Raw genomic sequence first — 57,671 nt, 5'->3', positions numbered from 1 at the left:
CAAGATCCTGGTCGACGGTGGCCGCCTGCAACATCGGGTGGCGGTACTGTGCGTGGGCCTGGACGACTTCAAGGGCATCAACGAACAATTCAGTTACCAGGTGGGTGACCAACTGTTACTGGCCCTGGCCGACCGCCTGCGGGCGCATAGCGGCCGCCTGGGTGCCCTGGCGCGGCTGGGCGGCGACCAGTTTGCCCTGGTGCAAGCCAACATCGAGCAGCCCTACGAAGCTGCCGAACTGGCGCAAAGCATCCTGGATGACCTGGAGGTGCCATTCGACCTCGATCACCAGCAGATCCGCCTGCGCGCCACCATCGGCATCACCCTGTTCCCGGAAGACGGCGACAGCACGGAAAAGCTACTGCAGAAAGCCGAGCAGACCATGACCCTGGCCAAGGCCCGCTCGCGCAACCGCTACCAGTTCTACATTGCCAGCGTCGACAGTGAAATGCGCCGCCGCCGCGAGTTGGAGAAGGACCTGCGCGAAGCCCTGCCGCGTAACCAGCTGTACCTGGTGTACCAGCCACAGATCAGCTACCGCGACCACCGCGTGGTCGGCGTGGAGGCCCTGCTGCGCTGGCAGCACCCGGAGCTGGGCATGGTGCCGCCCGACCAGTTCATCCCGCTGGCCGAACAGAACGGCAGCATCATCAGCATCGGCGAATGGGTACTCGACCAGGCCTGCCGGCAATTGCGCGAATGGCACGACCTGGGCTTCAGCGACCTGCGCATGGCGGTCAACCTGTCTACCGTGCAGTTGCACCACAGCGAGCTGCCGCGGGTAGTCAACAACCTGTTGCAGGCCTACCGCCTGCCACCGCGCAGCCTGGAGCTGGAGGTCACCGAAACCGGCCTGATGGAAGACATCAGCACCGCCGCCCAGCACCTGCTGAGCCTGCGCCGTTCCGGGGCGCTGATTGCGATCGACGACTTCGGCACCGGTTACTCGTCGCTCAGCTACCTGAAGTCATTGCCGCTGGACAAGATCAAGATCGACAAGAGCTTCGTCCAGGACCTGCTTGACGACGATGACGACGCTACCATCGTTCGCGCCATCATCCAGCTGGGCAAGAGCCTGGGCATGCAGGTCATCGCCGAAGGCGTGGAAACCGCCGAGCAGGAAACCTACATCATTGCCCAGGGCTGCCACGAGGGCCAGGGCTATCACTACAGCAAGCCGCTGTCGGCGCGTGAACTGACTCACTTCCTCAAGCAAGCCCAACGTAATCAAGTCTCGATGCTCTGAACCTGCTCGCCCGGCCAAGCCAGCGACCTGGATTTGCATGAAATGCGCCCCCGCCCCTTTACAGCAAATGCAAATCTTTCGCATGATGTTGCCGTTTCGCATGCCTAGGCGCACTGTCCAACCACACGACGCAGGAAACCCATAATGATTCGAATGCCTCTGGCCTCCGCCAGTCTGCTGGCCATGGCCATCGCCCTCGCCGGTTGCGGCGAAAAAGACGACAAGGCTGCCGCTGCGCAAGCGCAGGCACCCGCTGCCGCCAGCACCACCGCTGCAGCGCCAGGGGCTGTCGACGAAGCCGCTGGCAAAGCCGTGGTCAAGCATTACGCAGAAATGGTCTATGCCGTGTACAGCGACTCGCTGAGCACCGCAAAAACCCTGCAGACCGCTGTCGACGCCTTCCTTGCCAAGCCAGACGATGAAACCCTGAAGGCTGCCAAGCAAGCCTGGGTTGCTGCACGCGTGCCTTACCTGCAGAGCGAAGCCTTCCGCTTCGGCAACACCATCATCGACGACTGGGAAGGCCAGGTGAACGCGTGGCCGTTGGACGAAGGCCTGATCGACTATGTCGACAAGAGCTACGAGCATGCCCTGGGCAACCCCGCCGCCAGCGCCAACATCATCGCCAACACCGAGATCCAGGTCGGCGAAGAAAAGATCGACGTCAAGGACATCACCCCCGAGAAGCTGGCCAGCCTGAACGAACTGGCAGGGTCCGAAGCCAACGTCGCCACGGGCTACCACGCCATCGAATTCCTGCTGTGGGGCCAGGACCTCAACGGTACCGGCCCAGGCGCCGGCGCCCGCCCGGCGTCGGACTACCTGGAAGGCCAGGGTGCTACCGGCGGCCACAACGAGCGCCGCCGCGCCTACCTCAAAGCCGTGACCCAGTTGCTGGTCACCGACCTTGAAGAGATGGTCGGCAACTGGGCTCCGAACGTCGCCGACAACTACCGCGCCAAGCTCGAAGCCGAGCCGGTCAACGATGGCCTGCGCAAGATGCTGTTCGGCATGGGCAGCCTGTCGCTGGGCGAACTGGCCGGTGAACGCATGAAGGTTTCCCTGGAAGCCAACTCGCCGGAAGACGAGCAGGACTGCTTCAGCGACAACACCCACTACTCGCACTTCTACGATGCCAAGGGTATCCGCAATGTCTACCTGGGCGAGTACACCCGCCCGGACGGCACCAAGGTCAGCGGCCCGAGCCTGTCGTCGCTGGTAGCCAAGGTTGACCCGGCGGCCGACGCCACCCTCAAGGCCGACCTGGAGGCCACCGAGGCCAAGATCCAGGTCATGGTCGACCATGCGCAGAAAGGCGAGCACTACGACCAGTTGATCGCCCCCGACAACGCTGCCGGCAACCAGATCGTTCGCGATGCCATTGCCGCCCTGGTCAAGCAGACCGGTGCGATCGAACAGGCTGCGGGCAAGCTCGGTATTGCCAACCTGAACCCGGATACCGCAGACCACGAGTTCTGATTCGGTAACGGCGCCTCACCCCGAACGCCCGGCCTTGTGCCGGGCGTTTGCGTTTGTGCTGCAGGTGCTGTGGTTCCAGATGCCTGTCCTGCCTTTCGCCCTTCATTCTGGCCCCATTCACGGGATCACCAGGCCGGAGGGCGCAGTGCTACAGATTCTTGATGTTTGGGGGGAAGGCCGAATCGTTCAGCGCGTGGGGGGCAAGGACATCATTACCGGCTTCACCCACGCCTATAACCTGAATAAAGTCGGCCAGCGCATTTCCAACGGGCCGCGCACAGGCGAGCGCATCCCCCACCTGTATCAGGTCGATGAATACGATGCGCCCCGTTTCCCGCTGGACACCCGCGCCATACCCCACCTAACCCTGATGGGCGCCCCCATCACTTACCACGTGGCCCTGGAGATGTGCAGGGTGCTTGCCCACTCCGGCAAGATCTACCTGTACGACGCCAACGAACCCGACCGCAAGATGTTCGAGGCTGTCGCCTTTGCCCAGGGCCTGCAGCTGCTGGGGCGCTTCGACCCCGCCGAACTGGACCCGCCTTTCAACGAGATCACCTTGCTTGGCGTTTACGTCTACCGCAGCCCGAGCAGCCCGCTACCCCGCCCAGAGACCCGACCGTAAAAGGACCTTCACATGGCCAGCGTCACCTACCTGTGCTCCATCGCCAACAACACCCCCTACACCCTGACCGTGGTCGACGGTGAGAACCGCAGCAAAAGCGTTGCAGTCGGCGCCCAGCACGCCTGGAACGGCGAACTGGCCGTACCGTGGATCGGCAATACCAATGAAAACCACAAAGCCTTGCGCCTCATTCTCGGCCCCGCTGCCGAAGCCAGCATCTGGGTCTTCCAGGATTACTGGAAACCGGCCCACGAGAATGCCATCAAACAGCTCGCTGCCCACACCATGGACTATGACAGTGACGAGGTCATCGAAGTGGCCGGCAACAATCGCAATGGTGGCCACAAGAACCTGATCGTCAGCCTGGTGAACCGCCAGTTCAAGCTGCATATCGCCTGAGGGCCACAAGCAACGACGATTTCATCGAGCAAACGCAAATTGCTCTTATTCAATGATCCTGGGCCTGCTAAGCTTGCACGCCGGTTTTTTGCTCAAGCCCAGGATTCTCGATGTCCTTGTCGCTGTTTCGACTCAGCCCCTTGCTGCTGGCCTTTGCCCTCGCTGCCTGTGACGACGCCCCGCGCTTCACCCAGGCCGAGCCCGGCGAAGCCTTGGCGGCTGGCCTGGCCACCGTACAGCGCAGTGACCGCAACGCCTACGCCCAGCCCTCGGCCAACCTTTCGCCGGAACGGCGGCTGGACTTCGCCGTAGGCAACAGCTTCTTCCGCAGCCCCTGGGTGATCGCCCCCTCTACCACGACTGCACGCGATGGCCTGGGCCCGCTGTTCAACACCAATGCCTGCCAGAACTGCCATGTGCGCGACGGCCGTGGTCATCCCCCAGCCGCCAATGACAGCAACGCCGTCGGCATGCTGGTGCGCCTGTCTATCCCCGACCAACCCTACCTGGCCAAGGTGATCGAGCGCATCGGCGTGGTGCCGGAACCGGTCTATGGCACCCAGTTGCAAGACATGGCCATCCCCGGCGTGGCCCCGGAAGGCAAGGTGCGGGTGAGCTATGCCCAGCACACGGTGACGTTCGAGGATGGCCATCAGGTGCAACTGCGCAAGCCAAGCCTGCAAATCACTCAGTTGGGCTACGGCGTGATGCACCCCGACACCCGGTTTTCCGCACGGGTGGCCCCGCCGATGATCGGCCTGGGCCTGCTCGAAGCCATCCCCGAAGCCGCCCTGCTGGCCAACGAAGACCCCGACGACCGTAACCACGACGGCATTCGCGGGCGAGCCAACCGGGTATGGGATGACGCCCAGGGCAAGACCGTGGTCGGGCGCTTCGGCTGGAAGGCCGGCCAACCCAACGTCAACCAGCAGAACGTGCACGCCTTCGCCGGCGACATGGGCCTGACCAGTACCCTGCAGCCCAAGGACGACTGCACGGCGGCGCAAGCCGCGTGCCTGGCTGCGCCCAATGGCGATGGCGCCGATGGCGAGAAGGAAGTCAGCGACAACATTCTGCGCCTGGTCACCTTCTATACCCGCAACCTGGCCGTGCCGGCACGCCGCGACGTGGGCGCGCCACAGGTGCTGGCGGGCAAGAACCTGTTCTACCAGGCCGGCTGCCAGGGTTGCCATACACCGCAGTTCACCACCGCCGCCGATGCAACCGAACCAGAGCTGGCCAACCAGGTCATCCGCCCCTACAGCGACCTGCTGCTGCACGACATGGGGCCGGGCCTGGCCGACGAGCGCACCGAATTCGCCGCCAACGGCCAGGACTGGCGTACCGCGCCGCTGTGGGGCATCGGCCTGAGCGAAACGGTCAGTGGCCACAGCCAGTTCCTGCACGATGGCCGCGCGCGCAACCTGCTCGAAGCCGTGCTTTGGCATGGCGGCGAAGCCGAAGCGGCACGCAATTTCGTTCTCACCTTCAATGCCGAGCAGCGCGCCGCGCTGCTGGCGTTCCTGAATTCCCTTTAAACGCGCAAAGGAGCCGGCATGTTCCGACCCAAATTGTTGTTCACCAGCCTCGCCGCACTCGCCCTTGGCGCCTGCTCGCCGCAGGACCCGCAAGCAGTGACCTCCGCCGCCATCGCCAAACAGGTGATCCTGCCCACCTACAGCCGCTGGGTCGAAGCCGACCGTACCCTGGCCGCCAGCGCCTTGGCCTACTGCGAAGGCAAGGAAGACCTGGAAAAGGCCCGTGCCGACTTCCTCAACGCACAAAAAGCCTGGGCTGAACTGCAACCGCTGCTGGTGGGCCCACTGGCCGAAGGCAACCGCGCCTGGCAGGTGCAGTTCTGGCCCGACAAGAAAAACCTGGTCGGCCGCCAGGTAGAGCAATTGGTCAACGGCGACAAGCCAGTCGATGTGGCCGCCCTGGGCAAGGCCAGCGTGGTGGTGCGTGGGCTGTCGGCCTATGAATACATTCTGTTCGACAGCAAGCCGGACATCGCCACAGCCGAACAGAAGGCCCGTTATTGCCCGCTGCTGGTCGCCATCAGCGAGCACCAGAAGCTGTTGGCCGAGGACATCCTCAAGAGCTGGAACAGCACCGACGGCATGCTCTCGCAGATGACCAAGTTCCCCAACCAGCGCTACGCCGATTCCCACGAGGCCATTGCCGACCTGCTGCGCTCCCAGGTGACCGCACTGGATACGCTGAAGAAAAAACTCGGCGCCCCCATGGGCCGCCAGAGCAAGGGCATCGCGCAGCCGCTGCAGGCCGAGGCCTGGCGCAGCCACAGCTCACTGAAAAGCCTGGAGGCCACCCTCAAGGCTGCCCAGACCGTGTGGGTTGGGGTCGACAACCAGGGTTTGCGCGGCCTGCTGCCCAGCGATCAGAAAGCGCTGGCAGACAAGATCGACGCCGCCTACGCTACCTCGCTCAAACTGCTGGCCGACAACCAGAAGACCCTTGGCGAGTTGCTGGCCGACGACGCCGGCCAACAAACCCTCAACCAGCTCTATGACAGCCTCAACGTGGTCCACCGCCTGCACGAAGGCGACCTGGCCAAGGCGTTGAACATCCAGCTGGGCTTCAATGCCAACGACGGTGACTGATCATGCTGCGACGCCAGGCAATCAAACTCGGTAGCGTACTGCTCAGCGCCCTTACCCTGGGTGGCTGGAGCCTGTTCCGCAACAAAGGCAGCGAACCCTTGCTGCTCTCGGCGCGTGACGACGGCAACGGCAAGCACTATGCCGTGGGGTTCCGCCTGGACGGCACCCAGGTGTTCAGCACCCAGGTTGCCCAGCGTTGCCATGCCATCATCCATCACCCTGAACAGCCGATCGCCCTGTTCGTCGCTCGCCGCCCCGGTACCGAAAGCTACCTGGTCGACTTGCGCGACGGGCGCTTGCTGCAAACGGTGGTTTCGCAAGCGGACCGGCACTTCTACGGCCATGCGGTGGTGCACAAAAGCGGCGAATGGCTGTACGCCACCGAGAACGACACCCGTGACCCGGGGCGGGGCGTGCTAGGCGTGTACCGCTTCGAAGGTGCGCGCCTGGTACACACCGGCGAGCTCCCCACCCACGGCATTGGCCCGCACGAGGTGGCCTGGCTACCCGACGGCGAAACCCTGGTGGTGGCCAACGGCGGGATCCGCACCGAGGCCGAAAGCCGGGTCGAGATGAACCTCGATGCCATGGAGCCGAGCCTGGTGCTGATGCAGCGTGACGGCACCTTGTTGAGCAAGGAAACCCTCGCCCAGCAGATGAACAGCGTGCGCCACCTGGCAGTGGGCAGCGATGGCACCATTGCCGCCTGCCAGCAGTTCATGGGCGACGCCGATGAAACGGCCGAGTTGCTGGCCATCAAGCGCCCGGGCGAGCCGTTCAAGGCCTTTCCGGTGCCCGAGCAGCAACTGCAGGCCATGGCCCAGTACACCGCCAGTGTGGCTATCCACAGCGAGCTGCGGCTGGTGGCGCTGACCGCGCCACGGGCCAACCGCCTGTTCGTCTGGGACCTGGACAGCGGCGCTGTGCGGCTCGACGCCCCTATGCCCGACTGTGCCGGGGTCGGTGCCGTCAAGGACGGTTTTGTCGTGACCTCCGGGCAGGGCCGCTGCCGCTTCTACGATTGCACCAAGGCACAACTGGTCGGGCAACCGATGAGCCTGCCGTCCGGGTTCTGGGACAACCACCTGCATCTGGTCTGATTGATCCGTGACCTTCACCGGCCCAATCGCCGGCAAGCCGGCTCCCACATGAATTGCATCAGGGCTGGCAGATGTTCGTCAGAAGATATGCAGCGCCTGTGAGAGCGAGCGCCGCCCGCGCGGCGCATCGCGAGCTGCGCTCGCTCCTACGTTTGTTTCGGGCCAGTAACCCCTGTGCCAGGTGCGCGCGACCGCCTGGTTCATACGACGCGACATTGAGGCATGCGCCAAGGCGTTCGCGCGCAAATTCCACAGGCATAATTGGCCCGAAACAGCGTAGGAGCGAGCGCAGCTCGCGATGCGCCGCGCGGGCGGCGCTCGATCTCACAGGCGCTGAAGATACTGCGGCTACACTTGCCAGCTGCTCGCCACAGCATCTATCAGCCCTGCGGCGATCCCTGTGGGAGCCGGCTTGCCGGCGATAGGGCCGGTGCAGACAATTTACTCCCCTTCAGACAAAAAACAGTCAATACTTCCCCCATCCACACGTGGGCAGGATCGCCCGTTGTCGTGCCAGAACGAATAACAACTGCATCCAAGGAACCGGACCTATGCTGCGCCGCCGCATGCTCATCATGTTGGCCGTGGTTCTGCTGATCGTGCTGGCCCTGGGGGGCTACAAGGCTTTCTCGATCTACCAGCAGATCCAGATGTTCACTGCCCCCAAGCCGCCTATCACCGTGGCGGCAGCCTTGGCCGAACAACGCCAGTGGCAACAGCGCCTGCCCGCGGTCGGCAGCCTCAAGGCGCTGCAGGGTGTCGAGCTGAGCCTGGAGGTAGAAGGCATCGTCAAGGCCCTGTATTTCGACTCTGGGCAAACGGTCAAGGCCGGGCAGCTGCTGCTGCGGCTCAACGATGACCAGGAAACCGCATTGCTAGGCACCGCCGTGGCCGACCTGGGCCTGGCCAAGGTCGACTTCGGCCGCGGGCGGCAACTGGTGGGTGACTCGGCGATCTCCCGTGGCGAATATGACCGCCTCAATGCCCAGTACCAGCGCAACCAGGCGGTGGTCGAGCAGCTCAAGGCTTCGAAGAACAAGAAAAGCATCAGCGCGCCCTTCAGTGGCACCCTGGGCATCCGCCAGGTGGATGTAGGCGATTATCTGGCGCCAGGCACCGTCATCGCGACCCTGCAGGACACCTCCGGCCTGTACGTAGACTTCAACGTGCCGGAACAGGCCTTGCCCCAGCTGAGCCTCGGCCAGCAGGTGCTGGTGCAAGTGGCTGCCTACCCGGACCAGACCTTCCCCGCCCGCCTCAGCGCCATCAACCCCAAGGTCGATGAAACCACGCGAAACCTGCTGGTGCGCGCGACCCTGGCCAACCCCGACGGCAAATTGCTGCCGGGCATGTTCGCCAGCCTGCAGGTACTGCTGCCCGATCCGCAGTTGCAGGTGGTGGTGCCGGAAAGTGCCATTACCTACACCCTGTACGGCAACTCGGTATATGTCGCCACCGCGAAAAAGGACCAGCACGGCAAGCCGCAGCACGATGAACAGGGCCAACCCCAATGGGTCGCCGAACAGCGCACCGTGCAGACCGGCGAGCGCCGTGACGGCGTGGTGGTGGTCAGCAAAGGGTTGCAGGCCGGGGAACAGGTAGTCACTGCCGGGCAGCTGAAGCTGACCCCCGGCGCCGCAATCCGAATCGGCCAGGACCAGGCCGTCAAGCCCGCCCCGGGCGCCGCGACCAAGGACTGACTGGAGGCTGGCATGGCGTTCACCGACCCGTTCATCCGTCGCCCGGTGCTGGCCAGCGTGGTCAGCCTGCTGATCCTGTTGCTGGGTATCCAGGCCTGGCACACGCTGCAGATCCGCCAGTACCCGCGCATGGAAAACGCCCTGATCACCGTCACCACGGCCTACCCCGGGGCCAACGCCGAAACCATCCAGGGCTACATCACCCAGCCGCTGCAGCAAAGCCTGGCCAGCGCCGAAGGTATCGACTACATGACCTCGGTGAGCCGGCAGAATTTTTCCGTCATATCCATCTACGCCCGCATCGGTGCCGACAGCGACAGGCTGTTCACCGAACTGCTGGCCAAGGCCAACGAAGTGCGCAACAAGCTGCCGCAGAACGCCGAAGACCCGGTACTCAGCAAGGAAGCCGCCGATGCTTCGGCGCTGATGTACATCAGCTTCTACAGCGAACAGATGAGCAACCCGCAAATCACCGACTACCTGTCACGGGTGATCCAGCCCAAGCTGGCCACGCTACCCGGCATGGCCGAGGCAGAAATCCTCGGTAACCAGGTATTTGCCATGCGTCTGTGGCTGGACCCAGTGAAACTGGCCGGTTTCGGCCTGGCGGCCAGCGACGTGACCGACGCCGTGCGCCGCTACAACTTCCTGTCCGCTGCCGGCGAAGTCAAAGGCGAATACGTGGTCACCAGCATCAACGCCAGCACCGAGCTGAAGTCAGCCGAGGCGTTCGCCGCCCTGCCGGTCAAGACCAGTGGCGACAGCCGCGTACTGCTGGGTGACGTGGCGCGTGTGGAGATGGGGGCAGAGAACTACGACACCGTCAGCTCATTCGACGGCACGCCCTCGGTGTACATCGGCATCAAGGCCACGCCCGCCGCCAACCCGCTGGAGGTGATCAAGGAAGTGCGGCGGGTCATGCCCGACCTGGAAAGCCAGTTGCCCTCGGCGCTGAAGGTGTCTATCGCCTACGACGCCACGCTGTTCATCCAGGCCTCCATCGACGAAGTGATCAAGACCCTCGGCGAAGCGGTGCTGATCGTCATCCTAGTGGTGTTCCTGTTCCTTGGCGCCCTGCGCTCGGTGCTGATCCCTGTGGTGACCATTCCGCTGTCGATGATTGGCGTGTTGTTCTTCATGCAGATGATGGGCTACTCGCTGAACTTGCTCACACTGCTCGCCATGGTCCTGGCCATCGGGCTGGTGGTGGACGATGCGATCGTGGTGGTGGAAAACATTCACCGGCATATCGAAGAAGGCAAGTCGCCGTTCGATGCAGCCTTGGAAGGCGCGCGCGAGATCGCCATGCCGGTGGTGTCGATGACCATCACCCTGGCAGCGGTGTATGCGCCCATCGGCTTTCTCAGCGGGCTCACCGGGGCACTGTTCAAGGAGTTCGCCCTGACCCTGGCCGGCGCAGTCGTCATTTCCGGTATCGTCGCCCTGACCCTGTCACCGATGATGTGCGCCCTGCTGCTACGCCGCGAGCAGAATTCCAGCGGCCTGGCCCACTGGCTCGATCGGCAGTTCGCGCGCCTGAAGGTAAGCTACCAGCGCCTGCTGCACGGCACGCTCGACAGCCGGCCGGTGGTACTGGTGTTTGCCGTGATCATCCTGTGCCTGATTCCGCTACTGCTGAAGTTCACCCAGAACGAACTGGCCCCCAACGAGGACCAGGGGGTGATCTTCATGATCAGCAGTTCCCCGCAGCCAGCCAACCTTGACTACCTCAACGCCTACACCAACCAGTTCACCCCTCTGTTCAAGACCTTCCCCGAATACTATTCGTCGTTCCAGATCAACGGTTTCAATGGTGTGCAGAGCGGCATCGGTGGCTTCCTGCTCAAGCCCTGGAACGAGCGCGAGCGTACGCAAATGGAGCTGCTGCCACTGGTACAGGCCAAGCTGGAAGAGGTCGCCGGCCTGCAGATCTTCGGCTTCAACCTGCCGTCGCTGCCCGGCACCGGCGAAGGCCTGCCGTTCCAGTTCGTGATCAACACCGCAGGCGACTACCCGGCACTGCTGGAGGTGGCCCAACGCATCAAGGCTCGGGCCCAGGCATCGGGCAAGTTCGCCTTCCTCGACATCGACCTGGCCTTTGACAAACCCGAGGTGGTGGTCGATATCGACCGGGCCAAGGCGGCGCAAATGGGGGTATCGATGGACGTCCTCGGCAGCACCCTGGCCACCTTGCTGGGTGAAGCCGAAATCAACCGTTTCACCCTCGACGGGCGCAGCTACAAGGTCATTGCCCAGGCCGAGCGCGCATACCGCGACAACCCCGGTTGGCTGAACAACTACTACGTGAAGAACGACCAGGGCAAGCTGCTGCCGCTGGCGACCCTGGTCACCCTCACCGACCGCGCTCGCCCGCGGCAGCTCAACCAGTTCCAGCAGTTGAACTCGGCCATCATTCAAGGCGTACCGATGGTCAGCCTGGGCGAAGCGCTGAAGACCGTGCAGGACATCGCCCGCGAAGAGGCCCCGGAAGGTTTCGCCTTCGACTATGCCGGCGTGGCCCGCCAGTACGTGCAGGAAGGCAGCGCACTGTGGGTGACCTTTGGCCTGGCACTGGCGATCATCTTCCTGGTCCTGGCGGCCCAGTTCGAAAGTTTCCGGGATCCGCTGGTGATCCTGGTTACGGTACCGTTGTCGATCTGCGGGGCGCTGTTGCCATTGTTCCTGGGCCTGTCGAGCATGAACATCTACACCCAGGTCGGGCTGGTGACATTGATCGGGCTGATCAGCAAACACGGCATCCTGATCGTCGAGTTCGCCAACCAGTTACGTGATGAGCTTGGCCTGGGCGCGCGCGAGGCAATCGAAGAAGCGGCGGCGATTCGCCTGCGGCCGGTGCTGATGACCACGGCGGCAATGGTATTCGGCATGGTGCCGCTGATCCTCGCGACCGGGGCCGGGGCGGTAAGCCGCTTCGACATCGGTGCCGTGATCGCGACCGGCATGTCGATCGGCACGCTGTTCACCCTGTTCGTGCTGCCTTGTATCTACACCCTGCTGGCGCACAAGACGGTGGCCAAGGAACCTGCTGCCGCCTGAAAACCGCCCACCGAGGGCCACCTGCAGAAACGCCAGAGGCCTCGCGCTTGCGAGGCCTCTGGCATGTACAGCTACACCGGTTTCAACCAAATGGCCGCAACCCTTGGCGCAGGCCGAACAGCAACAGCAACAGATCCTGATCCGGCTCTACCCTGGCCTTCTGCTGCGGTTTCACGTCCCGCGGCAGTGCGCACTGGGCGGCCATCTCAGCCTTACTGAATACCGTTGGCCTCGGCTCTTCCCAGGCAGCCACCGCTACAGTGGTCACCGCCAGGCCCGCTACCAGGAACAAAGCTCGAGCTATTTCTAGTTTCATTACCCTAACCCTTTGACAGCGCTGCCAAACGCCACCTTGTAAAAGTAGAGTAGCGTCTGCCATTCCGCCTCGTTGAGCGACGAATGGCGGCGCAATTGGCGCAGGTCGTTACCCGCCGCGCGCTGGCAACTGAAACGTCGCCGACACTTCTCGAGGTCGAGCAGCGCCACTTCGACACGGGCTTGCTCGCCCTCGCCCAGCACCTTGACGAACACATGCTTGCCGTACAGGCAGCCGTGCTGCCAATGGCCCAGGTGCATGCGCGCCAGGTTTTCGGCAAGGTCCTTGAGCATGCGCTCGTGGACCACCTGTGGGTAACGGTCTCGGGCACCTTGGGCATGCCAGGTGTCCAGCTCCACAAACCCGTCCAGTGCTTCGCTGACCAGCAGCGCCCGCCACTGGTGGTCGGCATCGCGCTGGGCACCACAGAACACCAGGCGCGGTACACGCACCCCGAGTTGCTCGAAGCTGTTCAGCGCATCGAGTTCACGCAGCACGGTTGGCCGGCCGAAGGGGTGCAACAGGCTGCGATAAATATGCCCGACCTGACGCTTTGCATACAGCAGTTTGCCGTTGGCATCGTTGAGCCGTTGCACACCACTTTCGCCACCCCGGCGCTGGTTAGGCTCCTCTACCCACTCGCCTTGCTGGCGCCAGTAAAAATCGAAGCGCGACTCCCCATTCTGGGCTACAGCCATCAAACACTACCCCTTACGCAATACATAAACCCGCCACATGGCATAGAACGGCAGGAAGTCGAGGCGTTCCTGGATCCTGAAACCGGCGGCGCGGAATTCTTCTTCGACCGTGTCGGCCGGTAACACAAACCGGTTCTGGTAATGGTTCTGCTCGGCTTTGGTGCTGCGGCGCTGTTCCAGTTTCCTGCGCCGCCAAGCCTTGAAGTTGCCGTCCACCCACAGTGACAAGATCACACTATCACGGCTAACTCGTTGAAATTCAGAAAGAATTTTCTTTCTGTGGGCTGCCTCGCCAATATGGTGAAACAGCCGCATGCAAAAAATGCTGTCGACGGAGTTGTCTGGCAAGTCGATGTCGAATGCCGATGTCTGCAAAGGCCGTACCCGCGCGACCACTTCTGGCGGTTGCGCAGCACAGGCGGTGTCGATCATCGCCTGGGAATTATCGGCACCGATGATGACCCGGTTGTTCTTTTCTGCCAGCAGCGGCCAGAAACGACCAGCGCCGCAGGGCAAGTCCAGGACCAGGCCAGGCTCACCCGCCAGCGCCAGTGCGCGGCGGGCCAGCTGCTCATCTCGCTTGTGAGACAGCCGGCGGGCCAAGCCATCCTGGTGCTTGAGAAAATACTCTCGGGCATGGTCTTTGTCGTACTTCTCGGAAAATTCAAGCTTGATAGGGCTACGCATTGAGCATCTCCTGATTCCATTGCGCTCACATTAGGTAAATGCGCGTAGGAATCAGGTCATGCTGATGTGAAAAAAGTGTTGGCCACGGTAACACGTGTAACAACACATTACCCAGCCACGACGTCCGGCTCTTCTTTCACCCGCGTATTGCTCAAGTCGACATGGAAACGGCAGCCATGGGGTACAGAAGAGGTCAAGGTCACCCGCCAGCCCTGGTCGTCGCAGATGCGCTGCACCAGCGACAAGCCCAGCCCAAGGCCCTCGCCGCGCCGCTCGTCACCGCGCACGAACGGCTTGAACATGGCTTCGCGCTGTTCTTCTGGTATGCCCACGCCACTGTCTTCCACGCTGAAGCCATGGCTTTCCAGGCTCAGGCGGATGTAGCCGGCATCGGTGTAGTGCGCCGCATTGCGCAGCAGGTTGCCCATCACCGACTGCAGGAAGGTCGCGTTGTACAGCACTGCGCTGGCACTGGCCTGGCCATCGAAATACAGGGTCAGGCCCTTCTGTTCGATGGTGTCGCGCCACACCCCGATCAGCTCGTTGGCCACTTCGCGCAGGGTCGCCCGGGAGGCTACTGCGCCTTCGTCACGTTGCGCCCTGGCCAGCATCAGGAAGGTCTTGACCAGCTCGCGCATCTCTTCGGTTGCCCGCGCCACGCGCTCCACCTGGCTGCGCGCGCGGGTGTCGAGGTTGGGGTTTTCCTGCAGCAGCTCGCAGGACGTGGCCAGCACCATCAATGGGGTGCGCAACTCATGGCTGACGTCACTGGTGAACAGCCGTTCACGGGTCAGCGCATCACGCAGGCGGCCCAGCGTGTCATCGAACGCCACCGCCAGCTGGCCAACTTCGTCCGCCGCATAGTCCGGCGCCAACGGCGGCGCCAGGCCCAGCAGCTGGTCACGGTGGCGAACTTGCCGCGCCAGGCGAATCACCGGTGCCATCACCCGCCGCGCCACCAGCCAGCCCAGGATCACCGCCAGCACCAGGCTGAGCACGAAGCCCACCAGCACCACCGCGAACAGCACACGCTCGCGCTCCTCGAAGTCGCTTTGGTCCTGCAGCAATACATAGCGGCGGCCATCGACGATCTCGACCATCGCGTGGTAGGAAAGCTGGTCGCGGAATACTTCGTGGAAGCCACGGTCCAGATGGCGCAGGTCTTTGGGCAGCTCAAAGTCGTCGCGCCCGCCGCTGAAGTAGAACAATTGGTCGGGGCGCGGGCGGTGGCTCCAGTCGCTGACGCTGTCCATGCGCAGCAGGCGCTGCAAGTCACCGCCCAGTACCGATGAAATCAGCCGCTCTTCGACCAGGTGCACGGTGCCGACGATACCGAAGGCGAAGGCCCCGGCCACCAGCGCGCTCATCAGGGCAAAGGCGATGATGATGCGCTGGGCAAGGCTTTGCTTAAACTCCATCACGACCCTCGGCGAGGCGATAGCCGACGCCATGGACGGTATGCAGCAGCGGTTTTTCGAACGGTTTGTCGATCACCTGGCGCAGTTGGTGCACATGGCTGCGCAGGCTGTCACTGTCGGGGCAGTCGTCCCCCCACAGGGCTTCTTCCAGCACTTCGCGACGCAGTACATGAGGGCTCTTCTGCATCAACACGGCTAACAGCTTGAGGCCGACCGGGTTGAGCTTGAGCATGCGGCCCTGGCGGGTGACCTCCAGGGTGTCGAGGTCATAGCTCAGATCAGCCACCTGCAGGCTGCGCCGCCCGCCGCCCTGGGCCCGGCGCAGCACGGCTTCGATGCGTGCCGCCAGCTCGGACAGGGCGAAAGGCTTGAGCAGATAGTCGTCGGCCCCGGAACGGAAGCCTTGCAGGCGGTCGTCCAACTGGTCGCGGGCGGTAAGCATGATCACCGGCGTGTCGCGGCGGGCGTCTTCGCGCAGGCGCTTGCACAGCGTGTAGCCATCGATACCGGGCAACATGATGTCGAGCACGATCAGGTCATAGTGCTCGGTGGCAGCCAGGTGCAGCCCGGACAGGCCATCCTGGGCGCAGTCGACGGTATAGCCCTTCATGCCCAGGTAATCGGCCAGGTTGGCCAGGATATCGCGGTTGTCTTCAACCAAAAGAATGCGCATCGGTTTCTCCTGTGCGGCGCTTCTCGCTGTGGTGCGCGGCAGGCGCAGCTTACGGCCTATGCCTGCAGGGTGCCAGCCCCCGGAAAAATTCACCGCACTTGACGGTTTTTTCACTGATCCTTCACGGACACAGGATAGCGGGCCGACGACAATGGCCGATCTTTTTTCCGCCCTGGAGCCGCCATGCAGCAAGCAACCCGCCCTCGCCCGATCAATTACTGGCTGTACCTGGGTATTCCGTTGGCGACCGCGTTGGCCCTGATTCTGCTGGAGCTGACGTCGATCGACATGGACCTCGCCAAGCTGTTCTTCGACCCTGTAGCCGGGCAGTTCATTGGCCGCCACAGTTATTGGCTGGAAAACATCCTGCATGACCGGGTCAAACAGGGGGTGATCCTGCTGGGGCTGATAGCGCTGCTGACCTTCGCCGCCAGCTTTTTCGTAAAGCGCCTATTTGGCTGGCGCCGCGAGCTGGGCTGCCTGGTGTTGGCGCTGGGTTTGTCCACCGCGTTTGTCACGCCCCTGAAGAAGGTGACGCAGGTGCAGTGCCCCTGGAGCCTCACCCAATTTGGCGGTACCGAAACCTACAGCAAGCTGCTGCAACCACGGCCGGCCACCGACAAGCCCGGGCTGTGCTGGCCGGGCGGGCATGCCGCGACCGGGTTCTGCCTGTTCGGCCTGTTCTTCATGTTGCGTGACCGCAAGCCGCGCCTGGCGCGGGCGGCATTCGTGGTGGCCTTGCTGGCAGGTTCGCTGCTTGGCGTTGGGCGCATGCTGCAAGGGGCGCACTTCCTGTCGCACAACGTGTGGACGGCGGTGTTCTGCTGGTTGATCGGGTTGGGGTCGTATTATCTGGTGCTGTATCGCCGGGGCATGGTAGAAGTGCCCGCGGTCAAAAACAGCGTTGCCTGAAGCCGGGGCCGCTTAGCGGCCCAATGGCGCCCACAGGAGAATAAAAAAGCCCCGGTTCTCGCGAACCGGGGCTTTCTCATGGTGCAGGGGGTAAGGCTGGCTTACATCATGCCGCCCATGCCACCCATGCCGCCCATGTCAGGCATGCCAGCAGCTGGCTTGTCTTCTGGCAGGTCGGCAACCATGGCTTCGGTGGTGATCATCAGACCGCCGATCGAAGCAGCAGCTTGCAGCGCCGAACGGGTGACCTTGGCTGGGTCCAGGATACCCATCTCGATCATGTCGCCGTACTCGCCGGAGGCAGCGTTGTAACCGAAGTTACCCGAACCTTGCTTGACCTTGTCAGCGACAACGCTTGGCTCGTCGCCGGCGTTGGCAGTGATCTGGCGCAGCGGCGCTTCGACAGCGCGGCGCAGCAGGGCAATACCGACGTTCTGGTCTTCGTTGTCGCCTTTGAGGTCGATAATGGCTGCCAGGGCGCGAACCAGGGCAACACCACCGCCAGGCACCACGCCTTCTTCAACGGCTGCACGGGTAGCGTGCAGGGCGTCTTCAACGCGGGCTTTCTTCTCTTTCATTTCAACTTCGGTACCAGCACCGACCTTGATCACGGCAACACCGCCGGCCAGCTTGGCCAGACGCTCTTGCAGCTTCTCACGGTCGTAGTCCGAAGAGGTTTCTTCGATCTGGGCACGGATCTGCTTGACGCGTGCTTCGATCTCGGTGTCAGCGCCAGCACCATCGATGATGGTGGTGTTTTCCTTGGACAGGATCACGCGCTTGGCGTTACCCAGGTGCTCCAGGGTAGCGGTTTCCAGCGACAGGCCGATTTCCTCGGAGATGACCTGGCCACCGGTCAGAACGGCGATGTCCTGCAGCATGGCCTTGCGGCGGTCGCCGAAGCCAGGTGCCTTGACCGCAGCAACCTTGACGATGCCGCGCATGTTGTTGACTACCAGGGTAGCCAGCGCTTCGCCTTCGACGTCTTCGGCAACGATCAGCAGTGGGCGGCCGGCCTTGGCAACGGCTTCCAGCACTGGCAGCAGCTCGCGGATGTTGGAGATTTTCTTGTCAACCAGCAGCAGCAGCGGGCTTTCCAGCTCGGCAACCATGGTGTCTGGCTTGTTGACGAAGTAAGGCGACAGGTAGCCGCGGTCGAACTGCATGCCTTCTACGACGGACAGTTCGTTTTCCAGGCCCGAGCCTTCTTCAACGGTGATCACGCCTTCTTTACCGACTTTTTCCATGGCTTCGGCGATGATTTCACCGATGGAGCTGTCGGAGTTGGCGGAGATGGTACCGACCTGAGCGATGGCCTTGGAATCGGCGCATGGCTTGGACAGGCTCTTCAGCTCGGCGACAACGGCAGCAGTGGCCTTGTCGATACCGCGCTTCAGGTCCATCGGGTTCATGCCGGCAGCGACGGCTTTCAGGCCTTCGTTGACGATGGCCTGGGCCAGTACGGTAGCGGTGGTGGTGCCGTCACCGGCGGCGTCGTTGGCCTTGGAAGCGACTTCCTTGACCAGCTGGGCGCCCATGTTCTCGAAGGCGTCTTTCAGCTCGATTTCTTTGGCGACGGAAACGCCGTCCTTGGTGATGGTTGGCGCGCCGAAGCTCTTGGCCAGAACCACGTTACGACCTTTCGGGCCGAGGGTAGCTTTTACCGCGTCAGCCAGAACGTTGACACCAACCAGCATTTTTTTACGAGCGGAGTCGCCGAATTTTACGTCTTTAGCAGCCATGATCGTTTAATCCTTGGAAATTCTTTGGAGTAACGGGAAGTCGGGGAAATCAGCCTTCGATAACGGCGAGGATTTCATTCTCGGCCATGACCAGCAGGTCTTCGCCATCGACTTTCACGGTGTTGCTGCCCGAGTAAGGGCCGAAAACCACTTTGTCACCGACCTTGACGGCCAGTGCACGGACTTCGCCGTTTTCCAGAACGCGACCGGTGCCAACAGCAACGACTTCGCCGCGGTTAGGTTTTTCAGCGGCCGAACCCGGCAGGACGATACCGCCAGCGGTTTTCGATTCTTCTTCGCTGCGACGGATGACTACGCGGTCATGCAGAGGACGAAGCTTCATTGTCGATCTCTCCCAAATTGTGGTTTTCATCGGCCGGTATCGAAACCGGCGGGTTGAGGCTGTCCGGCGTTGCCGGAAGGTAGCCCGCCAAGGGCAAGCCACCTGAGTAATGTCTGGCGTTAATGCCAGAAACCTTGCGGTGACCACATACATGAGGCCGCCATATCCAATTACAAGGCTTGCCCTACAAAATTTTTCAGCTCGCGGAAAAAACGCGGGGCCGCATGTGCGGCCCCGTAGTGGAAAGCGGTGGTTACTTGTCGCGGCGCTCGTACTCGCCCTCAATCACGTTCGGCCGGTGGCCGCCATCGCGCGGCTGGGCCTGGAACGGGTCGTCCTGGAACGCGCGCTGGCGCATGGCCTGGGCCTCGGCGCGTTCGCGCAGCTTGCGCGCGGCCAGATGGCGGGTGAACGGCAGCAGGCACAGCAGGCCCAGCACGTCGCTGATAAAGCCCGGCAGCAGCAGCAAACCACCGCCCACCGCCAGCATCATGCCCTGGAACATGTCCTCGGCGGGCAGCTCACCGCGCTGCAGGCTTTCCCGGGCGCGCAGGGCGGTGGCCAGGCCAGCCACGCGCATGACCAGCACACCCAAGGCGGAACCGGCAATGATCAGCAACAGCGCCGGGAAGAAACCGATGGCCGCGCTGACCTTGACGAATACGAACAGCTCCAGCACTGGAAACAGCAGAAGCAACAGTAGAAAAGCACGCATCAAAGCATTCCTCGTCGGAAGAGAACCTTCCTTTAAGACCATCAAGTGGATGCAAAAGCACGCTTTTTCAACCCTCGCCCCCTGCCGGCATGGGCCACTGGTCGGCCCGCGCCAGCAAAACCAGGGCTTCGCGGACTTGTGTCGGCGTATTGCAAATATGCGGGAAGGGTAACCAGTACACCCCTTGGCCGATGCGCAGGTGCATGCCTTCGCTGTCCACCCCGGCCAGTTGCGCTGTGGCATGGTTCGGCAGGCCGGTCAGTTGCACATAGTGGGCTATGGCATTGGCGTGGTCGCTGTTCATGTGTTCGACCATGCTGGCCTCGGCCGTGCCGGCGAACGGGTTGGCCAGGGTGACCTGGTCGAGCCAGTGGATCGCGCCGAAGCCGCCGATGTAACGGTGGCGTACCGGCTGCAGCACCCAGAAGTCGAAATCGTGAGCCTTATGGTAGCCGGCAGCGTCCGGGAAATAGCGGTAGTAACGCTCGGCGGCAGCCCCGATGGCGTCTGCCTCGACCAGCTTGTGCGCTTCGGCCATTACCGTAAGGCGCCCCACCGCCTGCACATCCTCAGCTTCGCGCTCACCTACCAGCAGCGAGCACTTGGGATCTTTTTGCAGGTTGTGGGTATGCTGGGCAATGCGGCTGATGAGGATCAGCGGGTTGCCGTGAGCGTCCAGGCAGTACGGCACCACCGAGCCGAACGGGTAGCCGGGCATCGACTTGGAATGCGTCGAGAGCACGCCGCGGTATTCCTTGAGCAGCAGTTCCCGGGCTGGGCGAATGGCGTTGGTACTCACTGGGTGCGGCTCCTGGTGGCAAACGGGATGGGTGACAAGATAAGCATTATCACACCGGGTGCCAATGGGGCCGCGGTGCGGCCCGGCGGTTTACCAGGTCACGCCAAAGCCCGCGGTATAGCGCGTCTTCTCCAGATCACTTTCACTCGTGCCGCTGATGATGTCACGCTCCGCCTTGAGGTTGAGCGAAGCCCATTCGGTAACCTTGTAGCGCAGCCCCACCTCGGCATCCAGCGAATAGTCGGCCACCCCACCCAGCGGTTTGGCGAGCTCGCCGTTGGTGAACAGCTGCACGTTCTTGCCGATCAGGTAACGGGTGTAGTCCCACTTCACGGCAGCGGAATAGAAGTTGTCTTTGCTGCCGTCCTGGTACTCGAAGTCGGTGCGGTTGATCAGCGACCCCAGCGAGAATGCGCCAAGTTCATTGTCCCAGAACTGGTAACCCGGGCCGGTACCGACGGTGCGCTGGCGGGCAAGGTCTTCGATGCGGTCACGCTTGTATTCCGCCCGCCCCTGCCAGAACCACTTCTCGGTAATGAAGCGGTCCAGCGCGTATTCGGCACTCCAGTTGTCGGTGGTGGTGACGTCGTCCTTGGTTTCGCGGTTGTACTCGCCTTCGGCGTTGTGCCGCCAGCGGCCGTGGCGGGCCGTGGTCTTGAAGCTGACATCGTAGTCGTCGGTATCGTTTTCGGCGCGCTTGTAGTCCAGCGCCACATCCACGTTGCCTTTCCACACGAAGTCTTCGACCAGGGGCTTGGGCTTAATGATTTGCTCGATGCTGGCCAGCTCCACGGTCTTGGGTGCCTCGCCGTTGGCCAAGGTCACCTTGCCCGGTTCAGCGGCCTTCAGCGACTTGGCCTTCTCGCCCGTGTAGGCATCCTGCTTGACCAGCAGTTCCTGGTCGCTTTCCAGGGTCTGCACCTGTTTCCAGTCCAGGGCAATGGAGCCGCCGTAGGGCGTTTCCAGCAGCAGCTTGCCGCCATCGAAAACTTTGATCTTGCCACTGAGCCGGTCACCGTTCTTCATCCACACGGTATCGGCCAACGCCGGTGAGGCGCACAGGGAAGCAGCGAGCAGGCACAACAGGGATCTAGAATGCATAGATGTAATACGGTTCGATTCGAAGAAAAAAGCCGGGCATTATCCAGCTACCGCCGACCAGAGCAAGCACAGACCGGCAGCCTGGCATTGAGTTCAATACGCATTTACCTGACCATTTGTCCGGTTTCATCCACAGCCCAAGGGGGGCGCCATGTCAGGGGGACCTGAGCACATGCCGGAATCGGCCGAAGGTCGACGAACGGCATTGTATTCGGTGCTTGGCCAAGTACCGGCGGGCAAAGTCGTGAGCTATGGCCAGCTCGCAGCGCTGGCCGGGCTTGGCCGCGCAGCCCGCTGGGTAGGGCGCACCCTCGGGCAACTGCCTGCGCAAACCCGCCTGCCATGGCACCGGGTGCTGGGCGCAGGGGGCCGCCTGAGCCTGGCGCTGGGCACACCGGCCGGGGATGAACAACGGGCGCGGCTGCGTGCAGAAGGCGTGAATGTGACCAACAATCGTGTGGATATGACGCGCCATGGCTGGCGCCCGACAGATCACAGCGGTTAGAGTGCGCGCTTTGTTTTCGAAAACTTGAGGCAGATGTTGGCCCATGCCCCGTAAAACCTGGCGCGCTGCGCTCGCTGCCTATGCCAGCCCGTCAACCCTGGTACTTTTGCTGCTCGGTTTCGCCGCCGGCCTGCCCTACATGTTGGTGTTCTCGACCCTGTCGGTGTGGCTGCGCGAAGCTGGGGTGGCCCGCGAAACCATTGGTTACGCCAGCCTGATCGGCCTGGCCTACGCCTTCAAGTGGGTGTGGTCACCGTTGCTCGACCAATGGCGCCTGCCGCTGCTCGGCGGCCTGGGGCGCCGGCGCTCGTGGCTGTTGCTGTCGCAGGCACTGGTGGTGATCGGCCTGGTCGGCATGAGCCTGTGCGACCCGCAACAACATCTATCCTGGTTGATCGCCATGGCCGTGCTGGTGGCCTTTGCCTCGGCCACCCAGGACATCGCGGTGGATGCCTACCGCCTGGAAATCGCCGACGACCAGCGCCAGGCCGCCCTGGCCGCCAGCTACATGGCCGGCTATCGGGTCGCCGCCCTGCTCGCCACCGCCGGCGCGCTGTTCTTCGCCGAGTGGTTCGGGTCTACCGGCTTCAGTTACCTGCATAAAGCCTGGGCCGGCACCTACGTGATGTTCGGGGTGATGATGCTGCCCGCGCTGTTCACGACCCTGGTCATGCGCGAACCGCCGGTGCCGCTGCGCACCCAGCTGTCGGCTGCGCGCTACGGCCTGGTGCACCAGATGGCCTCGGTGTTCGTGCTGATCATCCTGCTGGTGTCGGTGCCCGCCAGTTTCACCCAGATGTTCAATACCGGCTGGTCCACGGTCATCTCCGGGGATGCCACGCCGCTCGACCTGTTGCTCGAAGACCGCGCCTTCCTGCGCCTGATCCTCTATGTGCTGCTGACCTGGGCATGCCTGTCGAGCCTGGGCCGCCGCGGCCTGGCCCCGGTGCTGACCCCGGTCAACGACTTCATTGCCCGCTACCGCTGGCAGGCTTTGCTATTGCTAGGCCTGATCGCCACCTACCGCATGTCGGACACGGTCATGGGCGTGATGGCCAACGTGTTCTATATCGACATGGGCTTCACCAAAGACCAGATCGCCAGTGTCAGCAAGATCTTCGGCCTGATCATGACCTTGGTCGGTGCCGGTATCGGCGGGCTGCTGATCGTGCGCTTCGGCATCATGCCCATCCTGTTCATTGGTGGCGCGGCATCGGCGGGCACCAACATCCTGTTCCTGATGCTGGCGGACATGGGGCCTAACCTGGAAATGCTGGTGGTCACCATCTCGCTGGACAACTTCAGTTCCGGCATGGCCACTTCTGCGTTCGTGGCGTACCTGTCGAGCCTGACCAACCTGAAGTTCTCGGCCACCCAGTACGCGCTGCTCAGCTCGATCATGCTGTTGCTGCCGCGGTTGATCGGGGGGTACTCGGGGGTGATGGTGGAGAAGTTCGGTTACCACGACTTCTTCCTGATTACCGCCCTGCTGGGCGTGCCTACGCTGATCCTGATCGCCTTGCAGTGGCGCCACGAGGCTGGCCGCGGTAAACCGCTGGCAGAGCCAGGCGCGGCGGCCTGATGGGCAACGCGGGTAAAAAGCCACATTGCGATTGTGTGTGGCTGTCACAGCGCCAGTACGCCCGCCAGCCCCGCCTGTAGGAGCAACTGTCTTTCTCAGAATTTGAAAAGCCTGCGCGATTCATTGTGCGGGCTTGCCCGCGAAGCAGGCGACGCGGTGTCTGGCACCGGCTGCGCCGGTGTTCGCGGGCACGCCCGCTCCCACAGGAACCGTGTGATCTTCGAGTCCTGCATTTTAGCTGTTGATCTACCCCCTCTTCGGCTGAGGCAACACCAGATCCAGCCAAGGCTCGCCAATCCTGAGCATGGCATTGAGTCGCACCAGGAAGACCCGCATGCAGGCCACGGTAGCGACATTGGCAAGTTACAGATCGACAAGGCACAGGTACTGCAGATCAGTCAGCCACGGCCCCTTGCCCCGGCCGGCCGCCCACCACAAACCACAACGGCCACAGCGCCAGCGCGCCCGCCAGCCCCGCCGCCAGTGCGAAATGCAGCAAGCTGGCACCGGCGCCGATCATGGCCAGCAACGCCCCACCCAGCCCCAACAGGGCGATGGTGATCATCCCCAGCATGGCCGAGACCAGGCCTTTGCTTTGCTCGCTGGAAAACAGCGTCATGCGGTACAGCACCGCATTGGCCACACCCAGGCCCAGTGCATACAACGACATGCCTGCCACCAGGCTGGTCACGCTCGGCCAATACCATGTCGCCAGCACCATCACGCTCAACCCTGCCAGGTACGGCCACAGGGCACCACGGACCAAGGCCGGCAGCGGGTAGCGGTCGGCAATACGGTTGATGATCAGGTTGCCCAGGATCAACCCGCCAAACACCGGCAGCTGCCACAGCGCATATTCCAGGGTCGTCAGGCCCTCATCGTGAATGAGCAATACCGGTGACAGCCCAATCCAGCCAATCAGCGGCAACCCGACCAGGCCCAGGGCGGCGCTGCCCGCGACAAAGCGGCGGTTGCCGAGCAATTGGCCGTAGCCTGCCAACAATGGCAACAGGTGGATCGGCGTGAACGCCAGGCGCGAACCGTCGCGACGCTCTACACCCAGGGTTTCGGGCATGAGCCGGTACAGCAGCCCCCAGCACACCACGGCCCCCACGGCGAAAGCCACGAACAGCCAACGCCAGTCCAGCCACTGCAACAGCAAGGCCCCGACCAGCGGGCCAAGCAGCGGCGACAGCAGGGCGATGTTGGCCAGCAGCGCCATCATCCGCACGGCATCCGCCTCGCTGAATGCCTCATTCAGCGCCGGGTAGCTGACCGTGACCACAAAGCCCAGGCCTATCCCCTGCAACAGGCGCAGCAGGTTGAACAGGCCAATATCATGGGCCCAGAAGGTCGCCAGGCAGGCCAAGCCGAAGAACGCGCAGCCGGCCAGCAGCAACGGGCGCCGACCATAGCGGTCTGCCAGCGGGCCGATCAGCCACTGCAGCACAACGCCACCGAGCAAGTACAGGTTGAGGGCATGGGGGATGTATTCAGGGCTGGCGTTCAGGTCGCCGACCACGACCGGCATGGCCGGCATCACCGCGTCACTGGCCAGGTAGGTCAGCAGTTCGAACAGGGCCAGGGTCAGGCCAAACAGCAAGGCCCGCAGGGGGGTGATGTACAGCAGTGGTTTCATGATGGCATATGAGGGGGTGACAGGCAGGAGCAGGGTATATGCCAGAAATTGCAGGGGTTTGCTGTGAACAAGTGTAATCGGGGCAAAAAAAGCGGGGCCGCTGTGCAGCCCCGGCGCTGATGCGCTGTTACTGGGCAGCAGTTTCCTGCACGACCCGAATGACCCGCTGCGGGAACGGAATGTCGATCCCTTCGGCCTTCAGGCGGTCACGCGCCTGCTCGTTGAGCATGAACATCACATCCCAGTAATCGGCGGTCTTGGTCCACAAGCGCAGCGACACGGTGATCGAACTGTCACCCAGCGTCGCCACCACCGCTTGCGGAGCGGGGTCGGCCAGCACGCGAGGGTCCTGGGCCAGCTCCAGCAACACATTGCGGGCCTTCTGCAAATCAGCCTCGTAATCCACGCCCACATCGAACACCACCTTGCGCGTGGGCTGGCGGTTGGTGTTGGTGATGATGCCATTGGACAGGCTGCCGTTGGGCATGATCACCGTCTTGTTATCACCGGTGCGCAGCACGGTGTGGAAGATCTGGATGCTGTCGACAGTGCCGGCAACGCCTTGTGCCTCGATCCAGTCGCCGATGCGAAACGGGCGGAACATCAGGATCAGCACGCCGCCAGCGAAGTTGGCCAGGCTACCCTGCAGCGCCAGGCCGATGGCCAGGCCGGCGGCACCGATAGCCGCGACGAACGAGGTGGTCTCGATGCCGATCATCGACGCCACGCTGACCAGCAGCAGCACCTTCAGCACGATGTTGGCCAGGGTGCTGATGAAGCCCTGCAACGCCAGGTCGGCATTGCGCAGGCCGACCAGCTTGCCCAGGCGGGCGCTGACCTTGTTGATGATCCACCAGCCGACCGCCAGGGTCACCAGCGCCAGCAGCACACGGCTGCCGTATTGCATGATCAAGGGGATCCAGGTTTGCGACTGGCGAACCAGCTGATCGACTTCAGCGTTCAAATCCATATTCATCTCCTGATGCCGAACGGCAAGTACACGGTAGAACAGACCGCGCTAACACACGGCCCCGGCCCCCATGGACATCATTGAGCCATGGGGGTTCCTGGCCAAACCCGCATCAGTCGCGGAAGTTGTTGAACTGCAGCGGCATCTCGAATTCCTTGGTCCGCAGCAAGGCAATGGCCTCCTGCAGGTCGTCGCGTTTCTTGCCGGTTACCCGTACCTGCTCACCCTGGATGGCGGCCTGCACCTTCAGCTTGCCGTCCTTGATGGTGGCGACGATCTTCTTGGCCAGGTCCTTGTCGATACCCTCGCGGAACTTGGCTTCCTGTTTCTTTTCCTTGCCGGACGCATACGGGTCCTTGGTTTCCAGGCATTTCACGTCGATCTTGCGCTTGACCAGCGCCAGGCGCAGGATTTCCAGCATGGCTTCGAGCTGGAACTCTTCCTCGGCGGTGAGCATCACGGTCTGCTCTTTGTCCTTGAACTCGAAGGAGCCCTTGCCTTTGAGGTCGTAACGGCGGTCCAGGTCCTTGATGGCGTTGTCCACCGCGTTCTGCACTTCGTGCTTGTCCAGTTCCGATACCACGTCGAACGAAGGCATGGTTGTTCTCCCAAAATAAAAGCGCGCTCAGGCTGACGATGGAGCGCGCCGGGTTTGACGGTTAAAATGCGGGCTCATTATAACGGGTTGCGAAACGCATATGAGCAGCACCTGGCATATTCTCGGCGCCGGCAGCCTCGGCAGCCTGTGGGCTTGCCGCCTGGCACGCGCGGGCAAGGCAGTGCGCCTGGTGCTGCGCGATCGGCAACGGCTGCAGGCCTATGAGCAGGCTGGCGGCCTGACGTTGATCGAGCAAGAACAGCCCCGGCACTACGCCATACCCGCCGAAACCGCCCAGGCTGACGGGCCGATCCATCGCCTGCTGGTGGCCTGCAAGGCCTACGACGCGGCCCCGGCGATTGCCGGCCTGGTACCACGCCTGGCCGAGGGCGCAGACGTGCTACTGCTACAGAACGGCCTGGGCAGCCAGGACGCGGTGGCAGACCTGCTGCCACAGGCGCGCTGCGTTTTCGCCTCCAGCACCGAAGGCGCCTTCCGCGAAGGCGACTGGCAGGTGCGTTTTGCCGGGCATGGCTTCAACTGGCTGGGCGACCCGCGCAACCCGGCGCTGCCGGCCTGGTTCGATGACCTGCACGAAGCAGGCATCCCTGCCGAATGGACGGTGGATATTCTCACCCGCCTGTGGCGCAAGCTGGCCCTCAACTGCGCGATCAACCCGCTGACCGTGCTGCACGCTTGCCAGAACGGCGGCTTGCTGGGCCACCTGGCGGAAGTACATGGCCTGTGCACCGAACTGGCCGCACTGCTGCGCCGCTGTGGCCAGCCGCAAGCGGCCGAGGGCCTGGACGAAGAAGTGCAACGGGTGATCATGGCCACCGCAGCCAACTACTCTTCCATGTACCAGGACGTGCACGCAGGCCGACGCACCGAGGTGCATTACCTGCTCGGCCATGCCTGCCGGGTTGCCGCGCGGCACGGCCTGCAGCTGCCGCAACTGGAACACCTGCTGCAACGCCTGGTCGAACACCTGCGCTTACGTGGCTTGCCCTGCGACTGACGCAGCCCTATTACCTGGATACGGACACTGCCTAGCCCATGACCTTGCGCCATCGCCTGGAAAACCTCCCGGTCGGGCAGAAGCTGCTGGCGGCCCTGCTGGTATTGCTGGTGACCATCCTGCTGGTGGCCAACCTCACCTTCATCAGCGCGGCTTACTGGATCACCCAGGAGAGCATGGCACCCCAGGCCCTGCAGACCATCGGCCGGCTGGTGGCCAACCCGCAACTGGCCGAGCGCGCGGGCGACACCCCAGACACCGCCAGTGCCCTGCTCAAGGAGCTGGACAGCTACACCCCGCTGCGCGCGGCAGCCGTGTACGGGGGGGACGGTCGCATGCTGGCGCAACTCCAGCATGGCGACCCGTTGACCTTGCCCAAGCGCTTTCGCAACATCGACGGCTGGCGCCTGATGGAGTTTCGCAGCACCCAACTGATCCGCATCCCGCGCGAGGCCAACCCGCCGGCCCACCTGTTGCTGGTGGCCAGCAGCGAGCTGCCCACCGCGTTCTACACCGGCACGCTCAGTGCCAGCCTGGCTATCCTGGTGTTCAGCATCCTGCTGTGGATCTTCATCGCCCGCCAGATCAAACGCCTGATCACCCAACCGATCAACCAGCTTGAAGAACTCAGCCGCCAGGTCACCCGCGAAGAGAGCTACGCCCTGCGCGCCCGGCGTGGCAACGACGATGAGATCGGCAGCCTGGCCGACGCCTTCAACACCATGCTTTCGCGCATCGAGGCCCGTGAGCAGCAACTCAAACGCGCCCGTGACGAGTTCCAGGATGCCTATGACCAGGCCCAGGGTCTGGCCGAGGAAACCCGCCATACCAACCGCAAGCTGGAACTGGAAGTGCAGGTGCGCAGCAAGATCGAGAAAAAACTCACCGGTTTCCAGAACTACCTCAACAGTATCATCGACTCGATGCCTTCGGCATTGATTGCCCTGGACGAACAGCTCTATGTCACCCAGTGGAATCACGAAGCCACGGTCCTCTCCGGCACGCCGTTGCATGAGGCGCTGAACCAGCCTGTGTTCATCGCCTTCGAGCCGCTGAAGCCGTTCCTGCCGCAACTGAAGGAAACCGTGGAAAAGCACCGGGTGGCCAAGATCGAGCGGGTCACCTGGCCCAAGGGCGACGAGCTGCGCCATTACGCCCTCACCTTCTACCCGCTCACCGGCGGCGGCGGGCGCGGCGTGGTGATCCGCATCGACGACATCACCCAGCGCCTGTCGCTGGAAGAAATGATGGTCCAGTCGGAAAAAATGCTCTCGGTCGGCGGCCTGGCGGCGGGCATGGCTCACGAAATCAACAACCCGCTGGGCGCCATCCTGCACAACGTACAGAACATCCGCCGACGCCTGTCGGCAGACCTGCCCCGCAACCAGGAACAGGCCAGCGAGCTTGGCCTCGACCTGGCCATGATCAACCGCTACCTGGCCAGCCGCGAAGTGCCGCAACTGCTCGATGGCATTCAGCAGGCCGGGGCCCGCGCGGCGAAGATCGTCACCCACATGCTCAGCTTCAGCCGCCGCAGCAACCGACAGCTGGAGCCTTGCGAGTTGCCGGCGCTGATCGACCAGGCGGTGGAAATTGCCGGCAACGACTTCGACCTGGCGATCGGTTTCGACTTCAAGGGGCAGGCCATCGTGCGGCAGTTCGACCCTGAACTGGGTCCTGTGCCGTGCACTGCCAATGAACTGGAACAGGTACTGTTGAACTTGTTGAAGAACGCCGCCCAGGCCATCCACCTGCGCCCGCAACCGAGCGAGCCGGGGCGGATCACCCTGCGCACCCGGCTGAACCCGCCGTGGGCGGAGATCCAGGTCGAGGACAATGGCGTCGGCATGCCAGAGGCCGTGCGCAAGCGCACCTTCGAGCCGTTCTTCACCACCAAGGAAATCGGCCAGGGCACCGGGCTGGGCCTGTCGGTTTCGTACTTCATCATCACCAACAACCACAAGGGGCAGATGGAGGTGCACTCCACGCCTGGCCAGGGTACGTGCTTCACCCTGCGCCTGCCCCTCGGCCAGCCGGCAGCAGCGGCGCCGACCTTACCGGAGCAATGACATGGGCAACCGCCTATCGAAGATCTACACCCGTACCGGCGACCAGGGCGAAACCGGCCTGGGCGACGGCCGGCGGGTGCCGAAGAGCCACCCGCGCATAGAAGCCATTGGCGAGGTAGACAGCCTCAACAGCCAGCTTGGCGTGCTTTTGGCAGGCCTGGCCGAGCAAGGCCTGGAAGAGGTCACTACGGTGCTCGCGCCGTGTCAGCACCGCTTGTTCGACCTGGGTGGCGAGCTGGCCATGCCCAGCTACCAGGCCTTGAACCAGGCAGAAGTGGAGCGCCTGGAGGCGGTCATCGATGTGTGGAACGAAGAGCTGGGGCCGCTGAAGAACTTCATCCTGCCCAGTGGTTCGATGCTGGTGGCGCAAGCCCATGTGTGCCGCAGCCTGGCGCGCAGCGCCGAGCGGCGCTGCCAGCAGCTGCATGCGCTGGAACCACTGGAAGGGGTAGGTCTGGCGTACATCAACCGCCTGTCCGACCTGCTGTTCGTGGCGGCGCGGATCATCGGGCGGCGACAGGGGGTGGCCGAGGTGTTGTGGCAGCCTGCTGAAAAGCCGCAGGGCTGACAGGTTCGGGGCGGCCTGCGCGGTGTCGCGCAGGGCCGCCCCAATGGCTCAGGCCTCGGGCCAGAATGCCCGGATGCCGGCCACACCCTGGGCCCCGGCTTCCCAGGCTCGCTCGCGCTCACCCGGCCCTACCCCACCCAGCAAGTACACCGGCTTGCTGAACCCGACCAGCAAACGTCGAGCTTCGTCCCAGCCCAACGGCGCCGCCTCGGGGTGGGTCTGGGTTGCCTGGACTGGCGACAGGGTGACGAAGTCGACGCCCATCTGCTCGGCCAGTGCCAGCTCTTCGGCGCAGTGGCAGGAAGCCGCCAACCACCGCTCGCGGGGAAACGGCCGACCTTTGGCGGCGTACTTGCGCAACTGCGCCGCGGTCAGGTGCCAGCCGGCCGAAGGGAAATCGCCCAGCCATTCCAGCGGCCCCTTGAGCATCAACTGCGCCTTGCCCGCACACAGCCCAACCGCATCCACCGCCACGTCGCGGTACTTGGGGTCGTACATGTCCGGGGCGCGCAACTGAATCAGGCGAATGCCACTGGCAACCGCCTTCTGTATGCCTTTGAGCAGTTGCGGCACTTCCAGGCCATCGGGGGTAATCAGGTACTGGTCCGGCAGGCGCGCGGCAGCCACGATCGGCTGGTTGGCCTCGGGAAATTCGTACTGCGGCAAATCGCGCGGGGCAACCCACGCCAGCGGCTGACCCTCGGCGCCATGCGCTTCGCCGGTAAAGGCCTGCACTTCACGCACGTCCAGCAACACCTGCTTGTCCGGGTAGTCGTGGCTGACCTTGATCAGCGCACGCGAACGGCTCACCTCGATACCCAGCTCTTCGCGCAGCTCGCGGGCCAGTGCCGCTTCCACGCTTTCACCGGCTTCGACCTTGCCGCCGGGAAACTCCCACAGGCCACCCTGGTGCTGGGTGGCGGCCCGCCGCGCGATCAGAATGCGGCCATCGGCGCCACGAATGACCGCTGCTACAACATGAATCCGTTTCACACTTCACGCTCCGCCAGGCCAGCCTGCAACAAGGCGCGCAACGTGTCGCCGAAGTTCAGGTGATCGCTCATGGTTAGTCTCCTGGTTCTGGAATTGTGGGGCCGTTGCCCGACCCCATCACTGCATCAGGTACGGTATTCGGCGTTGATCTTCACGTACTCGTGCGACAGGTCGGTGGTCCAGATGGTTTCGCTGCACTGGCCACGCCCCAGTTCGATCCGGATCGTGATCTCTTCCTGGGCCATCACTGCCGAGCCCTGGGCTTCGGTGTAGCTGGGGCTGCGGCCGCCCTGGCTGGCGATGCACACGTTATCCAGGTAGACGTCGATCAGGCTCACGTCCAGCTCCGGCACACCGGCACGGCCCACCGCGGCGAGAATACGGCCCCAGTTGGGGTCCGACGCGAACAGTGCGGTCTTGATCAGCGGCGAGTGGGCCACTGCGTAACCGACGTCCAGGCATTCCTGGTGGTTGCCACCGCCGTTGACCTGCACGGTCACGAACTTGGTCGCACCTTCGCCGTCACGCACGATGGCCTGGGCCACGTCCATGCACACTTCGAACACGGCTTTTTTCAGGGCCTCGAACAGCGCACCACTGGCCTCGGTGACTTCTGGCAGGTTGGCCTTGCCGGTGGCGATCAGCATGCAGCAATCGTTGGTCGAGGTGTCGCCATCGATGGTGATGCGGTTGAACGACTTGTTGGCGCCGTCCAGCATCAGGTCCTTGAGCACCGCCGGGGCAACCTTGGCGTCGGTGGCGATGTAGCCAAGCATGGTGGCCATGTTCGGGCGGATCATGCCGGCGCCCTTGCTGATACCGGTCACGGTCACGGTCACGCCATCGTGCTGGAACTGGCGGCTGGCGCCCTTGGGCAAGGTATCGGTGGTCATGATGCCGGTGGCCGCTTCGGCCCAGTTGTTCTCCGACAGGTTATCGAGGGCGGCCTGCAGCGCGCCTTCGATCTTTTCGACCGGCAGTGGCTCGCCGATCACCCCGGTGGAGAACGGCAGTACCGATTCGGCGGGTACGCCGGCCAGTTCAGCCAGCTTGGCGCAGGTGCGTTCGGCGGCTGCCAGCCCAGGGGCGCCGGTACCGGCGTTGGCATTACCGGTGTTGGTCAACAGGTAGCGCACGGTGCCCTGTACACGCTGCTTGGAGAGGATCACCGGTGCCGCGCAGAACGCGTTGAGGGTGAACACGCCCGCCACGCTGGAGCCTTCGGCGCAGCGCATGACCACCACATCCTTGCGCCCAGGACGCTTGATGCCGGCAGAAGCGATGCCGAGTTCAAAACCCGCAACCGGGTGCAGGGTGGGCAAAGGACCAAGACCAACAGCCATTAGAGCGCTCCTAGAAAATTCGGTGGATGTACAAAAAACGGGGCCGCAAAGCGGCCCCAGGATGTATCAGGTTACAACACCCAGGTCAGATCATTCGATCTGCCCGTGGCAATGCTTGAACTTCTTGCCCGAACCACACCAGCAAGGCTCGTTGCGGCCCAGCTTCTGCTCGTTGCGCACCGGCGCCGAGGCAACGGCCACTTCGGTCTCCTCCTCGCTCAGCTGCTCGCCTTCCAGGCCAGGGGCTGGGGCGTGCTCGAACTGCATGCGGCTGGCCAGCTCCTCGGCCTCGCGGCGCAGGCGAGCTTCCTCTTCGACCGGGTCTTCGCGGCGTACCTGAACGTGCGACAGCACGCGGATGGTATCGCGCTTGATCGACTCCAGCAGTTCCTGGAACAGGCTGAACGACTCGCGCTTGTACTCCTGCTTGGGGTTCTTCTGCGCATAGCCACGCAGGTGAATACCGTGGCGCAAGTGGTCCATGGTCGACAGGTGGTCTTTCCACAGGTCGTCCAGCACACGCAGCAGAATCTGCTTCTCGAAGGTACGCAGGGCGTCGAGGCCGGCCTGGTCTTCTTTCTCGGTGTAGGCCGTGGTGATCTCGTTCAGCAGCTTCTCGCGCAGCGTCTCCTCGTAGAGGTGATCGTCTTCGTCGAGCCACTGCTGGATCGGCAGCTTGATGGCGAAGTCGCTGGCCAGCGATGCCTCCAGGCCGGCCACGTCCCACTGCTCGGGCAGCGACTGCGGCGGAATGTGCTGGCTGATGGTAGCGTCCAGGACTTCCTTGCGGAATTCGACGATGGTGTCGCCAATGTTCTCGGCCGCCAGCAGGCTGTTGCGCATGTGGTAGATCACCTTGCGCTGCTCGTTGGCCACGTCGTCGTATTCAAGCAACTGCTTGCGGATGTCGAAGTTGCGGCCTTCGACCTTGCGCTGCGCCTTCTCGATGGCATTGGTGACCATGCGGTGCTCGATGGCCTCGCCCGCCTGCATGCCCAGGGCCTTCATGAAGTTCTTCACTCGGTCGGAGGCGAAGATACGCATCAGGCTGTCTTCCAGCGACAGGTAGAAGCGGCTGGAGCCCGGGTCGCCCTGACGGCCGGAACGGCCACGCAACTGGTTGTCGATACGGCGCGACTCGTGGCGCTCGGAGGCGATCACGTGCAGGCCACCGGCCTCGATCACCTGCTGGTGACGCTTCTGCCAGTCGGCCTTGATCTGGGCGATCTGCTCGGCGGTCGGGTTTTCCAGGGCGGCCACTTCGGCTTCCCAGTTACCGCCCAGCAGGATGTCGGTACCACGGCCGGCCATGTTGGTGGCGATGGTCAGGGCACCCGGCGCACCGGCCTGGGCGATGATTTCGGCTTCTTTCTCGTGGTACTTGGCGTTCAGCACCTTGTGGTCGATACCTTCTTTCTTCAGCAGGTTCGACATGTGTTCGGACGTTTCGATGGTCGCGGTACCAACCAGAATCGGCCGGCCCTGCTTCATGCTTTCCTTGATGTCGGCAATGATCGCGGCGTACTTCTCGTCGGCGGTCAGGTACACCAGGTCGTTGAAGTCCTTGCGCGCCAGCGGCTTGTTCGGCGGGATGACCATCACGTTCAGCGCGTAGATCGACTGGAACTCGAAGGCTTCGGTGTCGGCGGTACCGGTCATGCCGGACAGCTTGGTGTACAGGCGGAAGTAGTTCTGGAAGGTGGTCGAGGCCAGGGTCTGGCTCTCGGCCTGGATGTTCAGGTTCTCCTTGGCCTCGATGGCCTGGTGCAGACCTTCGGACAGGCGCCGGCCCGGCATGGTCCGGCCGGTGTGCTCGTCGATCAGCAGTACCTGGCCGTCCTGGACGATGTACTCGATGTTGCGGTGGAACAGCTTGTGCGCGCGCAGGCCGGCATACACGTGGGTCAGCAGGCCCAGGTTATGCGCCGAGTACAGGCTCTCGCCTTCAGCCAGCAACCCGGCCTGGGTCAGCATCTCTTCGATGAACTGGTGACCGGCCTCGTTGAGCTCGACCTGGCGGCTCTTCTCGTCGATGGTGAAGTGGCCTTCCTGAGTGACCTGGCCTTCGACTTCTTCGATGTGCTGGGTCAGGCGCGGGATCAGGCGGTTGATCTCGATGTACAGCTTGGAGCTGTCTTCGGCCTGGCCAGAGATGATCAGCGGGGTACGCGCTTCGTCGATGAGAATGGAGTCCACTTCGTCGATCACGGCGAAGTTCAGTTCACGCTGGAACTTCTCGTCCTGGCTGAACGCCATGTTGTCGCGCAGGTAGTCGAAACCGAATTCGTTGTTGGTGCCGTAGGTGATGTCGGCCGCATAGGCAGCACGCTTTTCTTCCGGCGGCTGGAAGGCCGATACGATACCGACCGACAGGCCGAGGAACTCGTACAGCGGGCGCATCCAGTTGGCGTCGCGGCGGGCCAGGTAGTCGTTGACGGTAACCACATGCACGCCCTTGCCGGACAGTGCGTTGAGGTACACGGCCAGGGTACCGACCAAGGTCTTGCCTTCACCGGTACGCATTTCTGCGATCATGCCTTCGTGCAGGGTCATGCCGCCAATCAACTGAACGTCGAAGTGGCGCATGCCCATCACGCGCTTGCCGGCCTCGCGGGCCACGGCAAAGGCTTCGGGCAACAATTGGTCCAGTGTCTCGCCTTTGGCCAGGCGCTCCTTGAACTCTGCAGTCTTGCCCCGCAGTTGCTCGTCGGAGAGGGCCACCATCTTCTCTTCGAATGCATTGACGATACTCACCGTCTTGAGCATGCGTTTTACTTCACGCTCGTTCTTGCTTCCAAAAAGTTTTTTTAACAAAGGCGCAAACATATCGGCAGGATCTTCCACACGTAGGGATGGAGGGCGGCCCCATGAGTCGCCCGTGCAGCCCTGAGGCCGCATGCGAACGAGCATTCTACCCGGAAACGATGGTGAGGAAAGTGGTGGATTTCCACGATGCTGGCACAGCGCTTTGGCAGGGGCTTGGTTTAGATAGGGGCATTTTCCCTGAGTTCAAGGTTTGGCAACATGAAAGGTATCGAGAACCAGTCTTATCTTGCGTTGCCTGTGCTGGCCGCTTCGCGGGCACGCCCGCTCCCACAGGATCACTACAGGCCTGAGTGTTGCGCAATCCCTGTGGGAGCGGGCGTGCCCGCGAAGCGGCCAGCACAGGTTCTACAGGTGTTAAACTGCCGATCTTGTAACCTCATGCGTACCCCCATGGCCTACAAACCCTCCCCCGCCCAGCCACCCTCGGCCCTGCTGCGCCAGGTGCGCCCGCTGCGCCTGCTGCTGAACCAGGCCGAACGCCTGGAACACCTGCAGCGCCTGCTGGAAAGCCAGCTGCAACCGGCTGCCCGCGAGCATTGCCACGTGGCCTCATGGCGCGATGGCACCTTGTTGCTGGTGGTGACCGATGGCCATTGGGCTACCCGCCTGCGCTACCAGCAGAAGCGCCTGCTGGCCGCATTGCAGGCCATGGAAGCCTTTGGCAACCTCCGGCGCATCCTCTACAAGGTGCAGCCGCCCCTGGTACCGGCCAAACGCGGCGGGCATGCTGCCGAGCTGTCCACCAGCGCCGCGGCAAGCCTGCGTGACACCGCCGAGGGCATCGCCGACCCCAAGCTGCGCGCTGCACTGGAGCGCTTGGCCGCCCACGCTGGCGACAAGCAATAAAAAAGGCCACCCGAAGGTGGCCTTGATTACAACACTAGAGAGAGTGTTCGAACTTACACGGCCGCAACAGGGCGCATGTACGAGATCGGTGCCGTACTGGCATCTTCGAACGTGACCACTTCCCAGGCATCGGTTTCGGCAATCAGCTTGCGCAACAGCTGGTTGTTCAGCGCGTGGCCGGACTTGTAGCCCTTGAACTCGCCGATCAGGCTGTTGCCCAGCAGGTAGAGGTCGCCAATGGCGTCGAGGATCTTGTGCTTGACGAATTCGTCATCGGAACGAAGGCCGTCTTCGTTGAGCACACCTGTCTCGTCGACCACGATGGCATTCTCGACACTGCCACCCAACGCAAGGTTGTGCTTGCGCAGGTACTCGATGTCACGCATGAAACCGAACGTGCGGGCGCGGCTGACTTCCTTCACGAACGAGGTGCTGGAGAAGTCGACAACCGCGCTCTGGGTCTGGCCCTTGAGGACCGGGTGATCGAAGTCGATCTCGAAGCTCACCTTGAAACCGTCGAAAGGCAGGAAAGTGGCGCGCTTGTCGCCCTCTTCCACAGTCACCTCACGCAGGATGCGGATGAACTTCTTGGCTGCGTCCTGTTCTTCCAGGCCGGCAGACTGAATCAGGAATACGAAGGGACCGGCGCTGCCATCCATGATCGGCACTTCCGAGGCGGAGAGCTCGACGTAGGCGTTATCGATGCCCAGGCCCGCCATGGCGGAGAGCAGGTGCTCGACCGTATCGACCTTGACGTCACCGTTGACCAGCGTCGTCGACATGGTGGTCTCGCCGACGTTGGCCGCACGCGCAGGGATCTCGACCACAGGGTCGAGGTCGGCGCGGCGGAAGACGATGCCGGTGTCAACAGGTGCAGGCTTGAGGGTCAGGTAAACCTTCTCCCCGGAGTGCAGGCCGACACCTGTGGCACGGATGGTATTCTTCAGGGTGCGTTGTTTAATCATGGCATTGGCCGCTTCAGCGCAAATTGCGAACAGGTATCAACAAAGGCTGGGGATGATAACAGACCCAACCTTTGATGAATACCAATCACCTTTATACCCCTGATAAATTCCATTAATCAGCCTGACGACGCAGGAATGCCGGGATATCCAGGTAATCCAGGTCATCCTGAGGGTTCATTTTCGCGGCTGCCGCAGCACCGGCGTGAGCCTGGTTGCGCATTACGGTCGGGCGCTCCAAGTCACGGTAGTTCACGGCTGGCTGCTCCTGACGAACTGGCGCCGGGTTGGACGCTTCGTACGCCTGCTGGGCAGTCTGCAGGGTGTTGTCGACCACTTTCACAGGCTTCTCGATACGCGCGCCCAGGCCGGTGGCCACAACGGTCACGTGCAGTTCGTCACGCATGTCCGGATCGATCACGGTACCGACCTTGACCATGGCGTGGTCAGAGGCGAAGGCTTCGATGATGCTACCCACGTCGGAGTATTCACCCAGCGACAGGTCCGGGCCAGCGGTGATGTTCACCAGGATGCCGCGGGCGCCCTGCAGGTTGACATCTTCCAGCAGCGGGTTGCGGATGGCTGCTTCGGTGGCTTCGCGTGCACGGTTCGGGCCGCTGGCGCAACCAGTACCCATCATCGCCATGCCCATTTCACCCATGACGGTGCGCACGTCGGCGAAGTCGACGTTGATCATGCCCGGGCGCTTGATGATGTCGGAGATACCGCGCACGGCACCGGCCAGTACATCATCGGCTTTGGCGAAGGCGGACAGCAGGCTGGCATCCTTGCCCAGGATGGTCAGCAGTTTCTCGTTGGGGATGGTGATCAACGAGTCGACGCTTTCAGCCAGCATGCGGATGCCTTCATCGGCGATCTGCATGCGCTTGCGGCCCTCGAACGGGAACGGACGGGTCACCACGGCTACGGTGAGGATGCCCATTTCCTTGGCCACTTCGGCGATGATCGGTGCAGCACCGGTACCGGTACCGCCGCCCATGCCAGTGGTGATGAACACCATGTTGGTGCCTTGCAGCACTTCGGCGATGCGCTCACGGTCTTCCAGTGCGGCCTGACGGCCGACTTCCGGATTGGCGCCAGCACCCAGGCCCTTGGTCACGCCAGTGCCCAATTGCAGGATGGTGCGTGCACCAATGTTTTTCAGGGCCTGAGCATCCGTGTTGGCGCAGATGAATTCCACGCCTTCGATGCTGCTCTTGACCATGTGGTTGACGGCGTTGCCGCCACCACCACCAACGCCGATCACTTTGATGACCGGGCTTTGCGGGACGTTGTCTACGAGCTCGAACATTTTCCCTCTCCTTACAGTTCTCTAGTTGTTGCGCCTACCACTACTGCTTTGAAACTTAGAAGTTGCCCTGTACCCAGCGCTTGAAGCGTTCAAGCACTGGGGCCTTCGGTTCATCGCCATAGCTGTTGTTGCTGCTGTTGCTGCTGCCGGTCAGGACCATGTCCTCGGACTGCTTGAGCAGGCCGTAGGTGAGCAAGCCCACGCCGGTGGAATAAATGGGGTTGCGAACCACGTCGCTCAGGCCCCGAACGCTGTGCGGTACGCCCAGGCGTACAGGCATGTGGAAGATTTCCTCGGCCAGTTCCACGGCACCTTCCATCTTCGCGGTACCGCCGGTGAGGACGATGCCCGCTGGCACCAGGTCCTCGTACCCGCTGCGGCGCAGTTCGGCCTGGATCAGGGTGAAGAGCTCGTCGTAACGCGGCTCCACCACCTCGGCCAGGGCCTGACGCGACAGCTCGCGCGGTGGGCGGTCGCCCACGCTCGGCACCTTGATGGTCTCGCCAGCGCCCGCCAGTTTGGCCAGGGCGCAGGCGTAGCGGATCTTGATTTCTTCGGCGTACTGGGTCGGGGTACGCAGGGCCATGGCGATGTCGTTGGTCACCTGGTCGCCGGCAATCGGAATGACAGCGGTGTGGCGGATCGCGCCTTCGGTGAAGATGGCGATGTCGGTGGTACCGCCACCGATGTCGACCAGGCACACGCCCAGTTCCTTTTCATCGTCGGTGAGCACCGAATAGGCCGAAGCCAACTGCTCGAGGATGATGTCGTCGATTTCCAGGCCGCAGCGGCGCACGCACTTTTCGATGTTCTGTGCCGCGTTGACCGCGCAGGTCACCACGTGAACCTTGGCTTCCAGACGCACGCCAGACATGCCCAGCGGCTCGCGGACGCCTTCCTGGTTGTCGATCACGTAGTCCTGCGGCAGGGTGTGCAGCACGCGCTGGTCTGCCGGAATGGCCACCGCCTGGGCCGCGTCCAGTACCCGCTCCAGGTCGGCCAGGCTGACCTCGCGGTCACGGATGGCGACGATGCCGTGGGAGTTCAGGCTGCGGATATGGTTACCGGCGACGCCCACGAACGCCGAGTGGATGCGGCAGCCGGCCATCAGCTGCGCTTCTTCGACGGCGCGCTGGATCGATTGCACGGTCGACTCGATGTTCACCACCACGCCTTTTTTCAGGCCGCGGGACGGGTGTGTGCCGATACCGACGATCTCCAGGGTACCGTCTTCGCCCACTTCGCCGACCAGCGCCACCACCTTGGAGGTGCCAATATCCAGCCCGACGATCATTTTGCCGCTATGCGCGTTTGCCATGGTCCTGCCTCTCTCTAATTCTTCGCAACGGCGGGTTGGGCCGTCGTCGGTGCAATCGGTTCCCGCCAACCAACGGCAAGTCCGTTGGAATAACGCAGATCAATGCGGGCGATAGTGCTGATCTGGTCTTTGAGTGTCTTGTCGTAAATGGCAATGAAACGGCGCATCTTCTCCACCAGATGGTCGCGCCCCAGCAGCAGCTCGATGCCCGGCCCGGCGCTGCTCGCGCCAGTGGTCAGGAACCAGCTGCCTCGCTCGCGCAGCTCCAGGCGAGCGATGGAAAAGCCCAAGGGGCGCAGCATCTGGCTCAATACCTGATACTGCTGCATGACTTGTTGCTGGGCACGCTGCGGCCCGGCAAGCTGCGGCAGGTGCTCATAGTTGGCCAGCTCGCGCGGGGTGAATGCCTGGCCCTGGTTGTTGAGCAAGGCTTCGTCGCCCCAGCGCGCCACCGGCAGCTGTTCTTCCAGGCGGATGACCACCTCGTCAGGCCACACCCGGCGCACTTCGGCGTGGGCGATCCAGGGCATCTGTTCGAGTTCCGTACGCATCGCCGGCAGGTCGACACTGAAGAAGCTCGCGGCCACGTAAGGGGCGATGCGCTGCTGCACCGACTGCTGGCTGATGTAGGTGAGGTCGCCCTGCACATCGATCTTGGCGATGGGCCGGTCGGCATAAGGCATCAGGCGAATGGCCCCTTCGTAGGCACCGAAGCCTGCTGCCACCAGCAATACCGGCCACAGCAGGCGCTTCAGGCCGCCGAGGCTGGGCCGCGGCAGGCGCGCCGATACGGGCTCGTCGGCCACCAGCCTGCTGGCACCACGCGGCACCGGCTTGCTACGGCCGGTTACGGGTTGCTGCTGACGTATCATTGCGCCTTGCATGATGATTAACCTCGCGTCGCCACGCTTTCGGCCAGGATTGCCAGCACCAGTTGCTGGAAGTCCAGGCCAGCCGCGCGGGCCGCCATGGGCACCAGGCTATGATCGGTCATGCCGGGTGCGGTGTTTACTTCGAGCAGCCAGAACCGGCCTTGCTCGTCCTGCATCACGTCCAGCCGCCCCCAGCCCTCGATGCCAACGGCATCACAGGCACGGGCGGTCAGGTCGATCAGTTCCTGTTCCTTGGCGCTATCCAGGCCGCACGGAATGCGGTACTGGGTATCGTTGGCGATGTACTTGGCGTCGTAGTCGTAGAACACGTGCGGTGTACCCAGGGCGATCGGCGGCAGCACCTGGCCGCGCAGCACCGCAATGGTGAACTCCGGGCCGTGGATCCACTGCTCTACCAGTACCTGGGAATCGTACTGGGCAGCGTCTTGCCAGGCGGCGATCAGTTCCTCGGCGCTGTTCACCTTGGCCATGCCGATGCTAGAGCCTTCATGGGCGGGTTTGACGATCAGCGGGAAGCCCAGTTCCGTACTGGCCTGCAAACAATCGCTTTCACTCGCCAGCACCGCGTGGCGCGGGGTAGGAATGCCCAGGCTCTGCCACACCTGCTTGGTACGCAGCTTGTCCATGGCCAGGGCCGAAGCGAGGATGCCGCTACCGGTATAAGGGATGCCCAGGCACTCCAGCAGCCCCTGCATGCTGCCATCCTCACCGCCACGGCCGTGGAGGATGATGAAGGCGCGGTCGATCTTCTCGTTCTGCAGGCGGTCGAGCAGGTCGTCACCGACGTCGATGGCAACGACGTCCACACCGGCGGTGGTCAGCGCATCGATCACGGCGGCGCCGGACTTGAGCGACACTTCGCGCTCGGCACTCTTGCCGCCGTACAGCACGGCAACGCGGCCAAACGCTTTCACGTCGAGGGTAGAGTGCAGCTTGTCGTAGGCGCTGGTCATTTCGACTTCTCCTGCTTGGCGCCAGCGAACAGCGGGCTTTTCATCAGTTGCGGGGCCAGGCCGCCAACGTCACCGGCACCCTGGCAGAGCAGGATGTCGCCAGCGCGCAGCAACGGCTTGACCAGTGGCGCCAGCTCGGCGCCACGTTCGATGTAGATCGGGTCGAGCTTGCCGCGCTGGCGAATGCTGTGGCACAGCTGCCGGCTGTCGGCACCGGGGATTGGCTCTTCGCCAGCCGGGTACACCTCCATCAGCAGCAGCACGTTGGCATCGCCCAGCACCTGAACGAAATCGTCGTAAAGGTCGCGGGTGCGGCTATAGCGGTGCGGCTGGTAGACGATCACCAGGCGGCGGCTTGGCCAGCCACCGCGCACAGCCTTGATCACGGCGGCCACTTCGGTCGGGTGGTGGCCGTAGTCATCGACCAGCATCACGCTGCCGTCTTCAACCGGCAGCTCGCCGTAGACCTGGAAGCGACGGCCAACGCCCTGGAAGCCGGAAAGGCCCTGCACGATGGCTTCGTCAGTGATGCCTTCGTCAGTGGCAATGGCGATGGTGGCCAGGGCATTGAGCACGTTGTGGTTGCCCGGCATGTTCACCGACACGTCCAGCGGCTCGCAGTCGCGGCGCAGCACGGTGAAATGGGTCTGCATACCCTGCTGGCGCACATTGATGGCGCGGATGTCGGCCTCTTCGCTGAAACCGTAGGTCACGGTCGGGCGCTTCACCTGCGGCAGAATCTCGCGTACCACCGGGTCGTCCAGGCACATCACCGCCAGGCCATAGAACGGCAGGTTGTGCAGGAATTCGACGAAGGTTTTCTTCAGTTTGTTGAAGTCGCCTTCATAGGTCGCCATGTGGTCGGCGTCGATGTTGGTGACCACAGCCACCATCGGCTGCAGGTGCAGGAAGCTGGCATCGCTTTCATCGGCTTCGGCGATCAGGTAGCGGCTGGTGCCCAGCTGGGCATTGGTGCCGGCCGCGGTCAGGCGACCACCGATGACGAAGGTCGGGTCCAGACCGCCTGCGGCGAATACCGAGGCCAGCAGGCTGGTGGTGGTGGTCTTGCCGTGTGTACCGGCGACTGCCACACCATGGCGGTAGCGCATCAGTTCGGCGAGCATCTCGGCACGCGGTACCACCGGAATGCGCCGCTCGAGGGCGGTGGCCACTTCCGGGTTGGCCGGGTTGATGGCGCTGGAAACCACCAGCACATCGGCAGTGGCAGCGTTCTCGGCACGGTGGCCGACGAAGATCTCGGCACCGAATGACTCCAGGCGCTCGGTGACCGGCGAGGCTTTCAGGTCGGAACCGGACACTTCATAGCCCAGGTTCAGCAACACTTCGGCAATGCCGCACATACCCACGCCGCCGATACCGACGAAGTGAATGCGACGGATACGACCCATTTTCGGCTGGGGCATGGCTTTCTGGCTCTCAACCATGGGCCACCTCCAGGCAGATATCGACCACGGTGCTGGTTGCTGCAGGTTTGGCCAGGCGCCGTGCGGTACCTGCCATGACATTGAGTTTCTCGGGTTGCATCAGCACCTCGTTCAGGCGTTCAGCGAGCTGCGCTGCGCCAGTTGTCGCTTGTGGCATCAGGAAGGCAGCACCTTCGCGAGCCAGATATTGGGCGTTGTGGGTCTGGTGATCGTCGATTGCGTGAGGCAACGGCACCAGCACCGAAGGCAGGCCTGCCGCCGCCAGCTCGCTGACGGTTAGCGCACCCGCCCGACACACCACCATGTCGGCCCAGCCATAGGCTTGGGCCATGTCCTTGATGAAAGGCTCGACCTGAGCCTCGACGCCGGCCTCGTGATAACGCTCGGCGGTGATCTGCGCGTGCTGCTTGCCGGCCTGGTGAAACACCTCGGGCCGCACGGCAGCAGGCACTTCGGACAGGGCCTTAGGCAACAATTTGTTCAATGGTTCCGCCCCCAGGCTGCCGCCCAGCACCAACAGCCGTGCCCGGCGTTCGGCCAGGGGCGCGCGCGGCGCATCCAGAAACAACTCGGGGCGCACCGGGTTGCCGGTGGTGCGGCGCTTGTCGCTGGCCTCGAAGGTGTTCGGGAACGCCTCGCAAACCCGCGCAGACAGCGGCACCAGCAAGCGGTTGGCGGTACCGGCGCGGGCGTTCTGCTCATGGATCACCAGCGGCACGCCACACAGCCGCGCGGCCACGCCGCCGGGGCCGGTCACATAACCACCAAAGCCCAGCACGCACACCGGCTTGAGCTGGCGAATGATCCGCCTTGCCTGGAGAACGGCCTTGACCAGGGTCAAGGGTGCCTTGAGCAACGACAGCTTGCCTTTGCCGCGCAGGCCGCTGACCTGGATCAGGTGCAGCGGCAGGCCGGCCTGGGGCACCAGTTCATTCTCGATGCCGCGCGGGGTGCCCAGCCAGTGCACGCTGTACCCGCGCGCCTGGAACTCACGGGCGCAGGCCAGGGCCGGGAACACGTGCCCGCCGGTACCGCCGGCCATGATCAGTACGTTCTTGCCGTCAGCGGCCATGACTGGTCTCCTCGGCAAAATCGCTTTCGCTGAATTCGTGCTCCTCGCTGCCCAGGTGCGTACGGCTTTCCCACTCGATACGCAACAACAAGCCCACGCAAGCACAACAGATGACCAGCGAGCTGCCCCCGTAGCTGAGGAACGGCAGGGTCAGGCCTTTGGTCGGCAGCAAGCCGACATTCACCCCGATGTTGATCAGGAACTGGCCGATCCACAGGAAGGCCAGGCCGAACGCCATGTACGCGGCGAAGAACTGCTTGGCCTTCTCCGCCCACAGGCCGATGTACAGGGCGCGGACGGTCACGAACACGAACAGGGCGATGGTCACCAGCGAGCCGACCACGCCCAGCTCTTCGGCCAGTACCGAGAACACGAAGTCGGTGTGCGCTTCAGGCAGGTAGAACTGCTTCTGCACGCTGTTGCCAAGGCCAACGCCCAGCCACTCGCCACGGCCGAACGCGATCAACGCCTGGGTCAACTGGTAACCGGAGCCGAACTGGTCGGACCATGGGTCGGTAAAGGTGATCAGGCGCGCCATGCGGTAAGGCTGCGCCTGCACCAGAACGAACACCGCCAACACTGCCAGCAGCACCATGAGGCTGAAGCGGAACAGCCCGACACCGCCAAGGAACAACATGGCCGCGGCCGCGCCCATCATCACCACGGTGGCGCCGAAGTCCGGTTCCATCAGCAGCAGCGCAGCCATTGGCAGCAACACGATGAAGGGTTTGAAGAAGCCCATCCAGGTCTCGCGGACTTCGGTCTGGCGGCGCACCAGGTACCCGGCAAGGTAGACCACCACGAACACCTTGGCGATTTCCGAAGGCTGCACGTTGAAGAAGCTGAAGCCGATCCAGCGCATGGAGCCGTTCACTTCGCGGCCGATCCCCGGCACCAGCACCAGCACCAGCAAGCCGAAGGCGCCCAGCAACATGAGGAAGCCCATGCGCTGCCAGGTGGCGATCGGGATCATCAGGGTCGCACCACAAGCCACCAGGCCCAGGAACACGTACACCAGGTGGCGGAACATGTGGTACAGCGGATTGCCCGACTGCGCTGCAGCCACTTCCGAGGAGGCCGAGGTGATCATCACCAGGCCCAGGCCGAGCAAGGCCAGGCAGCCGGCCAGCATCGCGAAGTCGAGGTCGATGCCACGGCCGCTGATCAGCGGCGACGGATACGGCTTGAGCACACCGAAGATCATGCCAGGGCCCCCGCTGCCTGGGCGAACAGCCGCCCGCGTTCTTCGAAGTTCCGGAACATGTCGAGGCTGGCGCAGGCTGGCGACAACAGCACGGCATCCCCGGCCCGGGCCAGGTCGGCGCACTGTTGCACGGCGTCGTCGAGGGTTTTTACCCGCACCAGCGGCACGTCATCACCCAAGGCTTGGGCAAGGCGCTCGGCATCACGGCCCAGCAACACCACGGCGCGGCAAAACCGCTTGACCGGTTCACGCAGGGCGCCGAACTCGGCGCCTTTGCCGTCGCCACCAGCGATCAACACCAGCTTGCCCTCGATATCGGCCCCCAGGCCTTCGATGGCGGCCAATGCAGCACCGACATTGGTGGCCTTGGAATCGTCGTACCAGTTCACGCCGTCACGCTCGCGCACCCACTGGCAACGGTGGGCCAGGCCCGCGAATTCGCGCAGCGCTTCGAGCATCGGCTCGAACGGCAACCCGGCAGCATGGCCCAAGGCCAACGCCGCCAGTGCATTGCTCTGGTTATGGGCGCCGCGAATCTTCAGCTCGCGCACCGGCAGCAATGCCTGGAATTCGAACGCCAGGTATTTCTCGCCATCCACTTCGCGCAGGCCGAATGCCTTGAAGTCTGGTTGGTTGAGGCCGAAGGACCAGCAAGGTCGGCCTTCTACCGGCAGTGGCCGGCTCAGGGCGTCCTGGCGGTTCACGACCACCTGCCTGGCACCGCGGAAGATGCGGTGCTTGGCCAGGTGATAGGCCGGCAGGCCGCTGTAGCGGTCCATGTGGTCTTCGCTGATGTTCAGCACGGTGGCCACTTCGGCATTGAGCTGGTCGGTGGTTTCCAGCTGGAAGCTCGACAGCTCCAGCACGTACAGCTCGACGTCGTCGGCCAGCAGGTCCAGTGCCGGGGTCCCCAGGTTACCGCCCACGGCCACGCGCTTGCCGGCTTTGGCTGCCATTTCACCCACCAGCGTGGTCACGGTGCTCTTGGCGTTGGAACCGCTGATGGCGATGATCGGCGCCTTGGCATGGCGGGCGAACAGCTCGATATCCCCCGACAGCTGCACGCCCCGCGCTGCGGCCTGCTGCAGGGCCGGGGTAGCCAGGGCCAGGCCAGGGCTCACGTACAGCTCGTTGGCGCGGCACAGGAAGTCCACGTCCAGTTCACCACAACGCACTTCCACCTGCGGGTAATCACGGCGCAGGGTGTCCAGTTCCGGCGGTTGCTCGCGGGTGTCGGCGACCGCAAAGGCAATGCCCCGGCTCGCCAGGAAGCGAACCAGGGACATGCCGCTCTTGCCGAGGCCGACAACGATGCGGAATTGGTCGGAAGCGATCAAAGACACGCTCATCTACCTCAGTTTCAGGGTGGCAAGGCCGATCAGCACCAGGATCACGGTGATGATCCAGAAGCGGACGATCACGCGTGGCTCTGGCCAGCCCTTGAGTTCAAAGTGGTGGTGGATCGGTGCCATGCGGAACACCCGTTTGCCGGTCAGCTTGAACGAGGCGACTTGAATCACCACCGACAGGGTTTCCACGACAAAGATGCCGCCCATGATGAACAGCACGATTTCCTGGCGCACGATCACCGCGATGGTGCCCAGGGCAGCGCCCAGCGCCAGCGCGCCGACGTCACCCATGAAGACTTGTGCCGGGTAGGTGTTGAACCACAAAAAGCCCAGGCCGGCACCGATCAAGGCGCCACAGAACACGATCAGTTCGCCCGAGCCAGGCACGTAGGGAATCAGCAGGTACTCGGCGAATTTCACGTTACCCGACAGGTAGCAGAAGATGCCCAGCGCGCCGCCGACCATCACCGTGGGCATGATCGCCAGGCCGTCGAGGCCGTCGGTGAGGTTGACCGCGTTGCTGGAGCCGACGATGACGAAGTAGGTCAGCACCACGAAGCCGACGCCCAGCGGAATGGTGACGTCCTTGATGAAGGGCAGGATCAGCGTGGTTTCGACGCTGGTCGGTGCGGTCTTGTACAGGAACACCGCCGCCGCCAGGCCGAACACCGACTGCCAGAAGTACTTCCAGCGGCTTGGCAGGCCCCGCGAATTCTTTTCGATCACCTTGCGGTAGTCGTCGACCCAGCCGATGGCACCGAAGGCCAGGGTGACGATCAGCACCACCCAGACGTAGCGGTTGCTCAGGTCGGCCCACAGCAGGGTGCTGACAGCGATGGCCGACAGGATCAGTGCGCCGCCCATGGTCGGGGTGCCGGACTTGGACAGGTGCGATTGCGGGCCGTCGTTACGTACGGCCTGGCCGATCTGGCGAATTTGCAGCGTACGGATCATCCACGGCCCCAGCCACAGCGCCAGGGACAACGCGGTCAGTACACCCAGAATCCCGCGCAGGGACAGGTACTGGAAGACCGCGAAGCCTTTGTGGAACTGTTGCAGATACTCGGCCAACAGCAGCAGCATTAATGTTTCTCCCCGCTGGCACCGCACAAAGCCGCCACGACGTTTTCCATCGCAGCGCTGCGCGAGCCCTTGATCAAAATAGTGGTGTCGCTGGCGTTTTCGGCACTAACCGCGTCGATCAGCTCAGCTTGAGTAGCGAAATGACGGCCATTGGCGCCGAACGCCTCGACCGCATGTTTCATGTTGGAACCCACTGCGTACAGGGCGTCGACCTTGCCGCGCGCGTAGTCACCCACCTGCCGGTGGCCTTCTTCCGCCCACTGCCCCAGTTCGCCGATATCCCCAAGCACCAGGACGGTGCGGCCGGAGAAGCCGGCGAGTATATCAATGGCCGCGCACATCGAGGTGGGATTTGCGTTGTAACTGTCGTCGATCACACGCACGCCACTGGGCGCGATCTGCGCCACGGTGCGGCCCTTGACCGGCTGCACCGCCGCAAGGCCAGCTGCAATGCCAGCCAGGCTCAGACCAACGGCATGGGCAGCGGCGGCAGCGGCCAGGGCGTTGCTGACATTGTGCTCACCGAGCACATTGAGCTGCACCTGGGCCACCTCGCCGGCGCCATGCAGCTGGAATGACGGGCAACCACGGGCGTCGCGCCCAATGGCGCTGGCATGGAAGTCGGCACGGGCGTCGCTGCGGGCGAAGCTGATGACCTTGTGCGCCCCGGCACGGGCCTTCCAGGTCGCGAAGGCCTTGTCGTCCAGGTTGAGAATGGCGATACCGCCCTCGCCCAGGCCTTCAAGGATCTCGCCTTTGGCTTCGACGATTTTCTCCGGGCCGCCGAACTCGCCAACATGGGCGGTACCGGCGTTGTTGATGACGACCACCTGCGGCCGGGTCAGGCCGACGGTGTAGCGAATTTCACCGATGCGCGAAGCGCCCAGCTCGATCACCGCAGCACTGTGCTGCGCAGCGATTTCCAGCAGTGTCAGCGGCGCACCGAGGTCGTTGTTGAGGTTGCCACGGGTGGCGTGCACAAGACCACGGGTGCGCAGGATGCTGGCAAGCATTTCCTTGACTGTGGTCTTGCCGCTGGAACCGGTAATGGCCACCACTGGCTTGTCGTAGGCGGCACGGTTCAGTGCCCCGAGCTGGCCCAGGGCCAGGCGGCAGTCAGCCACGCGCAATTGCGGCAGGTCGACATCGGCCACCTCGCGCTCGACCAGCGCCGCGACGGCACCCTTGGCTTTGACATCGGCCAGGTAGTCGTGGCCGTCGAAACGCGGGCCGGTCAGGGCGACGAACAGTTGCCCGGCACTGACACTGCGGCTGTCGATGCTGACGCCGGTGAACGCCGCATCGGCGCCGATCTGCTGACCGTTCAGCAGCGGGGCCAGCTGGCTGAGTGACATGGGCTTAAGCATGCGGAGCCTCCCAGGCTGCAAGTGCCTTTTCGGCTTCGATCAAGTCGGAGAAACCATGGCGCTCGCCGTTGATCTCCTGGTAATCCTCGTGCCCCTTGCCGGCCAGCACGATCACGTCGTCGGCAGCAGCGGTGGCAATCAGGTGCGCAATGGCCGCGCCGCGGCCAGCGATGAACTCCACCCCGTCAGGCTTGGCAAAACCGGGGCGAATGTCCTCGAAGATACGCAGCGGGTCTTCGCTACGCGGGTTGTCGTCGGTGACCAGTACGCGGTCCGCCAGGCGCTCGGCCACTTCGGCCATCAGTGGGCGCTTGCCGCGATCACGGTCGCCACCGCAGCCGAACAGGCACAGCAGCTGGCCGTGAGCATGCGGGCGCAGGGCTTCCAGAACCTTCTCCAGCGCATCTGGCGTATGTGCGTAGTCGACCACCACCAGTGGCTTGGCGCCGCCACCCAGGCGCTGCATGCGGCCTACCGGCCCTTGCAGTTTGGGGATGACGCCGAGGATCTCGTCAAGGGCAAAGTCCATTGCCAGCAGGGTTGCCACCGCCGCCAGCATGTTGCTCAGGTTGAAACGGCCGAGCAACTGGCTGCGCAGAATGCGCTCACCCTGGGCAGTGACCAATGTGGCGCGCACGCCATCGTCATCGAACTTGGCCTTGGTGCAGAACAGCGCCGCGTCCGGGTTTTCCAGGCTATAGCTGAGCAGCCGTGACTCGATAGGATCTGCCGGCGCCCTATCCTCGAAAGCTTGAGCCAGGCGCCGACCGAACTCGTCGTCCAGGTTCACCACCTGGCAGCGCAGGCTCGGCCAGGCGAACAGCTTGGCCTTGGCCGCTTCGTACGCCTGCATGCTGCCGTGATAGTCGAGGTGATCGCGGGACAGGTTGGTCATCACCGCAATGTCGAAAGCCAGTGCAGCCACGCGGCCTTGTTCCAGGGCATGGGAGGACACCTCCATGGCCACGGCTTTGGCGCCAGCCTTTTTCAGGCCATACAGCGTCGACTGCACGGCAATCGGGTCAGGGGTGGTCAGGCGGCCACTTTGCAGTTCACCGTAGAACCCGGTACCGAGGGTGCCGATCAGGCCGCAGCGCTTGCCGAGCAGCTCCAACGCCTGCGCCAGCAACTGGGTGACACTGGTCTTGCCGTTGGTACCGGTCACGCCGACCAGGTCCAGCTGCCGGCTGGGCTCGCCATAGAAGCGGCCGGCAATATCCGACAGCTGAGCGATCAGGCCTTTGACCGGGATCAGCGGCACATCGGTCAACGGCAGCACGTTGGCGCCCTGCTCTTCATAAGCCACGGCGGCAGCACCACGGGCCAAGGCATCGGCAATGTGCCCACGGCCATCGACCTTGGCCCCCGGCACTGCCAGGAACAAGTCACCCGGGCGCACGTTGCGGCTGTCCAGGGTCAGTTCGCGGATCATCGGATCGCGGCTGGCGTGTGCGAACAGTTTGCTCAATGGCATTGTCATCACCCACGCCCTCCCTTGGCAGCGGCAGCATTGACTTGGGGTTGCCCGGCAGGTGCAACAGCAGCTGGCGGCGGCAGGTTGTCTGGCGGCACGTTCATCAGGCGCAGGGTGCCGGACATGACCTTGCTGAACACCGGTGCCGAAACCAGGCCACCGAAGTAGCCACCCTTGCCCGGTTCGTCGATCACCACGACGATGGCGTAACGCGGATCGCTCATCGGGCCGAAGCCCGCGAACAGCGAGCGGTAGGCATTTTCGGTGTACCCCTTGGAACCCACCGTGGCTTTACGTGCAGTACCGGACTTGCCGGCCACGTGGTAGAACGGCACCTGGGCGCGGAACACCCCACGCGGCGCCTCGATCACCTGCTGCAACATGCCCTGGATGGTTTCCGCGGTTTCCTTCGGAATGGCCTGCACGGCCTCGGGTGCCTTGTCCACCTTGAGGATCGACAGCGGGATCATCTTGCCGTCGTTGGCCAATGCCGCGTAGGCATGCACCAACTGCAGGGCGGTCACCGACACGCCGTAGCCGTAAGACAGGGTGGCCGTCTCGGCCTTGCGCCACTCGCGGTGGTTCGGCAGGTTGCCGACACGCTCACCCGGGAAGCCAAGGCCGGTGTACTGGCCCAGGCCGACCTGGGACATCACGCGGTAGATGGCCTCGCCACCGATGTCGAAGGCGATCTTGCTCATGCCCACGTTACTGGAGTTGATCAGGATGCCGGTCAGGTCGAGGATCGGACCCTCGCTGCGCGACACGTCCTTGATGGTGTAGCGGCCGATCTGCAGGCTGCCGGGGTATACCTCGACCTTGTCGGTAGGTTTCCAGCGGCCGCTTTCCAGCGCTGCGCTCATGGAGATCGGCTTCACCGTCGAACCTGGCTCGAACACGTCGATGATCGCCCGGTTACGCATGGCCGCCGGGAACATGCTGCGGCGGTTGTTGGGGTTGTAGGTCGGCTGGTTGACCATGGCCAGGACCTCACCGGTCTTGACGTCCATGATCACCAGGCTGCCGGCCTTGGCGTTCTGTTCGGCAATGGCGTTGCGCAGCTCGCGTGTAGCCAGGTACTGCAGACGCAGGTCAATCGACAACGCCAAGGTCTTCCCGGCCTTGGCGTTCTTGGTGACCTGAATATCCTTGATCAGCCGGCCGCGCCGGTCCTTGATGACCTGGCGCTTGCCAGGCACGCCGGCCAGCCACTCGTCATAGGCCAGCTCGACCCCTTCGCGCCCGTGGTCGTCCAGGTCTGTGAAGCCGACCATATGCGCAGTGACATCACCGGCCGGGTAGAACCGGCGGAATTCTTCCAGCCCGTACACGCCGGGCACTTTCAGGTCGAGCACATGCTGGCCCTGCTCCGGGGTCAGGCCGCGGACCAGGTAGATGAACTCTTTGTTGGCCTGCTGGGTCAGGCGCTCGTTCAGCTGCTGCGGGTTTTGCCCCAACGCTGCTGCCAATTGCGGCCAGCGCTCTTTGGAGGCCTGCATTTCCTTGGGGTTGGCCCACAGGGTCGTGACCGGGGTACTGACCGCCAATGGCTCACCGTTGCGGTCGGTAATCAGCCCACGGTGGGCCGGGATCGAGATATGGCGCAGGCTGCGCGCGTCGCCCTGGCCCTTGAGGAAGTCACGGTCGACCACCTGCAGGTCGATGATGCGCCAGCAGATGGCGCCGACCATGAGTGCCAGCAGGCCGATGACCACGCGGAAACGCCATGGGTACAGTGCGCCTTCGAGTTTCATCATGGCGCCACCATCCGCACTTCGTCAGCCGCAGGCACGCGCATCTTCAATTGCTCGGACGCAAGGTTTTCGATACGGCTGGCCGCGGTCCAGGTGCTCTGCTCGAGGATCAACCGGCCCCACTCGGCCTGGGCCTTGTCACGCTCGTTCAGCTCACCGTACAGGGTATTGAGCAACTGGCGGTTCCAGTGCGCGCTGTAGGACACCGCAATGGCCGAAACCAGCACGGCAACGAACAGCAGGAGCATCAGGAAGCTCCCGCCTGGCAAGGGCTTGGCGAACAGCCTGCTCACCGCAACTTCTCCGCCACACGCATCACGGCGCTGCGCGACCGCGGGTTGGCCTTGAGCTCGGCTTCGGAGGCGAACTGGGCCTTGCCGATGAGCTTGACCTTGGGCTCGAAGACCTTGTGCTGTACCGGCAGGTTGCGTGGCAGGTTGTCGGCCTCGCCCTTGACCAGCTTGCGCATGAACAGTTTGACGATGCGGTCTTCCAGCGAGTGGAAGCTGATGACCGCCAGCCGACCGCCAACTTCAAGTGCGTCGAGCGCGGCCTCGAGGCCCGCCTCCAGGTCACCCAGTTCATTGTTGACGTGAATGCGCAAGCCCTGGAAGGCGCGGGTAGCCGGGTTCTTGCCCTTTTCCCAGGCCGGGTTGGCCACCTTGAGCACCTCTGCCAGGTCGGCAGTGCGGGTGAACGGCTGCTTTTCGCGGCGCTCGACCACGGCACGCGCCATGCGCCCGGCAAAGCGCTCTTCGCCGTATTCCTTGAACACGCGGGCAATTTCTTCCACCGGTGCGGTGGCAATGAATTCGGCAGCGCTGACGCCCTGATCGGGGTTCATGCGCATGTCCAGCGGGCCATCATTGAGAAAGCTGAAGCCCCGCTCGGGGTCGTCCAGTTGCGGCGAGGACACGCCAAGGTCCAGCAACACGCCGCTGACCTTGCCATGCAGGCCGCGCTCGGCCACTTCTGCGCCCAGCTCGGCAAAGCTGCGCTGCACAATGACAAAGCGGCCGTCTTCGGCCGCCAGCGCTTGCCCTGTGGCAATCGCTTGTGGGTCTTTGTCGAAGCCCAGCAGCCGCCCTTGCGGCCCGAGCTTGCTGAGGATCAGGCGGCTGTGTCCGCCACGGCCGAACGTGCCGTCCAGATAGCAACCGTCGGCGCGCAAGGCCAATGCCTCGACAGCTTCGTCGAGCAGGACGGTAATGTGGTTGAAGCCGCTATCTATGGTCACAGGATCAGGTCACGCAATTCGTCGGGCATGGCGCCCGGTTGTTGAATAGCTGCAAGGTCGGCTGCCGAAACCGCGTTCCAGGCATCTTCATCCCACAGCTGGAATTTGTTCAGTTGCCCCACCAGCATCGCCTTCTTGTCGAGCTTGGCGTACTCACGCAAACGGGGCGGCACCAGGAAACGCCCACTGCCGTCGAGTTCCAGGTCTACCGCATTGCCAATCAGCAATCGCTGCAGGCGGCGGTTTTCCTCACGCAACGATGGCAAGGCACGCAACTTGGCTTCTATCTGTTCCCACTCATCGAGGGGATAAACACACAAGCACGGGTCCACGGCGTCGATGGTCACGATCAGCTGACCGTTGCAACGCGAATCGAGCTCGTCACGGTACCGGCTCGGCATGGCGAGACGGCCCTTGGCATCGAGACTGACGGCGTTGGCTCCGCGGAACACGGCTGCGATTCCCCACAATGTTATCTTTTTTGTGCCAGAAAACCCACTTCATCCCACTTTCTGCCACTTGCGCACACTATAGGAATCCGCCGGAGGCACCGTCAAGGCACGTTCGGAAGGAAAAGCCTTACAGGACCGAGATTTAGCGCGTTAAAGGATTGTGAAAGGTATTTCACAATGAAAAAAACACGAGAAAAATCAAACCCGCACAAGCCACTGGGGCTTGAACTTAAAGTGATTTATTAAGAGTAAGATTTTTTCGGTATTACCAAAGGGGGGTCTGCTATCGAAAGATGCAGAAAAGAAAGGTGGAGAGTCGATCTGTAAGCCGGGTTTTGTCGAGGACAGTCATTCCTCTACGACGGCCATCACTGGACGCCTCTAGCAACCTACCCGGTTCCGACGCGGGCCACGCCTGATGGAACCCTATTTGGTCTTGCTCCGAGTGGGGTTTACCTAGCCACGAACTGTTGCCAGCCGTGCGGTGCGCTCTTACCGCACCTTTTCACCCTTACCGGCACCGAAGTGCTTAGGCGGTTATTTTCTGTGGCACTTTCCGTAGGCTCACGCCTCCCAGGCGTTACCTGGCACTCTGCCCTATGGAGCCCGGACTTTCCTCCCCCGAACTTTTGCGGAACAAAAGACGGCAGCGACTGTCCGATCGACTCTCCGCAGACAAGGTTAACGGCACACGCGCTCAAGAACAAGCGCCAGCAGCATTTATATCAATTTGCCACTACTGGGCCTTCTGTTTATCCAGGGCACGTTGATACAACAGGTTCTTGCGCACGCCGGTAATTTCCGAGGCAAGCGCCGCCGCCCGCTTCAGCGGCAACTCGGCCAGCAACAGGTCGAGCACGCGCTGGGCCTCGCTACTGATGGCCTGCTCGCCCTCCGGTGCAGTCCAGCCACCGACCAGCACCACGCACTCACCGCGCTGCTGGTTGCTATCACCGGCGACGAACGCCCGCAACTCGGCCAGGGGCAAGCCCTTGAGCGTCTCGAAGGTTTTCGTCAGTTCGCGCGCCAGCAACGCCGGGCGCTCCCCGCCAAACACCGTTTCCATGTCCTCGAGGCACTCGAGGATACGGTGCGGCGCTTCATAGAAAATCAGCGTGCGCGGCTCTTCGCGCACTTGCTCCAGGCGTGCCAGGCGCCCCGCCTGCCTGGCCGGCAGGAAACCTTCGAAAATGAAACGGTCCGAGGGCAGGCCCGCCGCCGACAATGCCGCGATCAAGGCGCAGGCGCCCGGCACCGGCACCACGCTGACCCCGGCAGCCCGCGCCTGGCGCACCAGGTGGTAGCCAGGGTCGGAAATCAACGGGGTACCGGCATCGGAAACCAGCGCCACATCTTCGCCGGCCAACAGCTTGCCGAGAAAGCGCCCGCCTTCGTCCCGCTCGTTATGCTCGTGGCAGGCCGCCAGTGGTGTATCGATGCCAAAATGTTGCAGCAGGCGGATTGAATGGCGGGTGTCTTCGGCTGCGATCAGCGCCACGTCTGCCAGCACCTTGAGCGCTCGGGCGCTCATGTCATCGAGGTTGCCGATGGGAGTTGCCACCACATACAGCGTTCCCACGGTGGATTTAGAAGCCCCTGCCACATCAGTCACTGCGCACACCTGTCATTCGGATCAAAGGCGCCATTGTAGCCCGAGCGCCCGCAACAGGGCGCAAAGAACTTCATACGCGACCGGCGGCAAGCCACCTATAGTGAAGGATCGACACGGCAACATCGCGCCCCGGCCAGTGCTTGGGTACAATTGCCGGCCAACTTGATCGAGTAACAGGACCTTTACATGATCGCTTGCCTGCGGCTGCTCACAGCCCTCTGCCTCGCTGCCCTGCTGGCAGCCTGCGCCAGCTCGCCCTCATCCAGCCTGGGCGAACTGCCACGCACCCCGGATGCCAGCATCGAGCAACTGCTCGAGCAGGCTGCTTCCAGCAAGTCTGCGCAAGACGCCGCCCTGCTGCGCCTGAGCGCAGCCGACCTGGCCTACAAGCAGAAGGACTTCCCCCGCGCCGCACGCATTCTCGAGCAGGTCCCGCTGGACACGCTCAAGCCGGCCCAGCAAGTGTTCGCCAGCACCCTGGCGGCCGAACTGGCCATGAGCCGCAACCAACCCAAGGCTGCCCTGGCCGCCCTGGCCCACCCAAGCCTGCAGCACGTTCCCGAGCTGCCGAAGGAACAGCAGGCGCGCACCTACTACGTGCACGCCGCCGCGCTGGAGGCCGATGGCCAGGCCCTGGCCGCCGCGCAACAGCGCGTACTGCTGGCCCCATTGCTCAGCGACCAGGCCGCCAGCGCAAACAACGACGCCATCTGGGCCTTGGTCGCCTCGCTGCCGGCCGAGCAGTTGCAGCAGCCGGCCACTGACCAGACTCTGGCCGGCTGGACCAGCCTGGCCCTGGCGGTGAAAAGTGCCGGCACCCTTGAGCAGCAACAGAGCGCCATCGAGAGCTGGGTCAAACAGCACCCGGACCACCCGGCTGCCAAACAGTTGCCAGTGCCACTGGTCAAGCTCAAGGAACTGGCCAGCCAACCGCTGACCAAAATCGCCCTGCTGCTGCCCCAGGAAGGGCCACTGGCCGGGGTTGCCCGGGCCCTGCGTGACGGCTTCATGGCCGCCCACTTCCAGGCCCAGCAGGCTGGCCAAGCCGCCCCTGCGGTGCAGGTGTTCGACAGCTCGCGCATCGGCTCGCTCGACGACTTCTACCGCCAGGCCCAGGCCGCAGGCGTGCAGCTGGTCATCGGCCCGCTGGAAAAACCGCTGGTCAAGCAATTGGCCAGCAAACCGCAACTGCCGATCACCACCCTTGCGCTCAACTACGCCGATGCTGGCCAGGTGGCCCCACCGCAATTGTTCCAGTTCGGCCTGGCGGCCGAAGACGAAGCACGCGAAGTATCCCGTCGCGCCCGTGCCGATGGCATGGTCCGCGCCGTAGCCCTGGTGCCGAGCGGCGAATGGGGTGATCGCGTGCTGGCCGCCTTCCGCCAGGACTGGGAAGGCAATGGCGGCACCGTGCTCGCAGCCCAACGCATCGCGCAACCGGTTGCGCTGGCCCAGCAGATTGCCGACCTGTTCCAGCTGCGCCAGAGCGAAAGCCGCGCCAAGAGCCTGCAGAGCACGGTTGGCGGCAACATCGCCGCACAACCGTCGCGCCGCCAGGACATCGACTTCCTCTTCCTTGCCTCTACCCCTCAG

At 63.3% G+C, this 57,671-nt stretch carries 50 protein-coding genes, 1 other RNA gene and 1 pseudogene (2 of these 52 only partly in view); 17 read left to right on the top strand and 35 right to left on the bottom strand.

Annotated features, from left to right (window positions below):
* The 9 genes from QME24_RS08315 to QME24_RS08275 form a co-directional block, all read left to right on the top strand.
* Positions 1-1,246 carry the 3' portion of a GGDEF domain-containing phosphodiesterase gene (locus QME24_RS08315; protein ID WP_029887117.1) on the top strand. It extends 806 nt beyond the left edge of the window, so the window shows 1,246 of its 2,052 coding nt (coding positions 807-2,052); its start codon lies off the left edge, out of view; it ends in the stop codon at positions 1,244-1,246.
* A gap of 144 nt (positions 1,247-1,390) precedes the next feature.
* Positions 1,391-2,725 carry an imelysin family protein gene (locus QME24_RS08310; protein WP_009686823.1) on the top strand — a complete coding sequence of 445 codons (1,335 nt, stop codon included), beginning with the start codon at positions 1,391-1,393 and terminating at the stop codon, positions 2,723-2,725.
* A gap of 145 nt (positions 2,726-2,870) precedes the next feature.
* Positions 2,871-3,353: a hypothetical protein gene (locus QME24_RS08305; protein ID WP_280091630.1), complete on the top strand. Its 483-nt coding sequence runs from the start codon at positions 2,871-2,873 to the stop codon at positions 3,351-3,353.
* A gap of 12 nt (positions 3,354-3,365) precedes the next feature.
* Positions 3,366-3,752 (top strand): hypothetical protein, encoded by a 387-nt coding sequence (locus QME24_RS08300; RefSeq protein WP_029887115.1) that lies wholly within the window; start codon positions 3,366-3,368, stop codon positions 3,750-3,752.
* A gap of 110 nt (positions 3,753-3,862) precedes the next feature.
* A complete protein-coding gene (locus QME24_RS08295) occupies positions 3,863-5,290 on the top strand; it encodes a di-heme oxidoredictase family protein (RefSeq protein WP_161893063.1) in 1,428 nt (475 codons plus the stop codon).
* A gap of 18 nt (positions 5,291-5,308) precedes the next feature.
* A complete protein-coding gene (locus tag QME24_RS08290) occupies positions 5,309-6,373 on the top strand; it encodes an imelysin family protein (protein ID WP_009686819.1) in 1,065 nt (354 codons plus the stop codon).
* A 2-nt stretch (positions 6,374-6,375) separates the two neighbouring features.
* Positions 6,376-7,473 carry a DUF1513 domain-containing protein gene (locus QME24_RS08285; RefSeq protein ID WP_280091629.1) on the top strand — a complete coding sequence of 366 codons (1,098 nt, stop codon included), beginning with the start codon at positions 6,376-6,378 and terminating at the stop codon, positions 7,471-7,473.
* A 551-nt stretch (positions 7,474-8,024) separates the two neighbouring features.
* Positions 8,025-9,173 (top strand): efflux RND transporter periplasmic adaptor subunit, encoded by a 1,149-nt coding sequence (locus QME24_RS08280; protein ID WP_280091628.1) that lies wholly within the window; start codon positions 8,025-8,027, stop codon positions 9,171-9,173.
* Positions 9,174-9,185: 12 nt separating this feature from the next.
* On the top strand, positions 9,186-12,230 hold the full coding sequence (locus tag QME24_RS08275) for a multidrug efflux RND transporter permease subunit (RefSeq protein WP_281690802.1): 3,045 nt from the start codon (positions 9,186-9,188) through the stop codon (positions 12,228-12,230).
* Between the two features lie 82 nt (positions 12,231-12,312).
* On the opposite strand, the gene QME24_RS08270 is transcribed toward QME24_RS08275, so the two are convergent.
* The 5 genes from QME24_RS08270 to colR all read right to left on the bottom strand — a co-directional run bounded on the left by QME24_RS08270 (position 12,313) and on the right by colR (position 16,022).
* Positions 12,313-12,546, bottom strand: a complete 234-nt coding sequence (locus QME24_RS08270; protein WP_029887498.1) for a hypothetical protein — start codon at positions 12,544-12,546, stop codon at positions 12,313-12,315.
* Complete coding sequence (locus QME24_RS08265) at positions 12,546-13,244, bottom strand: lipopolysaccharide kinase InaA family protein (protein WP_009684388.1); 699 nt, start codon at positions 13,242-13,244, stop codon at positions 12,546-12,548. The genes QME24_RS08270 and QME24_RS08265 overlap by 1 nt, the downstream gene beginning before the upstream one ends.
* A gap of 6 nt (positions 13,245-13,250) precedes the next feature.
* A complete protein-coding gene (locus QME24_RS08260) occupies positions 13,251-13,931 on the bottom strand; it encodes a class I SAM-dependent methyltransferase (RefSeq protein ID WP_009684389.1) in 681 nt (226 codons plus the stop codon).
* A 107-nt stretch (positions 13,932-14,038) separates the two neighbouring features.
* Complete coding sequence (locus QME24_RS08255; RefSeq protein WP_054905810.1) at positions 14,039-15,349, bottom strand: HAMP domain-containing sensor histidine kinase; 1,311 nt, start codon at positions 15,347-15,349, stop codon at positions 14,039-14,041.
* The gene (gene colR, locus QME24_RS08250; RefSeq protein WP_009684391.1) at positions 15,339-16,022 is read right to left on the bottom strand and encodes a two-component system response regulator ColR; all 684 of its coding nucleotides are present in this window, start codon (positions 16,020-16,022) and stop codon (positions 15,339-15,341) included. The genes QME24_RS08255 and colR overlap by 11 nt, the downstream gene beginning before the upstream one ends.
* 183 nt (positions 16,023-16,205) lie before the next feature.
* Here colR and QME24_RS08245 point away from each other — a divergent pair, with 183 nt between their 5' ends.
* Positions 16,206-16,934: a phosphatase PAP2 family protein gene (locus tag QME24_RS08245; RefSeq protein WP_009684392.1), complete on the top strand. Its 729-nt coding sequence runs from the start codon at positions 16,206-16,208 to the stop codon at positions 16,932-16,934.
* Between the two features lie 101 nt (positions 16,935-17,035).
* On the opposite strand, the gene groL is transcribed toward QME24_RS08245, so the two are convergent.
* The 5 genes from groL to QME24_RS08220 form a co-directional block, all read right to left on the bottom strand.
* A complete protein-coding gene (gene groL, locus QME24_RS08240) occupies positions 17,036-18,676 on the bottom strand; it encodes a chaperonin GroEL (RefSeq protein WP_054905812.1) in 1,641 nt (546 codons plus the stop codon).
* 49 nt (positions 18,677-18,725) lie between these two features.
* On the bottom strand, positions 18,726-19,019 hold the full coding sequence (locus QME24_RS08235) for a co-chaperone GroES (protein ID WP_009684394.1): 294 nt from the start codon (positions 19,017-19,019) through the stop codon (positions 18,726-18,728).
* 253 nt (positions 19,020-19,272) lie between these two features.
* Positions 19,273-19,734 (bottom strand): FxsA family protein, encoded by a 462-nt coding sequence (locus tag QME24_RS08230; protein ID WP_009684395.1) that lies wholly within the window; start codon positions 19,732-19,734, stop codon positions 19,273-19,275.
* A 67-nt stretch (positions 19,735-19,801) separates the two neighbouring features.
* Complete coding sequence (locus tag QME24_RS08225) at positions 19,802-20,533, bottom strand: HugZ family protein (RefSeq protein ID WP_280091626.1); 732 nt, start codon at positions 20,531-20,533, stop codon at positions 19,802-19,804.
* A gap of 90 nt (positions 20,534-20,623) precedes the next feature.
* The gene (locus tag QME24_RS08220) at positions 20,624-21,634 is read right to left on the bottom strand and encodes a DUF481 domain-containing protein (protein ID WP_054905813.1); all 1,011 of its coding nucleotides are present in this window, start codon (positions 21,632-21,634) and stop codon (positions 20,624-20,626) included.
* Between the two features lie 151 nt (positions 21,635-21,785).
* On the opposite strand from QME24_RS08220, the gene QME24_RS08215 reads away from it, so the two are divergent.
* Together QME24_RS08215 and QME24_RS08210 are read left to right on the top strand one after the other, a co-directional pair.
* The gene (locus tag QME24_RS08215) at positions 21,786-22,139 is read left to right on the top strand and encodes an MGMT family protein (protein ID WP_029887494.1); all 354 of its coding nucleotides are present in this window, start codon (positions 21,786-21,788) and stop codon (positions 22,137-22,139) included.
* Positions 22,140-22,182: 43 nt separating this feature from the next.
* On the top strand, positions 22,183-23,721 hold the full coding sequence (locus tag QME24_RS08210; protein ID WP_054905814.1) for an AmpG family muropeptide MFS transporter: 1,539 nt from the start codon (positions 22,183-22,185) through the stop codon (positions 23,719-23,721).
* A 246-nt stretch (positions 23,722-23,967) separates the two neighbouring features.
* Here the strand turns inward: QME24_RS08210 and QME24_RS08205 are convergent.
* The 4 genes and pseudogenes from QME24_RS08205 to QME24_RS08190 all read right to left on the bottom strand — a co-directional run.
* A pseudogene (locus QME24_RS08205) lies at positions 23,968-24,081 on the bottom strand (IS110 family transposase); the annotation flags it as partial.
* Between the two features lie 34 nt (positions 24,082-24,115).
* Positions 24,116-25,360: an MFS transporter gene (locus QME24_RS08200; RefSeq protein WP_009682792.1), complete on the bottom strand. Its 1,245-nt coding sequence runs from the start codon at positions 25,358-25,360 to the stop codon at positions 24,116-24,118.
* A gap of 127 nt (positions 25,361-25,487) precedes the next feature.
* Entirely contained in the window at positions 25,488-26,330 is an 843-nt protein-coding gene (locus QME24_RS08195) for a mechanosensitive ion channel family protein (protein ID WP_009682793.1), read from the bottom strand.
* 112 nt (positions 26,331-26,442) lie between these two features.
* Positions 26,443-26,928 (bottom strand): YajQ family cyclic di-GMP-binding protein, encoded by a 486-nt coding sequence (locus tag QME24_RS08190; RefSeq protein WP_009682794.1) that lies wholly within the window; start codon positions 26,926-26,928, stop codon positions 26,443-26,445.
* Positions 26,929-27,028: 100 nt separating this feature from the next.
* Between QME24_RS08190 and QME24_RS08185 the strand changes: the two genes are divergently transcribed.
* The 3 genes from QME24_RS08185 to QME24_RS08175 are packed head-to-tail and all read left to right on the top strand — an operon-like array spanning position 27,029 to position 30,583.
* Positions 27,029-27,946, top strand: a complete 918-nt coding sequence (locus QME24_RS08185) for a putative 2-dehydropantoate 2-reductase (protein WP_232892377.1) — start codon at positions 27,029-27,031, stop codon at positions 27,944-27,946.
* A 38-nt stretch (positions 27,947-27,984) separates the two neighbouring features.
* Entirely contained in the window at positions 27,985-30,015 is a 2,031-nt protein-coding gene (locus QME24_RS08180) for an ATP-binding protein (RefSeq protein WP_029887627.1), read from the top strand.
* Position 30,016: 1 nt separating this feature from the next.
* A complete protein-coding gene (locus tag QME24_RS08175; RefSeq protein WP_054905817.1) occupies positions 30,017-30,583 on the top strand; it encodes a cob(I)yrinic acid a,c-diamide adenosyltransferase in 567 nt (188 codons plus the stop codon).
* Positions 30,584-30,631: 48 nt separating this feature from the next.
* Here QME24_RS08175 and QME24_RS08170 read toward each other — a convergent pair whose 3' ends face one another.
* The 3 genes from QME24_RS08170 to secA form a co-directional block, all read right to left on the bottom strand.
* Complete coding sequence (locus QME24_RS08170) at positions 30,632-31,576, bottom strand: Nudix family hydrolase (RefSeq protein ID WP_281690801.1); 945 nt, start codon at positions 31,574-31,576, stop codon at positions 30,632-30,634.
* 125 nt (positions 31,577-31,701) lie between these two features.
* Positions 31,702-32,919, bottom strand: coding sequence for a bifunctional glutamate N-acetyltransferase/amino-acid acetyltransferase ArgJ (gene argJ / locus QME24_RS08165; RefSeq protein ID WP_009684404.1), 1,218 nt, complete (start codon positions 32,917-32,919; stop codon positions 31,702-31,704).
* A gap of 90 nt (positions 32,920-33,009) precedes the next feature.
* Complete coding sequence (gene secA / locus QME24_RS08160; protein WP_054905819.1) at positions 33,010-35,745, bottom strand: preprotein translocase subunit SecA; 2,736 nt, start codon at positions 35,743-35,745, stop codon at positions 33,010-33,012.
* A 390-nt stretch (positions 35,746-36,135) separates the two neighbouring features.
* Here secA and QME24_RS08155 point away from each other — a divergent pair, with 390 nt between their 5' ends.
* A complete protein-coding gene (locus QME24_RS08155; RefSeq protein ID WP_009684406.1) occupies positions 36,136-36,591 on the top strand; it encodes a DciA family protein in 456 nt (151 codons plus the stop codon).
* A 53-nt stretch (positions 36,592-36,644) separates the two neighbouring features.
* Here the strand turns inward: QME24_RS08155 and lpxC are convergent, their stop codons facing one another.
* The 18 genes from lpxC to rsmI all read right to left on the bottom strand — a co-directional run bounded on the left by lpxC (position 36,645) and on the right by rsmI (position 56,078).
* Positions 36,645-37,556, bottom strand: a complete 912-nt coding sequence (gene lpxC, locus QME24_RS08150) for a UDP-3-O-acyl-N-acetylglucosamine deacetylase (RefSeq protein ID WP_003260771.1) — start codon at positions 37,554-37,556, stop codon at positions 36,645-36,647.
* Positions 37,557-37,668: 112 nt separating this feature from the next.
* Positions 37,669-38,865: a cell division protein FtsZ gene (gene ftsZ, locus QME24_RS08145; RefSeq protein ID WP_009684407.1), complete on the bottom strand. Its 1,197-nt coding sequence runs from the start codon at positions 38,863-38,865 to the stop codon at positions 37,669-37,671.
* A 55-nt stretch (positions 38,866-38,920) separates the two neighbouring features.
* A complete protein-coding gene (gene ftsA / locus QME24_RS08140; protein WP_009684408.1) occupies positions 38,921-40,183 on the bottom strand; it encodes a cell division protein FtsA in 1,263 nt (420 codons plus the stop codon).
* Positions 40,184-40,197: 14 nt separating this feature from the next.
* Complete coding sequence (locus QME24_RS08135) at positions 40,198-41,067, bottom strand: cell division protein FtsQ/DivIB (RefSeq protein WP_173890965.1); 870 nt, start codon at positions 41,065-41,067, stop codon at positions 40,198-40,200.
* A 5-nt stretch (positions 41,068-41,072) separates the two neighbouring features.
* On the bottom strand, positions 41,073-42,029 hold the full coding sequence (locus QME24_RS08130; protein WP_029886560.1) for a D-alanine--D-alanine ligase: 957 nt from the start codon (positions 42,027-42,029) through the stop codon (positions 41,073-41,075).
* Positions 42,026-43,474, bottom strand: coding sequence for a UDP-N-acetylmuramate--L-alanine ligase (gene murC / locus QME24_RS08125; protein ID WP_029886559.1), 1,449 nt, complete (start codon positions 43,472-43,474; stop codon positions 42,026-42,028). The genes QME24_RS08130 and murC overlap by 4 nt, the downstream gene beginning before the upstream one ends.
* Entirely contained in the window at positions 43,467-44,546 is a 1,080-nt protein-coding gene (murG, locus tag QME24_RS08120) for an undecaprenyldiphospho-muramoylpentapeptide beta-N-acetylglucosaminyltransferase (protein WP_029886558.1), read from the bottom strand. Before murG ends, murC begins: the two co-directional genes overlap by 8 nt.
* Entirely contained in the window at positions 44,536-45,747 is a 1,212-nt protein-coding gene (ftsW, locus tag QME24_RS08115) for a putative lipid II flippase FtsW (RefSeq protein ID WP_177331337.1), read from the bottom strand. The genes murG and ftsW overlap by 11 nt, the downstream gene beginning before the upstream one ends.
* Positions 45,747-47,093 (bottom strand): UDP-N-acetylmuramoyl-L-alanine--D-glutamate ligase, encoded by a 1,347-nt coding sequence (murD, locus tag QME24_RS08110; protein WP_054905348.1) that lies wholly within the window; start codon positions 47,091-47,093, stop codon positions 45,747-45,749. The genes ftsW and murD overlap by 1 nt, the downstream gene beginning before the upstream one ends.
* Before the next feature lie 6 nt (positions 47,094-47,099).
* Complete coding sequence (gene mraY, locus QME24_RS08105; protein WP_003251852.1) at positions 47,100-48,182, bottom strand: phospho-N-acetylmuramoyl-pentapeptide-transferase; 1,083 nt, start codon at positions 48,180-48,182, stop codon at positions 47,100-47,102.
* Positions 48,182-49,549 carry a UDP-N-acetylmuramoyl-tripeptide--D-alanyl-D-alanine ligase gene (murF, locus tag QME24_RS08100; protein ID WP_029886555.1) on the bottom strand — a complete coding sequence of 456 codons (1,368 nt, stop codon included), beginning with the start codon at positions 49,547-49,549 and terminating at the stop codon, positions 48,182-48,184. The genes mraY and murF overlap by 1 nt, the downstream gene beginning before the upstream one ends.
* A complete protein-coding gene (locus QME24_RS08095) occupies positions 49,542-51,029 on the bottom strand; it encodes a UDP-N-acetylmuramoyl-L-alanyl-D-glutamate--2,6-diaminopimelate ligase (RefSeq protein ID WP_280091478.1) in 1,488 nt (495 codons plus the stop codon). Before QME24_RS08095 ends, murF begins: the two co-directional genes overlap by 8 nt.
* Positions 51,029-52,777, bottom strand: a complete 1,749-nt coding sequence (locus QME24_RS08090) for a penicillin-binding protein 2 (RefSeq protein WP_280091479.1) — start codon at positions 52,775-52,777, stop codon at positions 51,029-51,031. The genes QME24_RS08095 and QME24_RS08090 overlap by 1 nt, the downstream gene beginning before the upstream one ends.
* Positions 52,777-53,070 carry a cell division protein FtsL gene (gene ftsL / locus QME24_RS08085; RefSeq protein ID WP_009684421.1) on the bottom strand — a complete coding sequence of 98 codons (294 nt, stop codon included), beginning with the start codon at positions 53,068-53,070 and terminating at the stop codon, positions 52,777-52,779. Before ftsL ends, QME24_RS08090 begins: the two co-directional genes overlap by 1 nt.
* Positions 53,067-54,008 (bottom strand): 16S rRNA (cytosine(1402)-N(4))-methyltransferase RsmH, encoded by a 942-nt coding sequence (gene rsmH, locus QME24_RS08080; RefSeq protein WP_173891735.1) that lies wholly within the window; start codon positions 54,006-54,008, stop codon positions 53,067-53,069. Before rsmH ends, ftsL begins: the two co-directional genes overlap by 4 nt.
* A gap of 2 nt (positions 54,009-54,010) precedes the next feature.
* On the bottom strand, positions 54,011-54,466 hold the full coding sequence (mraZ, locus tag QME24_RS08075) for a division/cell wall cluster transcriptional repressor MraZ (protein ID WP_004575120.1): 456 nt from the start codon (positions 54,464-54,466) through the stop codon (positions 54,011-54,013).
* Positions 54,467-54,774: 308 nt separating this feature from the next.
* An RNA gene (gene rnpB, locus QME24_RS08070) (RNase P RNA component class A) lies at positions 54,775-55,135 on the bottom strand.
* Positions 55,136-55,202: 67 nt separating this feature from the next.
* The gene (gene rsmI / locus QME24_RS08065) at positions 55,203-56,078 is read right to left on the bottom strand and encodes a 16S rRNA (cytidine(1402)-2'-O)-methyltransferase (protein WP_054905341.1); all 876 of its coding nucleotides are present in this window, start codon (positions 56,076-56,078) and stop codon (positions 55,203-55,205) included.
* A gap of 186 nt (positions 56,079-56,264) precedes the next feature.
* Here rsmI and QME24_RS08060 point away from each other — a divergent pair, with 186 nt between their 5' ends.
* A protein-coding gene (locus tag QME24_RS08060) for a penicillin-binding protein activator (protein WP_009684425.1) crosses the window boundary here: on the top strand, positions 56,265-57,671 show its 5' portion. The gene runs 411 nt beyond the window's last position; only the first 1,407 of its 1,818 coding nucleotides appear in the window; it begins with the start codon at positions 56,265-56,267; its stop codon lies beyond the right edge, outside the window.

It is taken from the genome of Pseudomonas sp. PARCl1 (genome assembly GCF_947311875.1).
Lineage (GTDB): Bacteria > Pseudomonadota > Gammaproteobacteria > Pseudomonadales > Pseudomonadaceae > Aquipseudomonas > Aquipseudomonas juntendi.
This window is presented reverse-complemented; position numbering and strand designations above follow the sequence as displayed.

Excerpts from the sequence above, each read along its gene's own strand:
- QME24_RS08175 (WP_054905817.1), top strand. The coding sequence starts at position 30,017 with ATGGGCAACCGCCTATCGAAGATCTACACCCGTACCGGCGACCAGGGC.
- QME24_RS08195 (WP_009682793.1), bottom strand. The coding sequence starts at position 26,330 with ATGGATTTGAACGCTGAAGTCGATCAGCTGGTTCGCCAGTCGCAAACC.
- QME24_RS08095 (WP_280091478.1), bottom strand. The coding sequence starts at position 51,029 with ATGACAATGCCATTGAGCAAACTGTTCGCACACGCCAGCCGCGATCCG.
- QME24_RS08255 (WP_054905810.1), bottom strand. The coding sequence starts at position 15,349 with ATGGAGTTTAAGCAAAGCCTTGCCCAGCGCATCATCATCGCCTTTGCC.
- QME24_RS08245 (WP_009684392.1), top strand. The coding sequence starts at position 16,206 with ATGCAGCAAGCAACCCGCCCTCGCCCGATCAATTACTGGCTGTACCTG.
- murC (WP_029886559.1), bottom strand. The coding sequence starts at position 43,474 with ATGGTTGAGAGCCAGAAAGCCATGCCCCAGCCGAAAATGGGTCGTATC.
- murG (WP_029886558.1), bottom strand. The coding sequence starts at position 44,546 with ATGGCCGCTGACGGCAAGAACGTACTGATCATGGCCGGCGGTACCGGC.
- QME24_RS08135 (WP_173890965.1), bottom strand. The coding sequence starts at position 41,067 with ATGCAAGGCGCAATGATACGTCAGCAGCAACCCGTAACCGGCCGTAGC.
- QME24_RS08215 (WP_029887494.1), top strand. The coding sequence starts at position 21,786 with ATGTCAGGGGGACCTGAGCACATGCCGGAATCGGCCGAAGGTCGACGA.
- QME24_RS08275 (WP_281690802.1), top strand. The coding sequence starts at position 9,186 with ATGGCGTTCACCGACCCGTTCATCCGTCGCCCGGTGCTGGCCAGCGTG.
- QME24_RS08200 (WP_009682792.1), bottom strand. The coding sequence starts at position 25,360 with ATGAAACCACTGCTGTACATCACCCCCCTGCGGGCCTTGCTGTTTGGC.
- lpxC (WP_003260771.1), bottom strand. The coding sequence starts at position 37,556 with ATGATTAAACAACGCACCCTGAAGAATACCATCCGTGCCACAGGTGTC.
- QME24_RS08235 (WP_009684394.1), bottom strand. The coding sequence starts at position 19,019 with ATGAAGCTTCGTCCTCTGCATGACCGCGTAGTCATCCGTCGCAGCGAA.
- QME24_RS08130 (WP_029886560.1), bottom strand. The coding sequence starts at position 42,029 with ATGACCAGCGCCTACGACAAGCTGCACTCTACCCTCGACGTGAAAGCG.
- QME24_RS08310 (WP_009686823.1), top strand. The coding sequence starts at position 1,391 with ATGATTCGAATGCCTCTGGCCTCCGCCAGTCTGCTGGCCATGGCCATC.
- QME24_RS08280 (WP_280091628.1), top strand. The coding sequence starts at position 8,025 with ATGCTGCGCCGCCGCATGCTCATCATGTTGGCCGTGGTTCTGCTGATC.
- ftsZ (WP_009684407.1), bottom strand. The coding sequence starts at position 38,865 with ATGTTCGAGCTCGTAGACAACGTCCCGCAAAGCCCGGTCATCAAAGTG.
- murF (WP_029886555.1), bottom strand. The coding sequence starts at position 49,549 with ATGCTTAAGCCCATGTCACTCAGCCAGCTGGCCCCGCTGCTGAACGGT.
- colR (WP_009684391.1), bottom strand. The coding sequence starts at position 16,022 with ATGCGCATTCTTTTGGTTGAAGACAACCGCGATATCCTGGCCAACCTG.
- secA (WP_054905819.1), bottom strand. The coding sequence starts at position 35,745 with ATGTTTGCGCCTTTGTTAAAAAAACTTTTTGGAAGCAAGAACGAGCGT.
- QME24_RS08300 (WP_029887115.1), top strand. The coding sequence starts at position 3,366 with ATGGCCAGCGTCACCTACCTGTGCTCCATCGCCAACAACACCCCCTAC.
- QME24_RS08185 (WP_232892377.1), top strand. The coding sequence starts at position 27,029 with ATGAGCAGCACCTGGCATATTCTCGGCGCCGGCAGCCTCGGCAGCCTG.
- argJ (WP_009684404.1), bottom strand. The coding sequence starts at position 32,919 with ATGGCTGTTGGTCTTGGTCCTTTGCCCACCCTGCACCCGGTTGCGGGT.
- QME24_RS08210 (WP_054905814.1), top strand. The coding sequence starts at position 22,183 with ATGCCCCGTAAAACCTGGCGCGCTGCGCTCGCTGCCTATGCCAGCCCG.
- QME24_RS08290 (WP_009686819.1), top strand. The coding sequence starts at position 5,309 with ATGTTCCGACCCAAATTGTTGTTCACCAGCCTCGCCGCACTCGCCCTT.
- QME24_RS08295 (WP_161893063.1), top strand. The coding sequence starts at position 3,863 with ATGTCCTTGTCGCTGTTTCGACTCAGCCCCTTGCTGCTGGCCTTTGCC.
- QME24_RS08230 (WP_009684395.1), bottom strand. The coding sequence starts at position 19,734 with ATGCGTGCTTTTCTACTGTTGCTTCTGCTGTTTCCAGTGCTGGAGCTG.
- QME24_RS08220 (WP_054905813.1), bottom strand. The coding sequence starts at position 21,634 with ATGCATTCTAGATCCCTGTTGTGCCTGCTCGCTGCTTCCCTGTGCGCC.
- QME24_RS08270 (WP_029887498.1), bottom strand. The coding sequence starts at position 12,546 with ATGAAACTAGAAATAGCTCGAGCTTTGTTCCTGGTAGCGGGCCTGGCG.
- QME24_RS08155 (WP_009684406.1), top strand. The coding sequence starts at position 36,136 with ATGGCCTACAAACCCTCCCCCGCCCAGCCACCCTCGGCCCTGCTGCGC.
- mraY (WP_003251852.1), bottom strand. The coding sequence starts at position 48,182 with ATGCTGCTGCTGTTGGCCGAGTATCTGCAACAGTTCCACAAAGGCTTC.
- QME24_RS08285 (WP_280091629.1), top strand. The coding sequence starts at position 6,376 with ATGCTGCGACGCCAGGCAATCAAACTCGGTAGCGTACTGCTCAGCGCC.
- QME24_RS08180 (WP_029887627.1), top strand. The coding sequence starts at position 27,985 with ATGACCTTGCGCCATCGCCTGGAAAACCTCCCGGTCGGGCAGAAGCTG.
- QME24_RS08190 (WP_009682794.1), bottom strand. The coding sequence starts at position 26,928 with ATGCCTTCGTTCGACGTGGTATCGGAACTGGACAAGCACGAAGTGCAG.
- QME24_RS08090 (WP_280091479.1), bottom strand. The coding sequence starts at position 52,777 with ATGAAACTCGAAGGCGCACTGTACCCATGGCGTTTCCGCGTGGTCATC.
- QME24_RS08265 (WP_009684388.1), bottom strand. The coding sequence starts at position 13,244 with ATGGCTGTAGCCCAGAATGGGGAGTCGCGCTTCGATTTTTACTGGCGC.
- QME24_RS08260 (WP_009684389.1), bottom strand. The coding sequence starts at position 13,931 with ATGCGTAGCCCTATCAAGCTTGAATTTTCCGAGAAGTACGACAAAGAC.
- ftsA (WP_009684408.1), bottom strand. The coding sequence starts at position 40,183 with ATGGCAAACGCGCATAGCGGCAAAATGATCGTCGGGCTGGATATTGGC.
- groL (WP_054905812.1), bottom strand. The coding sequence starts at position 18,676 with ATGGCTGCTAAAGACGTAAAATTCGGCGACTCCGCTCGTAAAAAAATG.